Here is a 53,670-nt window from a genome sequence, read left to right on the forward strand (position 1 = left end):
AGATAGACCAGCTTGAGTTTCGGCGCGCGCGAGAAATCGAGCGGCAGTTCGGGGTCGGCCTTGTCAAAGGCGCTGTCGGGTAAAGGCGCGCCGAGCAGCGCTTCGACCTTGGCGTTGAAGCCGTCGCGCGACTTGCGTAACAGGCGCGGTGACCCGAGCGGCAGCGAACAGCTCTGCGACAGCCAGCGGCCGGCGTAGAAGACGCGGGCGAGTTCATCCAGGCCGGATGGACCGGGCACTGGACAACGCTCGTAGCGGCTGTCGAGCGCGGCTATCGCCGGATAGGCAACCTCTTCGCGCAGGATGGTGAGCGGGGCGCCTGCCGGCGCCAGACTGGAGCTGAGCTTGAGACTGCAGCGGTTCAAACCATCGCTGGGGAACAGGCTGGCGGTTTGCCCGGCCGACAGGCGGAGGCGGAAGGCGGCACCGCTCGCCACGCTGCGCGAGCCACCGCCGGCGCGAATCGCCAGCGCCCCGTCGCAGGCGCCCGATATCTCAACCGGCTGCTTTCCCGCCTGGCGCATCACGATCTCGATCGAGCGCGCCTGCAGGCCGGAAAAGCTGAACGTCTTTGGCGCGGAGGGCCGCGCGGCGGCGTTGACATAGAGCGTCTGCCGCGACACGCGCCAACGGCCGTTGAAATGGCCTTCGCCGGCTGTGCCGCTCACTGCCGGCATCTGTTCGGCGGTAACCGGCTTCGCCAGCCGTTCCAGCGTCCGGTAGGTGGCCTGGAAATCGCGGTTGGCGATGGCGTGGCGGTCATGTCCGAACGGACCGGTGCCGTTCGCCCTGTCGATGGCCCCGATCTGGTTGTGGGCGAGCAGCGCCAGAAACTGCCTTTCATAGTCGCTGGCACCGGCATCGCCGAAAAACGCTGCTGCTGCAGTCTGCGGTCCGGGCGTGCCGGCCGATACGGACGGCCGGCCGCAATCCTTCGCATCGGGGAAGAAATCGCAGCTGTGCCGGATCGGGGCGGCGCAACCGGCAAGGGCCGCCAGCCCCAGCCCGGCCAAGGCCAGGCAGATGGCGCGGTTCATCCGGTCGCACCGTTCATCGTCTTCAGTTCAGCCGGATCGCGCGGCGGCAGGAAGCCATGCGGAAACACCTTGCAGACGGGAAGCGCGAAAGTGGCGATCAAAAGCTCGGCCTCGCCGCGCATCTTTTTCGGCGCTGTCTTGTCATCACGGATCGCCTTTGCCGAGGCGACGAGCGCGCCGTCGCAGTCGCAATGATTATGGCGCGCGATGTAGCAGGCGTCATGGATTTGGCAGGCGCTGTCGAGGCGATTGACAGGGCGAGCCGAGAGGTCGCCGGTGCGGGTGCCGGGACCGCAGTAATTGCCGAAGACGAAAGGCGACGGGCGGGCCATTGCGATACGGACCGGCTTGGGCAGTTCGGCTTCCGGAACTACGGTCCATGGATTGGCGCAGGCGGAAAGCGCGACAAGCGGCAAGATGGCGAGCACCGCTCGCATTTTGATCCGCACCAGCTTTGCAAAAAAGTGTCCCACCCGGCGCAGCCAATCCTTAATGATAGGCGACATCGCGCTTGTTGCCACACTGCCCGATTTTGTGGCGAGGGCAAGGCGGCGCGGCCATCAGACAAACAGCCCGCGCTCTCTCTCGACTGCCTTGGTGATGAAGTTGGCGACGATCTGCACGCGGCGCAGTGGCCGGACCGATTCATGATAGACCAGCCAGTAGGCGCGGCGGATCGGCGTCACGATGTTAACGGGGATCAGCTCCGGCATCGAGCGGGCGACAAAGGTGTGCAAGATGCCGATGCCGGCGCCCGACCGCACCGCTTCGGCCTGGCCCAGCGCTGAGGAGATGGCGAAGCTGGTGCGCCAGTCCGGGCTGAACTCTGCCGCATAGTCGAGCGACGGGCTGACGATCAGGTCTGGGACATAGCCGATCAGCGTATGCTGGCCGAGTTCGGCAGCGGTTTCGGGTAAGCCGTGCGCCTGCGCATAGGCGCGCGAGGCAAACAGGCCGAGTGTGTAGTCGACCAGCTTTCCCGCCACCAGCCTGCCTTCGCTCGGCCGCTCGACGGTGATGGCGATGTCGGCCTCGCGCCGCGACAGCGAGAAGGAGCGCGGCACCGGCACCAGCTGGATGGTGAGTTCGCGGTGCAGCGCGGTCAGCGCGCCAAGACGCGTGGCGAGGAATGCAACGCCAAACCCGTCGGGCGCGCCGATGCGCACGGTGCCTGAGATATCGTCGCCTTCGCCCGACACGGCGGAGCGCGCGGCGATCATGTCGGCTTCCATACGCTCGGCAATGTCGAGAAAGCGCTGGCCGGCCGGCGTCAGCTCGCTGCCGGTGGTAAGCCGGCGAAACAGTTTTGTCCGTAACGCATCCTCAAGCGCTGCGATGCGGCGCGAGACGGTGGCGTGATTGAGTTCCAGCCGCTTGGCGGCGCCAAGGATCTGCCCGGCGCGGGCCACGGCGAGGAAGATGCGGACATCATCCCAGTTCATGGGGGTGGTCCGGGCTAGCGGCGAACGCGGCGTTCCCGCCCACCCCCCTCTGGCCTGCCGGCCATCTCCCCCGCAAGGAGGGAGATTGGCAGCTCCGCCACCTGCGTCTCTTTTGGTGCGTTGAAGATTTGCGAAGGCGGCAGCCACATCTGATCTCCCCCCTTGCGGGGGAGATGTCCGGCAGGACAGAGGGGGGTGTGACGGAGCGCAACCTTCGGGCCTTTCAGCAATCTGTAATTTGCGGCAATTAATGCACGCTTGTCCTTCGTTGTCTATTTCCCGCACAACGGTTGCGTTTCCCCTCGCGTTGCCTTCGCGCCTGCAAAGGGGTTGAATGCGCCATCACAAACTCAGGGAGAGAAACCATGATCGAATACGGTCATTTCATCGGCGGCAAGCATGTCGCCGGGACCAGCGGGCGCAAGCAGGACGTCATGCAGCCGATGGACGGCTCGGTGCGCGGCACGGTGGCGCTGGCGTCGCCGCCGGAACTGCGTGCGGCTGTCCTGAATGCCAAGGAAGCACAGATCAAATGGGCTGCGACCAACCCGCAGCGGCGTGTGCGCGTGCTGATGAAGTTTCTTGAACTGGTTGCCCGCGACTATGACGAACTGGCCGATCTCCTGGCGCGCGAGCACGGCAAGACCATCGCCGACGCCAAGGGCGACATCCAGCGCGGCCTCGAAGTGGTCGAAGTCTGCATCGGTGCGCCGCACATGATGAAGGGCGAGTTCACCGACGGCGCCGGCCCCGGCATCGATGTCTATTCGATGCGCCAGCCGCTTGGCGTCGTTGCCGGCATCACCCCGTTCAATTTCCCGGCGATGATCCCGCTGTGGAAGATTGCCCCGGCGCTGGCCTGCGGCAACGCCTTTATCCTGAAGCCTTCCGAGCGTGACCCTGGCGTGCCGATGCGCATCGCCGAACTGTTCCTCGAGGCTGGCCTGCCGGCTGGCGTTCTCAACGTCGTCAATGGCGACAAGGATGTCGTCGACGCCATCCTCGACGATCCTGATATCAAGGCTATCGGCTTTGTCGGCTCGACGCCGATCGCGCATTACATCTACTCGCGCGGCACGGCCGCGGGAAAACGCGTGCAGTGCTTCGGCGGCGCCAAGAACCACATGATCATCATGCCCGATGCCGACATGGACCAGACCGTCGATGCGCTGATCGGCGCGGGCTACGGCTCGGCCGGCGAGCGCTGCATGGCGATCTCGGTTGCCGTTCCCGTCGGCAACGACACCGCCAACCGGCTGATGGAAAAGCTGATCCCGCGTGTCGAAAGCCTCAAAGTCGGCCCGTCGACGGATTCGTCCGCCGATTTCGGCCCGCTGGTCACGGCGCAGGCATTGGAACGCGTCAAGGGTTATGTCGACACCGGCGTCAAGGAAGGCGCCAAGCTGGTCGTCGATGGCCGCGGCTTCTCCATGCAGGGCTACGAGGATGGCTACTATATGGGCGGCTGCCTGTTCGACAATGTGACCGCCGACATGCGCATCTACAAGGAAGAGATTTTTGGCCCGGTGCTGTCAGTGGTGCGTGCGCCGACCTATGAGAGCGCCATCAAGCTCGCCAACGATCATGAGATGGGCAATGGCGTCGCCATCTTCACCCGTGACGGTGATGCTGCTCGTGATTTTGCTTCGCGCGTCCAGGTCGGCATGGTCGGCATCAACGTGCCGATCCCGGTTCCGATCGCTTACTACACGTTCGGCGGCTGGAAGGCGTCGTCCTTCGGCGACCTCAACCAGCACGGCCCGGACGCGTTCCGCTTCTACACCAAGACCAAGACGGTGACCTCGCGCTGGCCCTCCGGCGTCAAGGACGGTGCCGAGTTCGTCATCCCGACGATGAACTGACCGGACGATTTCGAAGATCGGCAAGAAGGCCTGGGTTCAACGTCCCGGGCCTTTCTTTGTACGAAACCGACATTGGCCATCACGTTCAAGCGATGGAACCAAGAGCCTGTCATCTGCCTTAAATTGCATTCCTGCCGTGGTGCAGGCCATCAAAATAGCGCCGGTAGCAGCCGGGGTTCTCGTCTGGCGCAAGGAGGTGTCAGATGACACGACGTCTTGTGGCGGCGATGTTCTTTGCGGTGTTCGCGATGTCCGGCATCGCTCAGGCCAAAGCCGATCAATGCGCGGCGCGGACCGACCTGGTCAAGGCGCTCGGCGAGAAGTTCCACGAAAACCAAGCCGCACGTGGCCTGGTGAACCCAAATGTGGTGCTTGAGATATTCGTCTCCGACCAGGGCACCTGGACCATCCTGGCCACCGACACACACGGCCAAAGCTGCATCATCACGGCTGGCGAAGGCTGGGACGGGGCGACCATGGCCGCAGTCTTGCCGGGCACCTGATAAAGACCGGTCGGAAGTCTGGAGCAGAGACGGAGTTCAGCGTGTGGCTGCCACTTCGGCATGGCCGCGCAGCAGTGCCATAAGGCGTTTGGCGTCCTTGGCGGCAGCCTCTTCGTCACCGGCCAGGATCGAGCGGATTAGCGCGACGTGGTGCTCAGCCGATTCGGCCAGTCCTGTGTCGGCCTTGTAGCGAAACCAGAAGCGGCGGCTGTGGGCCTGCAGGGGCGCGGCCAGACGGGCCGCAAACGGGTTGTCGGCGGCCATCGCCAGGGCCTCGTCGAGCGCCTTGTCGGCCTGGATGAAGGCCAGCACATTGCCCGAGATGACGGCCTTCTGCATGGCAAGGGCTGCCTCATGAAACAGATCGGCGGCCTCGCGGGTGACGAAGCGGGCGGCCGAGCGCGCCAGCACCACCTCGACGCCGCGCCTGGCATCCAGCACGCGCAGCCAGTCGCCGGGATGCAGCGGGGCAATGGCGATGCCGGCGCGTGGCCTGACATCCAGCAGTCCCTCCCAGGCGAGGCGCTGGATCGCTTCGCGCACCGGCGTGCGGCCAAGCGCCAGCTTCTCGATGAGGGCGCCTTCGGTGACAAAGCTCGCCGGCGCCAGTTCCAACGTCACGATCATATGCTCGAGTACATGGTAGGCCTTGGCGGCGGCCGGCTCGGGGTATGCTGTCTCACTGGATATCAAAGGGGGCTCCTGATATATCTTCCATATATCATAATGGATTCCGCGTTGACAGCCGGTTTTTCAACAGATATACGACTGATATATCAGATGGAGAGACGATCATGTGGACCGGAGTTTTCCCCGCCGTCACGACCAAGTTTACTGATGACGACCGCCTCGACCATGCCGAGATGGAGCGCTGCTTTGCTTTGCAGATGGAGGCCGGTTGCGACGGCATCATCGTCTGCGGTTCGCTCGGCGAAGGCCCGATGCTGTCGCATGACGAGAAGATCGAGGTGCTGAAGACTGCCCAGAAAGTTGCCGGCAGCAAGCCGGTTCTGCTGACGGTCAACGAGGCAGGCACCCGCGAGGCGGCGAGCATCGCAAAGCGCGCGAGCCGGGAAGGCGCCAACGGGCTGATGGTGGTACCGAGCCCGATCTATCACACCAACCCGGAAGAGACGGTCGCCGCCTTGCGCGCCGTCGCTCAGGCCGGCGACCTGCCGGTGATGATCTACTCCAACCGCCTCGCCTACCGCGTCGACGTCACCGTCGACCAGATGGAGGAACTGGCCGCCGACAAGCGCTTCGTCGCCATCAAGGAGTCCTCCGACGACATCCGCCGCTCGACAGAGATCATCAACCGCTTCGGGGACCGCTACGATCTGTTCACCGGCGTCGACAATCTCGCCTTCGAGGCGCTGTCGGTGGGCGCCATCGGCTGGGTGGCGGGTCTGGTCGTCGCCTTCCCGCGCGAGACCGTCGCCATCTACCAGCTGATGAAGCAGGGCCGCCGCGAGGAGGCGCTTTCGATCTACCGCTGGTTCCGCCCCCTGCTCGATCTCGATGTCTCGACCTATCTGGTACAAAATATCAAGCTTGCCGAAGTGTTCGCGATCGACACAAATGACCGCGTGCGCATGCCGCGCCAGCCGCTGTCGGGCGAGCGCCGCAAGACAGTCGAGAAGATCATCAATGACGCGCTGGCGGTACGGCCGAAGCTGCCGCAGTTCTGAAGGCTTTCTTCTCCCCGTGCACGGGGAGAAGATGGCGGCAGCCAGATGAGGGGCAGCGCCGACGTGCAAGGAAATTCCAGGGACACAGAGGAGGGCCGCCGCCCCTCATCCGCCCTTCGGGCCCCGCAGCCCTTCGCTGGCGCTCCGGGCGTTCGTCGTTCGGAAAGCCAAGCAGTCGGCTTTTCCACCGCTTCGCGGACCGCTCCTCACCCCCGTGAACGGGGAGAAGGGGTAGATATCGCCATTATCGGTGGCGGCATTGTCGGCATCTGCGCGGCGGCCATGCTGGCCGAGGCCGGGCGCAGCGTCACGGTCTTCGACCGCACCGGCATCTGCGAGGAGACGAGCTCCGGCAATGCCGCCGCCTTCGCCTTCTCCGACGTGCTGCCGCTGGCGCATAAGGGCATGATGCGGCACTTGCCGAAATGGCTTGCCGATCCGCTCGGGCCACTCAGCATCCCGCCAGCCTATCTGCCGAAGCTGTTGCCTTGGCTGTTGCGCTTCTGGCGCGCCGGCGCACCAGAAAAATATGAGGCGAGCCTTGCTGCTCAGGCAGGCATGATGAAGCTCGCCGAGGCTGAATGGATGGGCCTGCTCGACCGTTCCGGCACGCGGCTGATGCTGCGCGAGGACGGCTCGCTGGAGCTTTATGAAAGCGAGGCCGAATTTCAGGCCGGGCTGCCGGGCTGGGCGGCGCGCGAGCGCTTCGGCATCGGCTTTCGCCATGTCGAAGGCGACGAACTGGCGCGGCTGCAGCCGGGACTGTCGCCGCGCTTCATCAAGGGCACCTTCGTGCCGGGCTGGAAGACCGTCGCCGATCCGAAACTGCTCGGCAAGGGGGTGTGGGCCTATGCCGAAAGGCTGGGCGCGCGTTTCGAAAAGGCGCACATAGAGCGCGTCGCCGCCAATCCTGATGGCGCGACGCTGACGCTGACGGACGGCACGACCAGGCAGGCAAGACATCTTGTCGTGGCCGCCGGGGCATGGTCGCATCTGCTGACGAAGGCGCTTGGCGACACCATCCCGCTCGAAACCGAGCGCGGCTACAACACGACACTGCCGAAGACCGCTTTCGACGTGCAGCGGATGCTGATCTTTTCCGGCCATGGCTTCGTCATCACGCCACTCGAGACGGGCTTGCGCGTCGGCGGCGCCGTCGAGTTGGGCGGTCTCGACCGGCCGCCGAATTTTGCGCGCTCGAAGGCCATGCTGGAAAAAGCCAGACAATTTCTTCCGGGGCTGGACGCGTCACGTGGCCGCGAATGGATGGGCTATCGCCCGTCGCTGCCGGATTCGTTGCCCGTCATCGGCACGGCGCGAACCGCGTCCAACGTCGTCTACGCCTTTGGCCATGGCCATCTCGGCCTGACCCAGGCGGCGGCCAGCGGCCGCTTGATCCGCGATCTTGTTCTCGGGCAAACTTCGCCGATCGATCTTGCTCCCTTCAGCCCGCAACGGTTTTGAGTTAGAGGAAATCATGGCCAAAAAATCCTTCTTTTGCATCGACGGCCATACCTGCGGCAATCCGGTGCGGCTGGTCGCCGGCGGCGGCCCTTTGCTTCAGGGGTCGACGATGATGGAGCGGCGGGCGCATTTCCTGGCGGAGTATGACTGGATCCGCACCGGGCTGATGTTCGAGCCGCGCGGCCACGATGTCATGTCGGGCTCGATCCTCTATCCGCCGACGCGCGAGGATTGCGACATAGCCATCCTGTTCATCGAGACGTCGGGCTGCCTGCCGATGTGCGGCCACGGCACGATCGGCACGGTGACGATGGCCATCGAACATGGGCTGATCAAGCCGAAGACACCCGGCGTGCTCCGGCTCGACACACCGGCCGGGCTGGTTATCGCCGAATACAAACAAGTCGGCGACTATGTCGAGGAGGTGCGCATCACGAATGTGCCGTCCTTCCTTTATGCCGAGGGACTGACGGTCGACTGCCCGCAGCTTGGCGAGATCACTGTCGATGTCGCCTATGGCGGCAATTTCTACGCAATCGTCGAGCCGCAGGCGAATTTTCGCGACATGGCTGATTATTCCGCCAGCGATTTCATCGCCTGGAGCCCCGTGGTGCGGCAGCGGCTCAACGAGAAGTACTCGTTCGTGCATCCGGAAAACCCCGGCATCAACCGGCTGTCCCACATGCTGTGGACGGGCGAGCCGACAGTGGAGGGGGCCGACGCACGCAACGCCGTCTTCTATGGCGACAAGGCGATCGACCGCTCACCTTGCGGCACCGGCACCTCGGCGCGCATGGCGCAGCTCCATGCCAAGGGCAAGCTCAAGGCCGGCGACAGTTTTGTCCACGAATCGATCATCGGCTCGCTGTTCAAGGGCAAGGTCGAGAAGGACGTCACTGTTGCCGGCAAGCCGGCCATCATTCCCTCGATCGGCGGCTGGGCGCGGATGACCGGCCTGAACACCATCTTCATCGACGACCGCGATCCGTTCGCGCACGGTTTTGTGGTTAAGTGATACGGTAGGCTGCCGATCATCCACCGAGACCAGGACTTGGACCCAGAGCGGGACCTCTTGGCGAAACCAGTCAGCGGAAGGTTAGCGCGTTGGGCGAGGCATCCACCGCCATAGTCGGAAGTAACCCATGTTGCAGCTGGTCAGTACGGAATGTGGCTAAAAAACGAAGCCCGCCAACAACGCAAAGATTCGTCTCATCACCTAATTTTGACCGGGATTTCTTCGAGATGAGGTCGCTAGTCCGGCTGAATCGTCAAAGACATTGCGTTATGCCAATGATAGGGTCCGCGATAGTCCAGGGGTCGGAAGCAAAAAAACGGGCAATCGGAAGGCGTGCCGGCAAAACACGCTCGACGTTTGAAAAATCACGTTGCAATCCGGGCTCGAAACTTTACGACTAGGGGAAATACGAAAAGGAATGCGTCTGCATGGGCGACATTCCAGGGGAGCCATGTACACATGCAGTACTTTGTCCAGCAGCTTATCAATGGGCTGACGCTGGGATCGATCTATGGGCTGATCGCAATCGGCTACACGATGGTCTACGGCATCATCGGCATGATCAACTTCGCCCACGGCGACATTTTCATGGTCGGGGCATTCGCCGCCCTCGTCGTCTTCCTCATCCTCGGCTCCTTGTTCTATTCGGTGCCGGTCGTCCTGGCGCTGCTGATCATGATGATCGTGGCGATGCTGCTCACCAGCCTCTACAACTGGACGATCGAGAAGGTGGCCTACCGGCCGCTGCGCGGTTCGTTCCGGCTGGCGCCGCTGATCACCGCCATCGGCATGTCGATCGCGCTGTCGAACTTCATCCAGGTGACGCAAGGCCCGCGCAACAAGCCGATCCCGCCGATGGTCAGCCAAGTCTACAACATCAACGGCATCAGCGTGTCGCTGAAGCAGATCATCATCGTCGTCGTCACCGCCCTGCTGCTGGCGCTGTTCTGGTACCTGGTCAACAGGACTTCCCTCGGCCGGGCGCAAAGGGCGTGCGAGCAGGACCGCAAGATGGCGGCGCTGCTCGGCGTCGATGTCGACCGTACGATCTCGATCACCTTCATCATGGGTGCAGCGCTTGCGGCCGTCGCGGGCACGTTATTCCTGATGTATTACGGCGTCATCGCCTTTTCCGACGGCTTTGTGCCGGGGGTCAAGGCCTTCACTGCGGCCGTTCTCGGCGGCATCGGGTCTCTGCCGGGCGCGGTGCTTGGCGGGCTTTTGATCGGCTTCATCGAGAGCATGTGGTCGGCGTATTTCTCGATCGACTACAAGGACGTCGCGGCGTTCTCGATCCTGGCGATCGTGCTGATCTTCCTGCCTTCCGGCATTTTGGGCCGGCCAGAAGTCGAAAAGGTCTGAGACAATGGCGGTTTCCGTATCCTCGGAGCGCGACACCGTCGCCTCCCCCGTGCAGCGTGCATTGCGCGAAGCGTTCTATGCCGGCGCCATCTCGCTGGGGTTGTTCATTCTCTTCATCGGCCTGAAGACCGACCAGAACATCAGCAACCAGTTGATCCTGGTGCAGCGCTGGTTGCTGCTCATCACCGTGGTCGTGCTGACCATGCTTGGCCGCTTCTTCTACATTGCCTATGGCCAGCCGTTCATGGCCAATCAGAAGATCACCAATGTCGCCACCGGCCTGTTGCCGGCGAGCGTCGCGTCGCGCTTCTTCCTGCTTCCGGCCTTCATCGTCGCCGTCGTGCTGGCGGTTGTCCTGGTTGCGTTCGGCAGCGCCCTGCCGGCGTTGGTGGGACCCGATCTGGCCGGCTACCTTCAGTTCCTGCGCGCATTGGCCGTCATTTACGCGCTCGCTTGCGTGATCTTCTATTTCCGCTCCTTCATCCACGCCAATTTCACCAAGCTCGGGATTGCGGCGCTGGTGCTATACCCGATCCTCGTCGTCGTGGTGCTGTCGATCTACGCGTGGTCGATAACCGGCGGCCTGCAGGGCTCGTTGAAGTGGGTCGACAATTTCGGCATCCAGATCCTGATCTATGTGATGCTGGCCTGGGGGCTGAACATCGTCGTCGGCCTCGCCGGCCTGCTCGATCTCGGCTACGTCGCCTTTTACGCGGTCGGCGCCTATGCCTATGCGTTGCTAGGCTCGCAATACGGCCTGTCGTTCTGGATCCTGCTGCCCGCCGCCGGCGCCATGGCCGCCTTCTGGGGCGTTATGCTCGGCTTTCCGGTGCTCAGGCTTCGTGGCGATTACCTGGCGATCGTGACGCTGGCCTTCGGCGAGATCATCCGCCTGGTGCTGATCAACTGGCGTGAAGTCACTAACGGCTCGGCCGGCATCTCCGGGATCCCGAAGGTCACCTTCTTCGGCCTGATGACGTTCAATTCGACGGACCCGAACTACATCGGCAAGGTGCTGCACATCGCCCAGTCGAGCGCCTACTACAAGATCTTCCTCTACTATCTGATTCTCGGGCTGGCGCTGCTGACCGCCTTCGTCACCATCAGGCTCAGGCGCATGCCTGTCGGCCGCGCCTGGGAGGCGCTGCGCGAGGACGAGATTGCCTGCCGCTCGCTTGGCATCAACACCACCACCACCAAGCTCACCGCCTTTGCCACCGGCGCCATGTTCGGCGGTTTTGCCGGCGCCTTCTTCGCCGCACGGCAAGGCTTCGTCAGCCCTGAATCCTTCGTCTTCCTGGAATCGGCGATCATCCTGGCCATCGTGGTGCTCGGCGGCATGGGCTCGCTGGTCGGCATCGCGGTCGCCGCGCTGGTGATGATCGGCGGCACCGAGGCGCTGCGCGAACTCGATTTCCTGAAAAGTGTCTTCGGAAATGATTTCACCCCGGAGCTTTACCGCATGCTTTTGTTCGGCATGGCGATGGTCATCGTCATGCTGTGGAAGCCGCGCGGCTTTGTCGGCAGCCGTGAACCGACGGCCTTCCTCAGTGAACGAAAAGCGGTCTCCTCCTCCTTCACCAAGGAAGGGCACGGCTGATGAGCGCGACCTCCATTCAGAAGACCAATCCGGGTATGAAAGACGCCATCCTCCAGGTCGAGCATCTTTCGATGAAGTTCGGCGGCCTGATCGCCATCGGCGACCTGTCGTTCCAGGCCAAGCGAGGCGAGATCACCGCGCTGATCGGACCCAATGGCGCCGGCAAGACCACCGTCTTCAATTGCATCACCGGCTTCTACAAGCCGTCGGAAGGCATGATTACGCTCAACCGGGCCGACGGCTCGAGCTTCCTGCTCGAACGGCTGCCCAATCATGAGATCCCGGCGCGCGCCAAGGTGGCGCGCACCTTCCAGAACATCCGCCTGTTCTCGGGCATGACGCTGCTGGAGAATCTGCTGGTTGCCCAGCACAACAAGCTGATGAAGGCATCCGGCTACACGATCTTGGGCCTATTCGGGATCGGCGGCTACCGCAGGGCCTCGGCTGAATCGGTGGAGCTTGCCAAGCACTGGCTGGAGAAGGCCGACCTTGTCGATCGCGCCGACGATCCGGCCGGCGACCTGCCCTATGGCGCGCAGCGGCGCCTCGAGATTGCGCGCGCCATGTGCACAGGGCCCGAACTTCTGTGCCTCGACGAGCCTGCGGCCGGTCTCAATCCGAAGGAATCGGCAGCGCTGAATTCGCTGCTGATGGACATCAAGAGCAGTACCTCGATCCTGCTGATCGAACATGACATGTCGGTGGTCATGCAGATTTCCGACCATGTCGTGGTGCTTGAATATGGCCGCAAGATTTCCGACGGCAGCCCGCAATCGGTGCGTACCGACCCGCGCGTCATCGCCGCCTATCTCGGCGTCGACGACGAGGAGGTCGAGACGGTGCTGACCGAGGTCGGCGATGAAGACGTCATCGAGCAGCTGGACATCGGGCCGGATTCGGCTCACGGACCAGGCACATCGTCTTCCTATCTCGCCGGCCCGGTAAGCGACACGATCGGCCACAGCCAGGGCGAGCGGGTCACAGTGTCGAAGGGAGCTTCAAAGGCCACCCAATACGATACAAGAGCCAACTCCGCGCCAAGAGCACCGTCCGAGCGTCTAACGGCCAAGTCCAAACCGGCGGCCACCAAATCCCCGACAGGCAAGCCGCGCGGAGGGCGTAAGTGATGGCCGAGACAACGCTGCTCGACATCAAGGGCGTCGAGACCTACTACGGCAACATCAAGGCGCTGAACGGCGTCGATGTCCACGTCAACCAGGGCGAGATCGTCGCGCTGATCGGCGCCAACGGCGCCGGCAAGTCGACGCTGATGATGACCATCTTCGGTGCGCCGCGCGCTCGTGCCGGCTCAATCACTTTCGCCGGCACCGACATCACCCAGATGCCGACGCACGAGATCGCCCGCATGCGCATTGCGCAGTCGCCGGAAGGCAGGCGCATTTTCCCGCGCATGACGGTGATGGAAAACCTGCAGATGGGCGCCGGTCTCGACAATCTCAAGCACTATGACGAGGATGCCGAGAAGGTGTTCGCGTTGTTCCCGCGCCTCAAGGAGCGCATTGCCCAGCGCGGCGGCACGCTGTCGGGCGGCGAGCAGCAGATGCTGTCGATCGGACGTGCGCTGATGGCGCGGCCGAAGCTGCTGCTGCTCGACGAGCCGTCGCTGGGCCTGGCGCCGCTGATCGTCAAGCAGATCTTCGATGCCATCCGCGAGCTGAACCGCACGCAAGGGCTGACCGTGTTCCTGGTCGAGCAGAACGCCTTCGGCGCGCTCAAACTCGCCACGCGCGGCTATGTCATGGTCAACGGCAACGTGACCATGAGCGGCACAGGCAAGGAATTGCTCGCCAATCCGGAAGTGCGGGCGGCCTATCTCGAAGGCGGCCATCACTGATTTCGGAGCGGAATGTATGCATACGGTATTCCGCTCCAACTTGTTTGTTTGTCGCATGACCTTTGTCCGAAAAGTCTGCAACTTTTCGGGATCATGCTAGGGAGTCTTCATCATGCAAGGCATTCTTCACGAGGAACCTTCCATCTGGCAGTTCTTCTTCGTCACCTGTCTGCTCGGCGGCTGGGCGGCATGGATGACCGGCAAGGCCAGCGCCCAGACATGGCGCAGCCTGCCGGCGTTGTTCGCCTATCTGCTGGGCCTCGGCATCGGCATCAGGTTCATCCATCATGCCTTGTTCGGCGGCACGATGTTTTCGCTGCAATACTATGTCGTGGACACAATCGTGCTCATGATATTGGGGTTTGTCGGCTATCAATACACGCGTACGAACCAGATGGTGACGCAGTATAATTGGCTTTACGAACGGGCTTCGATCTTAAGCTGGAAACCGAAAGGTTGACGTTCATCATTAACGCCGTTCCGGGGATGAATCGGCGTGACAAGGGCCTGAAAATCGGCAAAGTACGCTTTCTGCGATAAGGGTGGGCATCGCATGAAAGTTTCATCCACGCCCACCTCGTAAATGGGAGCGTTTAAATGAAGAAATCACTTTTGTCCGCCGTTGCCCTGACCGCGCTTGTCGCGTTCGGTGGCAATGCATGGGCTGACGTTATCGTCGGCGTCGCAGGTCCGATCACCGGTCCGAATGCGGCCTTCGGTGCGCAGCTGCAGAAGGGTGCGGAAGCAGCCGTTGCCGACATCAACGCCGCAGGCGGAATGAACGGCGAGCAGATCAAGCTCGAAGTCGGCGACGACGTCTCCGATCCGAAGCAGGGCATTTCGGTCGGCAACAAGTTCGTCGGCGACGGCGTGAAGTTCGTGATCGGCCACTTCAACTCGGGCGTCTCGATCCCGGTTTCGCAGGAAGTCTACGTCGACAACAACATCGTCGAAGTGACGCCTGCGGCGACCAACCCGAAATTCACCGAGCGCGGCCTGTGGAACGTGTTCCGCACCTGCGGGCGCGATGACCAGCAGGGCGGCATCGCCGGCGGCTATATCGCGACCAACTTCAAGGACGCCAAGGTTGCCGTCATCCACGACAAGACCCCCTATGGTCAGGGCCTTGCCGACGAGACCAAGAAGGCGATGAACGCAGCCGGTCTGACCGAAGTCATGTACGAAGGCGTCAATGTCGGCGACAAGGACTTCTCGGCGCTGATCGCCAAGATGAAGGACGCCGGCGTCACCTTGATCTATTGGGGCGGCCTGCACACCGAAGCCGGCCTGATCATCCGCCAGTCGGCGGACCAGGGCCTCAAGGCTACCCTGATGTCAGGCGACGGCATCGTCACCGACGAGCTGGCTGCGATCGCCGGCGATGCGGTTATCGGTACGCTCAACACCTTCGGTCCGGATCCGCGTCTGATCCCCGAGAACAAGGCACTGGTCGAGAAGTTCCGCGCCCAGGGCTTCGAGCCGGAAGCCTACACTCTCTACTCCTACGCCGCCATGCAGGTGATCGCCGAGGCCGCTGCCGTGGCCAAGTCGAACGACCCCGTGGAAGTGGCCAAGGCGCTGCACGAGAAGGGCCCGTTCAAGACCGTTCTGGGCGATCTCGCCTATGACGCGAAGGGCGATCCGAAGCTCCCGGGCTACATCATGTACGAATGGAAGAAGGGTCCGGACGGTAAGATCTCCTGGTTCCCGAAGTCGTAATTCGGAACACAGCTCTATGGAATGCCCGGCGCTCGCGCCGGGCATTTTTCTTTGGTGACAGGGCGGCAGCGAGGGTGGCTGCATAAGCCGCTAGCCCGGGGTCGAATTTGTGCGGGCACGACAATTAGCGTCACCTCGCGACGCCAATCGCACGCTGCTTTTCGAGCAGTGGTGCTAGAATCCCATTTAAATCGGTTTAATCTCTCCCCGATTTTGGTTGCACTGCAGCATTTTCGCGTTAATCATGCCTCTGCCCCATCCCTCCCTGTCCGGAGCCTCCTTCCTTGGCCATCACGAAGATCCTCGTCGCCAACAGGTCCGAAATTGCCATCCGCGTCTTTCGCGCGGCAAACGAGCTCGGCCTCAAAACCGTGGCGATCTGGGCCGAGGAGGACAAATATTCGCTTCATCGGTTCAAGGCCGATGAAAGCTACCAGGTCGGGCGCGGGCCGCATCTGGCCAGGGACATGGGGCCGATCGAAAGCTATCTGTCGATCGAGGAAGTGATCCGCGTCGCCAGACTGTCCGGCGCCGACGCCATCCATCCGGGCTATGGCCTTCTGTCGGAAAGCCCTGAATTCGCAGATGCCTGCGCCGATGCCGGCATCACCTTCATCGGACCGAAGCCCGACACGATGCGCCGGCTCGGCAACAAGGTCGCCGCGCGCAATCTGGCCATCGAGGTCGGCGTGCCGGTGGTGCCGGCAACCGAACCGCTGCCGGACGACATGGAAGCAGTCAAGCAGCTCGCCAAGACAGTCGGCTATCCGGTGATGCTCAAGGCATCATGGGGCGGCGGCGGGCGCGGCATGCGCGCCATCCGCGCGGAAGCCGACCTCGCCCGCGAGGTGATGGAAGGCAAGCGCGAGGCCAAGGCCGCCTTCGGCAAGGACGAGGTCTATCTCGAAAAGCTGATCGAGCGCGCCCGCCATGTCGAGGTCCAGGTGCTCGGCGACACGCATGGCAACGCGGTGCATCTGTTCGAGCGCGACTGCTCGATCCAGCGCCGCAACCAGAAGGTCGTCGAACGGGCGCCGGCGCCCTACCTCAGCGAGGCATTGCGCCAGGAGCTTTGCGGCTATGCGCTCAAGATCGCGCGCGAGACCAGCTATATCGGCGCCGGCACCGTGGAATTCCTGCAGGACGCCGACACCGGCAAATTCTACTTCATCGAGGTCAATCCGCGCATCCAGGTCGAGCATACCGTCACCGAGCAGGTGACCGGCATCGACATCGTCAAGGCGCAGATCCACATACTGGACGGCTTTGCCATCGGCACGAAAGAGTCGGGCGTGCCGGCGCAGGCCGACATCAGGCTGAACGGTCACGCGCTGCAGTGCCGCATAACGACCGAGGATCCGGAGCATAGTTTCATTCCGGACTACGGCCGCATCACCGCTTATCGCGAAGCCGCCGGTTTCGGCATCCGCCTCGACGGCGGCACCGCCTATTCGGGCGCGGTCATCACCCGCTTCTACGATCCGCTGCTGGAGAAGGTGACTGCCTGGGCCCCGACACCGGCCGAGGCGATCGCCCGCATGAACCGGGCCTTGCGCGAGTTCCGCATCCGCGGCGTGGCGACCAACCTCACCTTCCTCGAGGCAATCATCAACCACCCGCGCTTCGCCGACAATTCCTACACGACCAGGTTCATCGACACGACGCCGGAGCTGTTCGCGCAGGTGAAGCGGCAGGACCGCGCCACCAAGCTGCTCAACTATCTGGCCGACGTCAGCGTCAACGGCCATCCCGAAACCCGCGGCCGACCGATGCCCAAGGCCGATGCGGCAGCGCCTGTCGTGCCCTATCTCAACGGCAATGTGCCTGATGGCAGCAAGCAGAAGCTAGACGCGTTGGGGCCGGAGAAATTCGCTGCCTGGATGCGTGAGCAAAAAGAGGTGCTTGTCACCGACACGACGATGCGCGACGGTCACCAGTCGCTGCTCGCCACCCGCATGCGCACGCATGACATTGCCGGCATTGCCGGCACCTATGCGCGCGCGCTGCCGCGGCTGCTGTCGCTGGAATGCTGGGGCGGCGCCACTTTCGACGTCGCCATGCGCTTCCTCACCGAGGATCCGTGGGAGCGGTTGAGCAAAGTGCGCGAAGCGGCCCCCAACCTTTTGCTGCAGATGCTTCTGCGCGGCGCCAATGGCGTCGGCTACACCAACTATCCCGACAATGTCGTGCAACATTTCGTCAGCCAGGCAGCGGCTGGTGGGGTCGACCTGTTCCGCGTCTTCGACTGCCTGAACTGGGTCGAGAACATGCGCGTCGCCATGGACGCGGTGGGCGCCGAGGGCAAGCTGGTCGAAGCAGCGATCTGCTACACCGGCGACATCCTCGATCCGGCGCGCGCCAAATACGACCTTAAATACTATGTCGGGTTGGCGAAGGAATTGCAGGCAGCCGGCGCCCATATCATCGCCGTCAAGGACATGGCCGGGCTTTTGAAGCCTGCCGCCGCCCGCGTGCTGTTCAAGGCGCTGCGCGAAGCCACCGACCTGCCGATCCATTTCCACACCCACGACACGTCAGGCCTGTCGGCGGCGACGGTGCTGGCGGGCGTGGAAAGTGGCGTCGACGCCATCGACGCGGCGATGGATTCCTTCTCCGGCAACACCTCGCAGCCTTGCCTGGGCTCGATCGTCGAGGCGCTGAAGGGAACCGAGCGCGATCCCGGCCTCGATCCGCAATGGATCCGCAACATCTCCTTCTACTGGGAAGCGGTGCGCAACCAGTATGCGGCCTTCGAAAGCGATCTCAAGGGGCCAGCCTCGGAAGTCTATCTGCACGAAATGCCGGGCGGCCAGTTCACCAACCTCAAGGAGCAGGCGCGTTCGCTCGGGCTGGAAACGCGTTGGCACGAGGTGGCACAAGCCTATCACGACGTCAATTTGATGTTCGGTGACATCGTCAAGGTGACGCCGTCGTCCAAGGTGGTCGGCGACATGGCGCTGATGATGGTGAGCCAGGATCTAACCGTTGCCGACGTCGAAAACCCGGCCAAGGACATCGCCTTCCCGGACTCGGTCGTCTCGATGCTGCGCGGCGATCTCGGCCAGTCGCCCGGCGGCTGGCCTGCGAAGCTGCAGAAGAAGGCACTGAAGGAAAGCAAGCCGATCACCGAGCGGCCGGGCTCGCTGCTCAAGCCAGCCGACCTCAAGGCCAGCCGCAAGGAGATCGAGCAGAAGCTGGAGCGCAAGCTCTCGGAGTACGAATTCGCCTCCTGGCTGATGTATCCGAAGGTGTTTACCGACTTCGCCGCCGCGCAGGAAACCTACGGGCCGGTCAGTGTGCTGCCGACGCCGACCTATTTCTACGGCATGAAGTCCGAAGACGAGATCTTCCTGGACATCGAAAAAGGCAAGACGCTTGTGGTGCGCTGCCTTGCGATCGGCGACGTCGATGAGAAGGGCATGGTCACCGTGTTCTTCGAGCTCAACGGCCAGCCGCGCCGTGTCCGGGTGCCGGACAGGGCGCATGGCGCCTCGGCGGCCAAGGCTCGGCGCAAGGCCGAGCCCGGCAACGAGGCGCATGTCGGCGCGCCGATGCCGGGCGTGGTCTCCGCCCTTTCGGTTGCCGCCGGCCAAGCGGTCAAGGCCGGCGACGTGCTGTTGTCGATCGAAGCCATGAAGATGGAGACGGCCCTGCATGCCGAGCGCGACGGCACAGTGGCCGAAGTGCTGGTCAAGGCCGGCGATCAGATCGATGCGAAGGATCTGTTGATCGCGTTTGGCTGACGCGCGGATCCATCACACTGGGACGGCTGGCAGCAGCCGTTGATGGAGCATCGATAATGGCTTGACCCGCCGCGCCTGCTCGGGCATCGAACCCGCTCCCAATTTACCGCGCCAGAATCGCGGTGCTTAAAAAGTAAGCGGAGAAAAAACATGGCCGACGACATCACAGATACCAGCCAGACTGTTGCCGCCGGCCAGTTGCGCGCCTTCATCGAGCGCATCGAGCGGCTCGAGGAAGAAAAGAAGACCATCGCCGACGACATCAAGGAAGTGTTCGCCGAGGCCAAGGGCACCGGCTTCGACACCAAGGCGATGCGGTCGATCATCCGGCTGCGCAAGAAGGACCAGGCCGAGCGCCAGGAAGAGGAAACCATCCTCGATCTCTACAAGGCCGCGCTCGGCATGGTGTAAGGCTGTCTGGAAATTCTACTCCGGCTGATATCGCCGGAGCGAATTTCGAAACAGTCTCGGGCCAAGGAATGATGCTGGAACGGGCATCGAACCATGAGCGAATTCGACTTCGGCGCCCGCCGCGCCTCTGAATTCCGCCAACGCAGCTTCTGGGCGCTGTTCGCCGAACGGCATCCGGAGGAACGCGCTTCCATGGCGCGGCGCGGACCCTGGTTCTGGCAGCGCGGGCTGCCTGACTTCGCTCTGGTCCTGTCCATGTATGTCGCGCCGGCGCAAAGCCAAGTTGGCGTCTTTTTCGGCCGTAACGAGAAGTTCGGCGCGACCGGGGTCTGGTCGCGGCTGAAGCCGCTCCAACCGGCAATCGAAGACTGGCTGAAGCTCAGGCCGGAGCAGAGCTGCGAGGGCCTCGGCATCAATTCGATGTGGCGGGTGAACTGCTATGCCGAGGACAACTGGCCGGCCATGGCCGACTGGCTGGTGACGGAATGCTCGCGCTTCGAGCGCGCCGTCACCGACGTGCTGGGAGAGGGATAGCTATCAGGTGTTGGTGCAAAGCATCGGATCCTTCTTCGGCTCGCGCTGGCAAGGCGCGGTGCCGGTCGAGCGGCTGTTCTGGCGCGATCTAGTCCTTGTCGGCACGGCGATCAACATCGCCTCGTCGGTGGCCGCGCTCATTCTGCTCGGCTTGAAGCTGCCGCTCGCCGTCGTCCTGGCGGTGCATTTCGCGCCCGTGCCCTACAACATCTTTCTGACCTTTGCCGTCTGGCGAACCACGGAAAAATCCAGTGGCGACAAGGCTTCGTTGATGACGCTCGGGGCTACGCTTTGGCTGATCCTGGTGGTGGTTGTCTGAGAAGATTGACACGAAAAAGGGCGGCCGAAGCCGCCCTTTGAAGATGGTGGTCAAGCTGCGGCTTAAGCCGCCGGCTCGAATTTCAGCGCCACGCCGTTGATGCAATAGCGCAGGCCGGTCGGCGGCGGGCCGTCCTCGAAGACATGGCCGAGATGGCTGCCGCAGCGGGCGCAGTGGCATTCGGTGCGGACCATGCCGTAGCTGCGGTCGACGGTGTTTTCGACCGAACCGGGCACCGGATCATTGAAGCTCGGCCAGCCGGTGCCGCTCTCGAACTTGAGCTTGGATTCGAACAGCGGCTGGTCGCAGCCGACGCAGGAAAAGGTGCCGGCGCGCTTTTCGTAGAGCAGCGCGCAGCTTCCGGGCCGTTCGGTGCCGTGGCCGCGCATGACGGCATATTGCTCCGGGGTCAGCCGGGCTCGCCATTCAGCGTCGGTGCGGGTAACGGGGTAGGTGTGGGTGTGGGTGTCCATTTGATCTCCTCAGCCTTGGCGGCTTGTTGTTGGTTGCAATCTGTTTTCGTCCCAACATAGGCATTTGTTACATGTCTGCCCAGCACCGAGATGTGCTCGAATCCTCAATGCTAGCGTGAAAGCTGCTTGGTCGCGGCTTCCAACCCGGCCAGCGTCAGTGGGAACATGCGGCCGCCGAAGAGATCGCGGATCATCGCGATCGAATGGGTGAAGCCCCAGTTTTTCTGATTTTCGGGGTTCAGCCAGACCGCATTCGGCCATTGCTGGATGAGGCGGCCAAGCCAGACACTGCCGGCTTCCGTGTTCCAATGCTCGACCGAACCGCCGGGATGCGCGATCTCGTAAGGGCTCATCGAGGCATCGCCGACGACGATCACCTTGTAGTGGGGGCCGTATTTGTGAAGCAGATCGAAGGTCGGGATGGTCTCGGCATGCCTGCGCCGGTTGTCCTTCCAGACGCCCTCGTAAAGGCAGTTGTGGAAGTAAAAATATTCGAGCTGGCGGAATTCGGCGCGGGCGGCCGAAAACAGCTCCTCGATGCTTTTGATGTGGTCGTCCATCGAGCCGCCGACATCGAAGAACATCAAGAGCTTCACGGCGTTGCGCCGTTCGGGGCGCGTCTGCACGTCGAGATAGCCGTGCTCGGCGGTGGCATGGATGGTGCCGGGCAGGTCGAACTCTTCCTCCGCACCCTCGCGCACCCAGCGACGCAGGCGCTTCAGCGCCACCTTGATGTTGCGGGTGCCGAGCTCGACGGCGTCGTCGAAATTTTTGAACTCGCGCTTGTCCCAGACTTTCACCGCACGGCGATTGCGGCTTTCATGCTGGCCGATGCGCACGCCTTCGGGATTGTAGCCATAGGCGCCGAAAGGCGAAGTGCCGCCGGTGCCGATCCATTTCGAGCCGCCCTGGTGGCGGCCTTTCTGCTCCTCCAGCCGCTGCTTCAGTGTCTCCATCAGCTTGTCGAAACCGCCGAGCGCCTCGATCAGTTTCTTCTCTTCCTCGGTCAGGTGCTTTTCGGCGAGCCGGCGCAGCCATTCCTCAGGGATGTTGGCGACATCGACTGCATCGGGGCCGGTGAGCGCCTCGATCCCCTTGAAGACATGCGCAAACACCTGGTCGAAGCGGTCGATATGGCGTTCGTCCTTCACAAGCGCGGCGCGGGCGAGGTAGTAAAAACCCTGGACGTCATAGTCGACCAGCCCGGCCTCCAGCCCTTCCAGCAGCGACAGATATTCCCTGAGCGAAACGGGAACCCGCGCGGCCTTTAGTTCGAGAAAGAAGGGGAGGAACATGGTTGGCCGTTATCTATGCCGAACGGTCACGGCGGAGTCGCCACGGGCACTGTCGATTTCGCCGGATTGCAGAAGATTTGCCACAGTACGTGGGTTGGGCATGGGCAAGTGCTTTGCGATTCGGGCTTCCGCCCATTCGCGCGTAGCCGACGCGGCATCGGCTATCGCTTCAGCCGGGTTTGCGCCGGCCCCGTGGCAGCCGGCGAGATCGGGCATCCGCACTCCCCAAACGCCGTCACTGCCATCCAGGATTCCGACATAGCGGATCATTCGGCTCCTTCCGCGTTATTTCGATCGCGCTCGCATCATAGCAGATCATACTCGATAAACCCTGTCCGCCGCGCGACATGGTCGTAGAGCTTGCGCGCTGTGGCGTTGGTTTCGTGGGTCATCCAATAGACGTTCTTGACGCCGATCTTGCCGGCTGCCTGCTTGACCGCTTCAATGAGGGCCGCACCGATGCCCTTGCCGCGCACATCAGGGTCGGCGAACAGGTCCTGCAGGTAGCAGCTGTTTTTCTCCGACCAGCCGGAGCGGTGATAGAGAAAATGGGTCAGGCCGACCGCCTTGCCGTCGAGCGTGGCGATAAACCCCTTCGGTTCGAATTCACCTTCCGTGAACAGTCGTTTCCAGGTGATGTCGTAGACCTCGTCCGGCAGCCTGGTCTCGTAGAAGGTGAGGTAGGCAGTCCACAGCCGCCGCCAGTCGGCATGGTCGGCCAGCGCCAGCGGGCGGACGGTGATCTCGGTCATTTCGGTTCCTCCAAAGCCTTATCGGATTCCGGCGGAATCAGATCGGAAACACCATCGCCTAATCCACCGGCGAATTGTACTCGCGAAATGCGGTCGCCAGCATCTGCAGCGCGTCACGCGCGCGCGGCGCCAGATTGTGCGAATGCAGCACCACTTCGGAAGGGTCAAGCGATGGAAGACCAAGTTTGCGGCCAACCTCGATCAGGCCGGGCGGAGCGACGCAGTGAGCCAGCGCCGAAACGGCAAAGCCCGCCGATATCGCAATGTTGACGGCCGCGCCGCCGCCGCCGACGAAGGCCTCCTCCCAGGCGATGCCTGCTTTGTCCAGCGCCTCGACCGCCCGCACACGATCCGGACAGTTGCACACGGTGCTTAAGAGCGCGAGGCGCAACGGCGTTCCGCGCTGCCACTCGAAGGAAGGTGCTGCGAACCAGCCATAGTGGTTGCGCGACAAGGTCCGGCCAGGACGGCTGTCGCCTTCGCGGTGCACGATGACTGCATCGAGCTCGCCGTGATCGAAAGCTTCCTTGAGCACCGTGCTGGTATCGATCCTCAAACTGAGCGTCAGCGATGGATCGTGCGCATGGAGCTGGGCAATCAGAATGGACAGCGCCGGACCGGCGGCATGATCGACAAAGCCGAGCGCAAGCCGGCACGGTGCTGACGCAAACTCCGCCATGGCGCGCTCGTGCGCGGCAAGGAAGTCACGCGCGGCGGGGAGGAAGACGGCGCCTCGTGCCGACAGGCTGACGCGGCGCGGCGTTCTTTCGATCAATCGCGCGCCGAGCTTCTCCTCAAGGCGGCGCAGCTTGACGCTGATCGTCGCCTGCGTGCTGCCCAGCGCCGATGCCGCCTGGGTGAAGCTCTGCAGATCGGCCACCATCACAAAGGTTCGTACGGCGTCCACATCAAGACTGATCATCGCAGCACTCCATTGGGCCAATCATTCCGTTTTGTCATTTCTGATATAGCCGAGCATAGCCTTTTTTCATGGTCGAGTCTCCTCTATCTCAAACTGGTCGCGGTTTGAAGAGCGCCTCATGCTCGGATGGAAAGAGATCGATATGCCAATTCAACGAAACACCATAGCGCTCACCGGCGTGTGCCTGGCGTCGCTGCTGTTCGGGCTCGAAATCTCCAGCGTGCCGGTGATCCTGCCGAAACTGGAAAGCGTGCTCGCCGCCGATTTCAAAGACCTGCAATGGATCATGAACGCCTACACCATTGCCTGCACCACGGTGCTGATGGCGACAGGGACATTGGCCGACCGTTTCGGCCGCAAGAGCGTGATGGTGATCACCACCGTCGCCTTCTGCCTAGCCTCGCTGCTGTGCGGCCTGGCGCCGAGTGCGGCGCTGCTGATCGCCGCCCGCTTCCTGCAAGGTCTCGCCGGCGGCGCGATGCTGACCTGCAGCGTCGCCGTGCTGTCGCATCAGTTCCAGGATGGCCGCGAACGCGGCAAGGCTTTTGTCGCCTGGAGCGTCGTCTCAGGCATCGGGCTTGGTTTCGGTCCCGCCATTGGCGGCCTGATCGTGGCGCTGTCGAACTGGCAGTGGGTGTTCCTCATCCACGTGCCGCTGGCGCTCCTGGCGCTCGCCTTCATCGGCGCCGGTGTCACGCAATCGCGCGATCACAATGCCCAGAAACTCGACTGGGCCGGCATGCTGACGCTGTCGGCTTCTGTGTTCGGCTTCTCCTATCTGATCACGCAAGGTGCGGATCTCGGGACCAGCGCCCGCATCGGCGTGATATCAGCCTCCGTGGCTGCGTTCATCGCCTTCCTCGTCGCCGAGAGGGTCAATCCCTATCCGATGTTCGATTTCGCCGTGTTCCGCATCCGCCAGTTTTCCGGCGCGATCATGGGCGCCATCGGCATGAATTTCAGCTACTGGCCGTTCATCATCTATCTGCCGATCTATTATTCCGGCGTTCTCGGCTATGACAGCACGACGACCGGCCTGCTGTTGCTCGTCTACACGCTGCCGTTCATGGTGATGCCGCCGATCGCCGAGCGCATTCGCGCGCGCTATCAGGCACGAATTGCCATCCCGCTCGGTCTGCTGACGCTAGGGATCGGTTTCATCGCCATGTGGATCGGCTCCAGGCTCGAGGGCGCCACCTGGCTGACCATGCTGCCCGGCACGCTGATTGCCGGCATCGGCATCGGTCTCACCAATTCGCCGACCACAAACACCACGACCGGCGCGGTATCGCCGGATCGCGCCGGCATGGCGTCCGGCATCGATATCAGCGCACGCCTGATCACGCTTGCCATCAACATCGCGGTGCTCGGCCTGCTGCTGACGCAAGGTATCGTTTCCCACCTGCAGGCCACACTCGGCGCGGCTTTGGAGCCGGATGAGTTGCGGGCACTGGCGGAAAGGGTCGCCACCGGCAATCTGGAGGGCCTTGCGCAGGGGACGCCGAAGCTCGCAGCCCTCGACCCATCCGGCGCCATCGTGCATGCCGCGCTGGTCAATGGTTTCGGCTGGGTCATGCTCTATTGCGGGATCGGCGTTCTCGCCCTGTCGGTCATCGGCTTCGTCATCTTCGGGCCGAAGCGCGTCGCGCCGCAGGAGACAGGGCTTGCGGCGGCCGAGTGATCGGCCGAAGCTCGCTCATAGCGCTCAGCCCGCCCGCCGATCCTTATCCCTTCCGCCTGGCCATGAAAGCAAGGCGCTCAAACAGATGCACGTCCTGCTCGTTCTTCAGCAGCGCGCCGTGCAGTTTCGGCAGCGCGTTCCTGGGGTCGGCGCGCATATCCTCGGGTGCGATGTCGTCGGCGACCAGCAGGCGGATCCAGTCGAGCGCCTCGGAGGTCGACGGCTTCTTCTTCAACCCCTGCACGTCGCGGATCTCGTAGAACTGGGTCAGGGCAGCACGCACCAAATTCTGCTTTATGCCGGGATAGTGCACGTCGACGATTTTGTGCAGCGTGTCGACATCGGGAAAGCGGATGTAGTGGAAGAAGCACCGGCGCAGGAAGGCGTCGGGCAGTTCCCTCTCGTTGTTGGAAGTGATGATGACGATGGGGCGCACAGCGGCGCGGATCGTTTCGCCGGTTTCGTAGACGAAGAACTCCATTCGATCGAGTTCCTGCAGCAGGTCGTTGGGGAATTCGATATCGGCCTTGTCGATCTCGTCGATCAACAGCACGACCTTCTTGCCGGCCGCGAAGGCGTCCCAGAGCTTGCCGCGCTTGATGTAGTTTTTGATGTCGTTGAATCTGGCATCCCCAAGCTGGCTGTCGCGCAGCCGCGAGACGGCGTCGTACTCATAAAGTCCCTGCTGCGCCCGGGTGGTCGACTTGACATGCCATTCGATGAGATCGAGGCCGAGGGCTGACGCCACTTGTCTGGCAAGCTCGGTCTTGCCTGTGCCCGGCTCGCCCTTGACCAGCAACGGCCGCTCCAGCGCGATCGCGGCGTTCACCGCCACCATCAGATCCTTGTCGGCGACATAGGCCGCCGTGCCTTCGAAACGCATACTTGCTCCTCGGTTGGTCAGCGCGAGCGTAAGGACGCTGCTTGACCTGTGCAAGGGCGAGCCGGCTGCGACCAAAGCGTGTGAGATCGAAATGGAAACATCGGCTCATGTCACTAGCGCTTGACCGACCAGCCGCCTATATTGGGCTTGGCGGTCTGCGCTTCCCGGCAGGAGAACATTTTCCCCGGGGCCTTAACGATCCTTAGGGAGCTGTCCCTGGGAAGACCCGTGGGTTTTCTCATACGGCGCCCACCTACTTTGTAGGTTCCCGGGATCGCTCTCTCCACCGGTTGTGTGGATCGTCACTTACCTGTATCCGCCCAGTTTGGCGGATGATGTGGTAGAAAACGTCGCTCATGAAACGTCACCCAGATCCGACCTTTTCTATCGTCCGCGCATGACATCTCCCAAAGACCTGAAAAAGCAGTTGCGCCTCGAGGCACTCGGCCGTCGCGATGCGCTCGATCCGCTGTGGCGGGTGGAGATCGCGCTTGAAATGGCCGAGACGGCGCGCGACCACCTCGCCATCGAGCCGGGTCAGATCGTTTCAGCTTTCTGGCCGATGCGATCGGAAGTCGACGTCAGGCCGCTGATGTTCGCCTTGCGCGAGAAGGGGGCCAGGCTTTGCCTGCCGGCCATCCTCGACAAGACCACCATCGTCTTTCGCGAACTGGTGCGCGGCGCGCCGATGGTCGAGATGGGTTTTGGCACGGTCGGTCCGCATGCGGAGGCCGAGGTTCTCGATCCCGCGGTGATGCTGGTGCCGCTCGCGGCCTTCGACAGCCGCGGTCATCGCATCGGGTATGGCGCCGGCTATTACGACCGCGCCATCGCCAGGCTGATCGACAAGGGCCAGCCGCCACGACTGATCGGCATCGCCTTCGATTGCCAGGAGGTGGGTCTGGTGCCGGATGAGGCGCACGACGTCATCATCCCGGAAATACTCACCGAGAGCGGTTTGCGCCGCTTCGACATCGCTTAAAAGACCGCGATCCCGCTTAACGCGTTTCCAAGACGTGCCGGATAGTATTCCGGCAACACAGTCCGAGCCGATGGCGGCCATCATGTTTGTCTTCGCACGCTTCCTGCTGATGCCGTTCGTCCTCATCGCGGTAACGCTGTTCGCGATGGCATTGCACATTTCCGGAACGGCCCTGCACCACCAGTTCGCCTGGCATCAGACGGTTGCCACAGTGACGGATGTCAGTTCCTACAGCGAAGCCCAGGGTAATGGCCTCACCGCGAAAGGCATCAACGTCGCTGTCACCTATGTCGCGAACGATGCACCGATGACGTGGTCCGGCAAGGGAAAGGACATCGGCCTCTACACGGCGTCCAAAGGCGACGCGGTGAAGTTGTATTACAACCCTGCCAATCCATCGATCCTCGATACCGCGGCGATGAAGGGCTGGCGCGGCGGGCTGTTGCTCCTGGCCGCTACTGGTGGGTTCACTGTTTTTTACGTGTGGTTCTTCTGGCTGCGCGGACGCACCGCACCGCCGGCGTCACCGATGATGCCTTCGGCAGTTCGCGTTGCGGGCGCGAGCGCCAAGCCGCCTCAACAGCAGCGTGGTACTTTCGGCCGGCGTTAGCGCCAATCGCCCGGGTAGCGCTTGCCTAGCGTCCGTGCCTCTGGATAGAAGTGGGCATGAGACTTCTCTTCCTCGGCGACATGGTGGGCAAATCGGGACGTACGGCGGTGTGGGAACAACTGCCCGGCCTGATCTCGGATTTCAAACTCGACTTCGTCATCGTCAATGGCGAGAACGCCGCCGGCGGCTTCGGCATCACCGAAGACATTTTTCGCGACACCATCGCCGCCGGTGCCGATGTCGTCACCACCGGCAACCATGTCTGGGACCAGCGCGACGCACTGATCTTCGCGCCGCGCGAGGAGCGCTTCTTGCGCCCGTCCAACTTCCCCAAGGGAACGCCGGGGCGCGGTTCCGGCGTCTATATCGCCAAAAACGGCGCGCGCGTGCTGGTCGCCAACATCATGGGCCGGGTGTTCATGCATCCCGAGCTCGACGATCCGTTCCAGGCTGGCGAGCGCGAGCTGGCCGCCTGTCCGCTGGGCGAGCAGGCCGATGCCGTGGTCATCGACTTCCATGCCGAAGCGACCTCGGAGAAAATGTGCTTCGCGCATTTCGTCGACGGCCGCGCCAGCCTCGTCATCGGCACCCATACGCACCAGCCGACGGCCGACCACCAGATCCTCAACGGCGGCACCGGCTACATGTCCGATGCCGGCATGTGCGGCGACTATGATTCCTCGCTCGGCATGGACAAGGAAGAGCCGCTCAACCGCTTCCTGTCGAAAGTGCCGAAAGGCCGCTTCGAGGCGGCGACCGGACCGGCGACATTGTGCGGCGTCGGCGTCGACATTTCCGACCGGACGGGCCTGGCCGAAAAGATCGCGCCGTTTCGCCGCGGGCCTCGGCTTGAAGAAACCGCGCCATCCTTCTGGTCGTGACATTGATATGGTGGAATATAGTACCTAACTGGCGACGAAACTGCTCTAGATCGTAGAGGGGACGACCTCCATGCAGCTCGTTGACTTCCTGGCGCCGCATTTTCAATTTGTTTCCGATCCAACCGCGTGGGTCGCGTTGCTGACGCTGATCGTGCTCGAGGTCGTGCTCGGCATCGACAATCTGATCTTCATCTCGATCCTGACCAACAAATTGCCTGAAGCGCAGCGCGCCCGCGCCCGGCGTCTCGGCATCTCGGCGGCGCTGATCATGCGGCTGGTGCTGCTCGCCACCATTTCGATCATCGTCCAACTGACGACGCCGGTGTTCACAGCGTTCGGCCATGGCTTTTCCTGGCGCGACCTGATCCTGATTGCCGGCGGCCTGTTCCTGGTCTGGAAGGCGACCAAGGAAATCCACCACACCGTCGATCCCGACGACCACAAGGATACGATGATGGGCGAGACGCTGCAGATCTCGCTTGCCGGCGCCATCTTCCAGATCCTGCTGCTCGATCTCGTCTTTTCGATCGATTCGATCATCACCGCCGTCGGCATGACCGACGAGATTGCCATAATGTACATCGCCGTGATCGTGGCGGTGAGCGTGATGATGCTGGCGGCAGGGCCGCTGGCCAATTTCATCGCCAAGAACCCGAGCATCGTCATGCTGGCGCTGGGCTTCCTGCTGATGATCGGCATGACGCTGATCGCTGACGGAATGGGCTATCATGTGCCGAAGGGCTACATCTACGCCGCCATGGGTTTTTCCGCCCTGGTCGAGGGCCTGAACATGCTGGCGCGGCGGCGCAAGAAATCCGGCGGCGGGCATTGATGCTGGCGCCGCGGGGGCGGCCCTAGCGCCCCGGCACGCCGTTTGGGTAGCGGTCGCCGATCAGGCCAAGCGAAAGGCCCTGTTCCAGCCATGCCTTTGCGCCGGCAAGAACCAGTGCGAAGCCGTCGGTCGAGCCGATCGCCTGCTTGACCTGCTCGTCGGCGGTGCCGGCGAAGCCGAAATTGCTGACCTCAAGAAAGGTCGCACCGTCAGGCGTTTCGGCGCCGGGCATCTGCGTGAATGTCCAGACCACAGTGGTCGGCGGATCGCTCCATTGCATGACGATCTTCTTGTTCTCGACGATCTCGCTGACATTGACCATCGCCGAGGCGCTATACATGCGCCACTCCCAGCGAACCTCTTTGCCGCCATCCAGCCGGCCGCTACTGTGGGTAAACCAGAATTTCGTGGTGATGGCCGGGTCGACGATCGCCTCGAAGACATCGGCGACCGGCCGCCTGATCAGCATGCCGGCTTCGGCAGTCGGCGTTTTGTGAATTTCCATCGATGCTCCTTCCTTGTCCGGTTTGCGCTCACCAGGCGTCGGGCTCGCGCACCATGTGAACGATGCTGGCCGGGTTGGCGATCCAGAAGCCGCGAAAGCCTTCGCCCAGGGGCTCGACCGCGTCGCAACGGACGACGCCGGCCTTGGCGAGATGATCCGCAATGGCTGCAGAATCGCCGGTGAAAAGCTCAAGCCAGACTTCGGCCTGGCTCAGCATCGGCGCCTCGTCGATCCACAGACGGTTTGGGCCAAGCTCGAAGCCGATGGCTGGCGTCTTGGCGGTGAATGGCTTCAAGCCGACGACATCACGATAGAAGGCGATCGTCGCCTCGTATTGATGCGGGGGCACTTTCATGGCGATGTTGATGCCGCCGGTCATTTTCGCGGTCATTGCGGGCTCCGTTGCGCTGTTCATCTGTTTGTCTCGTTGGCCGGCTCGCCCCTCATCTCGCCGCGGTAGTAGCCGTCGCGCAGATTGATGCCGTATTCGACATAGGCCTTCATGCAAGCCAGCATCTGCGACCAGCCCTCGCAATTGAGGTAGGATTTCTGCAGGCCGACCACGCCTTCCGGCCAGCCGGATTCAGCAATGGTCACAAGGGTGCCGCCATCGTCCAGCGGCTCGAAGTTCATCACGATGCGTGTCTTGTAGGCCGGCCTGTCGTCGGCATCTGTGGCATCCCAGCGCAACACGATGCGGCTGTCCTTGACCACTTCATCGACCTCGACCGGCACTTTTCCCCACCAGACGACACCGATGCCGGCTTCCAGCGGGGCGCTGGCGCCGCCGATGGTGGTGAAATAGCCGCTGAGCTTCACCGGATTGACGACTGCGTCGAAGACTTCTGCGACCGGTTTGCCGATGCGCCCGGAAACTCTGAATCCAAGAGACATATCCACAGCTCCTTCCTTGATTGGCTCGACAATATGTTATAGAAACATAACATGTCAAGCCAAACTGCGGACGATCACGTTTTCAAGGCGTTGGCGCATCCGCGCCGTCGCGAATTGCTGGATCGGCTGAAGGATGCGCCGCAGACGACCGGCATGTTGTGCGAGGCGTTTCCCGACATCGATCGCTGCACCGTCATGCTGCATCTCAAGGTGCTGGAGGAAGCCGAACTGGTGGTGGCAAAGCGCGAAGGGCGCGAGCGCTGGAACCATCTCAACGCGCTGCCGATCAAGCACATCCACGACCGCTGGATCAGCCAGTATGCCGGCCATGCGCTCAGCATTATCGACCGGCTGAAGTCCGATCTGGAGGGCTGAACCGGCGCGGCTGGACGAATTGAGCCGATTTATCTATAAGCCGGCCATTCCGACAGAGAACGCCGTGCATCCATCGCGTTGCACCTTGGACGGCTCTGAGAATTTGAATTCGAGTACCCAGGAGGACGAGGTGAGACCACCTCGCTCGGGATGCTCTAGCCGAAGACGACAGGGGTGCCATGGCTGGCCATTCACAGTTCAAGAACATCATGCACCGCAAGGGCCGGCAGGACGCGGTGCGGTCAAAAATGTTTTCCAAGCTGGCGCGCGAAATCACCGTCGCCGCCAAGAGCGGGACGCCCGACCCATCGATGAACCCGCGTTTGCGCCTGGCCATCCAGAACGCCAAGGCGGTGTCGATGCCGAAGGACAACATCCAGCGCGCCATCAACAAGGCGTCAATGGGCGATGCCGAGAATTACGAAGCGGTGCGCTATGAAGGCTATGGGCCGGGCGGCGTGGCGCTGATCGTCGAGGCGCTGACCGACAACCGCAACCGCTCGGCCTCGAATGTGCGCGCCGCCTTCACCAAAGCCGGCGGTGCGCTTGGTGAAACCGGCTCGGTGTCGTTCATGTGGAACCGCGCCGGCGAGATTTACTATCCGGCCTCCGCCGGCAGCGCCGACAAGGTGATGGACGCGGCGATCGAGGCCGGCGCCGATGACGTCGAGTCCGACGAGGAAGGCCACACCATCTACTGTGCGTTCGAGAGTATGGGCGAAGTGTCTAAGGCGCTGGAAGCCTCGCTTGGCGAGGCCGGATCGGTGAAGCCGATCTGGCAGCCGCAGAACAATGTCCCGGTCGACGAAGAGCGGGCGCAATCGCTGATGAAACTGGTGGCAACGCTCGAGGACGATGACGACGTGCAGAGCGTCTACGCCAATTTCGAGGTCGACGACGAGACCATGGCCAAGCTCAGCGCGGCATGATCGACCAGGACATTGGCGGAACTCAATCCGACATGAGCGAGCTGCACATCATCCGCATCACCTATTGCACCCAGTGCCAGTGGCTGCTGCGGGCCGGCTGGATGGCGCAGGAACTGCTCTCCACCTTCGGCACGGATCTCGGTGGAGTGACGCTGGTGCCGGGCACAGGCGGCATCTTCACCGTTTCCTGCAACGATGTGCTGGTCTGGGACCGCAAGCGCGACGGCGGCTTTCCCGATGCAGCCAAGCTCAAGCAGCAGGTGCGCGACGTCATCGATCCGGACCGCGATCTAGGCCATTCCGACCGCAAGGCCTAATCTGCGTCGAGATTCAGGTGAGGCCGGCCTGCAAATGACGGCTTCCTGCGCTTCCGGTGCACACGTACTTGAGTACGCTCCGCTCCGGTTCTCGGAAGCCACCATTTTCGACTCGACCTGACCTGAATCTCAACACAGCTTACCTTGCTTGACGACTTTCAGAGCAATGCGAACATGAAGCAGGCCATCGACACGATGGCGGTGATGGTGCGGACGTGGTTCCACATCACCCATTGATTCAGATGGTTCGCCCACACGGCTGCGCCATTGGCGCTGGCCGGGTCGACGGCGGCGAGCGCATCGTTGAGCGGCACATTGAAGACCATGGTCACGATCGGGTTGCCGATCAAATAGATCACGGCGCCGGCAAGCAGCCAGTATGAGCCGGACTGGCTCCACCCCATGAGAACGGCGGCGATAAGCACCAGACAGAGCAGGCCGGTGCCGAACAGCGCCGTCATGAAGGTGGGCGTGATCACCGTGATGTTGATCGAATTCATCGCTGCGATGCCTTGGGGGACCGGCAGCCGGGCAAGCGCCGCCATGATAAAGTTGGAAAAGGCGAAGAACACGCCGCCGACGACGCCCGAGCCGATGGCGGCGATGATGGTGAGGGTGGGAAGAAGCTTGATCATCTCAGTTGCTCCAGATGCCGGTTGCAGCGGTTTCATTTGCGTAGGCGGAAAAGTCTTTCGGCGCGCGGCCGAGCACACGCTGGACGCCGTCGGTCAGCGTCTCGTTGCGGCCGTCAAGCACTTCGGTGAACAGCTCGTTGAGCAGCCAGGCGATTTCGGGCGGCAGTTCGTATGCCGCCGTCGCGGCGGTGAATTCGTCATGCGAGATCTTGATATAGCGGATGTCGCGGCCGGTCGCCTTGGCGATCTCGGCAACCGCGTCGGCGAAGCTTAGCAGCCGCGGCCCGGTCAACTCATAGAGCTGGCCGACATGACCCGGTTCGGTCAGCGCAACGAAGGAAGCATCGGCGATGTCGTCGACATCGACGAAGGGCTCGCCAACAGGGCCGACAGGCAAAGCCACTTCGCCTTGCCGCAAGGACTCGACGAGAAAACCTTCGCTGAAATTCTGCGAAAACCAAGCGCAACGCAGGATCGTCCAGTCAGCGCCCGAGGCTTTGACCATCTCTTCGGCGCGCTGGGCTTCGGTCTCGCCGCGGCCGGAGAGCAGCACCATGCGGGTGACGCCATTTGCTACCGCAAGCCTGGCGAAGGCGCCGACGGTCTCGGCGGCGCCCGGCACGGCGATGTCGGGATAGTAACTGATGTAGACGGCGCCCACGCCCTGCATCGCAGGCTCCCAGGTCGCCGGAACCTCCCAGTCGAAGCGGGGGCTGCCGGAACGCGAGCCGATGCGCACGGGAATGCCCTGTGAGGTCAGCCGCTCGGCGAGGCGACGGCCGGTCTTGCCAGTGCCACCGAGGATCAGGACTGGTTTGGTGTTAGTCATTGGGGTTTTCCTTTGTTTGCAAATGTGAGTAATCCTCACATTTGCAAAACGTGATAAACCCTCGTATTTTGCGAGTCAAGCCGTTTGTTGGCAGATTTTGTCGAGACCGGAGGCCGTCATGGAAGACACAGCAACGCCCGCATCTGCCCAGGAGCAGGTCGCATCGCCGCGACGGGCGCCCACCCAGCAGCGCAGCCGCGAGCGGGTCGAGCGCATGCTGGCCGCAGCCTCGGCGCTGATTGCCGAGCAAGGCAGCGACGCCATACGCATGGGCGAGGTGGCGGAACGGGCCGCGGTGTCGATCGGCTCGCTCTACCAGTTCTTTCCCGACAAGCGGGCGATCGTCTGGGCGCTGGCCGAGCGCTACACCGCCGAAAGCCAGGCCTGCATCTCCTCGGCGCTCAAGGATGTCGTCGACGCCGAGGGCCTGCGGCAGGCGTTTTCGGAGCTGGTGGATATCTACTATCAGCTGTTCCTGGCCGAGCCGGTGATGCGCGACATCTGGTCGGGCACGCAGGCCGACAAGGCGCTGCGCCAGCTCGAACTCGCCGACAGCCGGGCGAATGCCGAATTCCTGACCATGGTGCTGAAGCGGCTGCATCCCGGCGCCGATCCGGTGGCGCTGGAGACGACGGCCTTCCTCGTCTGGCAGATGGGCGAGGCTGCCGTGCGGCTGGCGATCTCGGTCGACCGGCAGGAGGGCGACAGGCTGGTCGCCGCCTACAAGCGCATGGCGCTGCGGGAACTAGTCGGCGCCTGACCGGTGTCGCCCGCCTTCATTTTGTCTCGCCTGGCAACGGCAGGGCCGCGAGCTTTCGGTTTGACAGCCGATGCTCCAGCCGCCAGGCCTTCGGGGTGAAGCCTGTCACGCGCAGGAACTCGCGGTTGAAGTTCGATTTGCTGAGAAACCCGGCGTCGAACATGATGCGGGTGATGGGCTCGTCGCTGGCCGCCAGCAGGCGGCAGGCTTCGCCGATGCGCTGGTTGTTGACATATTGCGACACGCTCGATCCGTGGATGCGGTTGACCGCCGACGACACTTGCCGCGCCGACAGGCCGAGGCGCCTGGCGATACGGCCGAGGTTGAGGTCAACGTCCCTGTAGAGTTCTTTTGACCGCATCAGCGCGTCGACGGCCGCCGCGGCCGCGGAATCCTCGCTCGTCGCCCGTGGCGCGGCTTGCGGCCCATCGTCTTCATCGTCATCCAGAGGCGCGGTTTCGCTGGCCACCGCGGCTGCACCGCCAAGCAGCAGCAGCGCCAGCACATTGCCGGCGGCAATCACCGCGCCGGAATGGGCACCGCCGGTCCATTCGAGGTCGAGGCTGATGATGATGTCGGTGACCGGCGACGCCAGGATCGCCAGCGTCGTCACCAGCAGCGCCCGGTAGGAGCGCAAGACACCGTCCAGACGCGACTCGGCAAGGCCGTCCGGCCCGACCCGCGCAAGCCAAAGAAGGGTGACGCCATAACACAGGAAGACCAGCATGATCACGGGGCCTACCGGCTCGCGCCAGAAGATCAGCAGCAGGGCCACAAGACAGGCCGGCAACAGATGCGGCCACAGCGAAGCCAGGCGATGCCGCGAGCGTTCCCTCGCCAGACCGCTAAAAGCTATCCAGGCAAGCGGCGCGATCAATGTCGCCAACACCGCCTGGAAAGGCATGATTGCCCTGACTTCGTAGCCCCAGCGGATGCCGATCAGCACCGACTGCAAGGCGTAGGCAGCCATCAGCAGCATGAAAAACATGTTTTCGCGCAGATCGGCCTCGTTTCGGCGGATCATCTGCGCAAGCAGGATGACGAGCAGCAGGGCAACGACGAATGGCAAGGGAATGAAGATCATGATCGCAAGCGTGGTTCCAAGGCGGCCGACGATGGACCGGGCGGCCGACAATGACCTGGATTGCGTTCACGGTCGTCCCGGATCGTGATCGAGGTCGCGAAAATCGACGTCTCGGATCATCTGGGCAACGCTGCGGTCCTTTCGCGACCGCCCACCCATGATCGGAGACAATGATGAAATCCGCAATTCTCGTCTTGCTGCCCTTTGCCGCAGTTGCCCTGGCACCGCCGGTGGCCGGTGATGCCGCAAAGACGCTCGATCTCGCCGGTGTGACCGCCATCATCATCACCGGCGAGGCAAGCTCGGTCAAGCTGACCACTTCAGGTGCAGAACCCTACCAGGCGACGATCGGCAGCCGCCGCGAGGGCTGGTTTGCCAGCTGGTATTCGTCCTGGTTCGCCAATGACTGCCGCACCGCCAGCGACATGAAGCGGGAGGCCTCGACGTTGCGCATCAATGTCGCTCCGTCGTCCTGGCTGGATCCTTCGGATTGCAGGGTCGAGATCAACGCCAACATTGCGCCCGAGAGTTCTGTGTCGATCGAGCAGGCGGCCTTGCTGGCCAGTATGACGGGGAATTTCTCCAGCATCGCCATTACCGGCAAGGCGGCCGATGTTTCGCTCGAAGGGCATGCTTCACGCATCGATCTCAAGGGCGAGGCGCTGAGGGCCAATCTCGCCTATGGCAGCGTCCGGAAGGACGAGACTGTCGCCATTGCCGGCAAGGCGCTGGATGCCACGCTGACCTTCGGCCGGCAGGTTCAAATCAGCTACTCGGTGACCGCGTCGGCGTCCTTCGTCGACAGTTCGCTTGCCAACACTGCCGGCGCCAAACCCTCGATCGTGATCAAAGGCGATTTCGTCCGCGCCACGATCCGCTGAACAAAAAACCCGCCACAAGGGCGGGTTCCTGATCTGCGAAAGCCGATAGGCTTAAAGGCCGAACCCTTCGAAGCGCTTCTTGAACTTCGACAGGCGGCCGCCGCGGTCGAGCAGGGTTTGCTGGCCGCCGGTCCAGGCCGGGTGCGTGGTCGGGTCGATATCGAGGTTCATCGTATCGCCTTCCTTGCCCCAGGTCGAACGGGTCGAGTATTCTGTGCCATCGGTCATGACGACCTTGATGGTGTGGTAGTCGGGATGGATATCGGCCTTCATTGTCGTGCTTCCTGGCTTGTGGCGCTACAGACGGGCCCGTGGCCTGCGTCGATGCGCCCCTTTTTAAAACTCGAAGCCGCAGCTATTGAAAAGCCACGGCTTCTAAAACGGTCGGCGAGCCTATACATCAGCCGGAATTGAATCACAAGGCCACGGCAGGCGCATATTGAACGCGCCCACCTGGAAGCGGCCAGAGGAAACGGTCATGGCGGACATCAGCGGCGAGCAAGACGGGCGCAGGCGCTCGCTCGGGCCGCTCAGGCGCCTGTATCCCTATATATTCCGCTACCGCAAACTGGTCATAGGCGCCCTCATTTCGCTCGCCATCGCCGCGGCGACGACGCTGGCGCTGCCGCTGGCCGTGCGGCGCATGATCGACCACGGTTTCAGTGCTTCCGGCACCGTCTTCATCGCCGAATATTTCGCCGCTTTGGTTGGGATGGCAGCCATTCTGGCGGCGGCGTCGGCCGGACGCTACTACTTCGTCATCACGCTCGGCGAGCGGGTCGTCGCCGACATCCGCAGCGACGTGTTTTCGCATGTCACGACGCTTTCGCCGTCCTTCTTCGACACCGCGCAATCGGGCGAGATCGTCTCGCGGCTTGCCGCCGACACGACGCAGGTGAAATCCGCCGTCGGCGCCACCGCCTCGGTGGCGCTGCGCAACGTCATCCTCGGCCTTGGCGCGGTGGCGATGATGGTCGTCACCAGCCCGAAACTGTCGGGCCTGGTGATCGCGGCCATTCCGCTCATCGTGCTGCCGCTGGTCGCGTTCGGCCGTTCGGTGAGGCGCCGGTCACGGCAGGCGCAGGACACGCTGGCGCAAGCGACCGCCTATGCCAGCGAGCAGATCGGCGCGGTGCGTACGTTGCAGGCGTTCACCAACGAGACGCTGGTCACCGGGCGGTTCTCGGCCGCGGTGGAAGCCGCCTTCCAGGCGGCGCGCTCGTCGATCTTCTCCCGCTCGCTGCTCACCTTCTTTGCCATCTTCATGATCTTTTCCTCGGTCGTGGCGGTGTTGTGGTTCGGCTCGCGTGACGTGCTTGCCGGCACGATGTCGCCCGGCACGCTCGGCCAGTTCCTGCTTTACTCCGTGTTTGCCGCAGGCGCGCTGGGCGCACTGTCGGAAGTCTGGGGCGAGCTTGCCCAGGCGGCGGGTGCGGCCGAAAGGCTGACCGAGATACTCGACGAGACGCCGGCGATTCAACCGCCGGCCAATCCGCTGCCGCTGCCCGCCAAGGCGACAGGCGCGATCAGTTTCGACGACGTCTCCTTCTCCTACCCGGCAAGGCCGGACCGTGCCGCCGTCCACGGCTTGAGTTTTCAGGTCAAGCCCGGCGAGACGGTGGCGATCGTCGGCCCGTCGGGCGCCGGAAAGAGCACCGTCTTTTCGCTGATCCTGCGCTTCTACGATCCCGAAACTGGCCGCATCGCCATTGACGGCGTCGACGTGCGCGAAGCCGATCCGGCTGAAGTGCGGGAGCGCATTGCGATCGTGCCGCAGGATGTCACCATCTTTGCGGCAAGCGCGCGCGACAATATCGGCTTTGGCCGGCCGGGCGCGACGAATGCCGAGATCGAGGCCGCCGCCAGGGACGCGCTGGCCGACGAGTTCATCCTCAGGCTCGACAAGGGCTACGACAGCCAGGTCGGCGAGCGCGGTGTGACCTTGTCCGGCGGCCAGCGCCAGCGCGTGGCGATCGCCCGCGCCATCCTGCGCGACGCGCCGATCCTGCTGCTCGACGAGGCCACGTCGGCGCTCGACGCCGAAAGCGAAACGCTGGTGCAGACGGCGCTGGAACGGCTGATGCAGGGCCGCACCACCATCGTCATCGCCCACCGGCTGGCGACCGTGCTGAAGGCCGACCGCATCCTGGTCATGGATGGCGGCCGCATCGTCGAGGAAGGCACGCACCAGAGCCTGGTCGCCAAGGGCGGAATCTATGCAAGGCTGGCCAAGCTGCAGTTCGAAACCGGAGCAAGCGCCTTCAGGGGTGCCGCGGAGTAGCAACCCGCAATCAGGCGGGACCATACCGCTTGCGGAGATGCTCGGTGAAATACGCGGCGTTGAGCTTTTCCCCGGTGGCGCGCTCAAGCAGTTCGGGCGTCGACCAGCGGGATCCCTGCGACCAGATATTGTCGCGGCGCCAGTCATTGATGGCGGCGAAATTGCCCTTGGCGAGGTCGCTGTCGGCTGAAGGATGGTCGCGCGTCAGCGCAGCCCATTGCTGCGCCGCCATCATAGCGCCCAGCGTATAGGACGGGAAATAGCCGAAGGCGGCGCCTGGCCAATGCACGTCCTGCATCGGTCCGTCGGCTGGGTTGTCGATGGTCGAAAGGCCAAGATACTCCCGCATCTTGGCGTCCCACGCTTCGGGCAGGTCGGCCGCCTGCAGCCGCCCCGAGACCAGCTCCTGCTCCAACTCGTAGCGCAGGATGACATGCAGCGGGTAGGTTACCTCGTCCGCGTCGACGCGGATCAGGCCGCGCTCGACCCGGTGCACATGCGGCAGGATGTCGTCGAGCGACCAGGCTTCGCCGAGATGCTTTTCGACCACGGGCAGCGCCCAGCGCCAGAATTCGGGGTTGCGGCCGACCTGTTTCTCGACGAACAGGCTCTGGCTTTCATGCACCGCCATGCCGCGCGCCTTGCCGAGCGGCCAGTGCGCCCAGGCCTTCGGCAGGTTCTGCTCGTAGAGCGCATGGCCGGTCTCGTGCAGCACGCCCATCAAGGCCGACAGGAAGTCGGACGTTTTGTAGCGGGTGGTGATGCGCACGTCGCTCGGCACGCCGCCGCAGAAGGGATGGTGCGATACGGACAGAGAACCGTGGGTGAGGTCGAAGCCGACCGAAGCCATCATGGCGAGACCAAGCTCGCGCTGCCGGTCGATCGCATAGCTGCCGGAGAGCGGCTTCACGGGATGCCTGGCCAGGCGCGCTTCCTGCGCGGCCAGGGCTTCCGGCACGAAGCCCTTCAGGAATGTCTTCAGCTCGGTGAAGACCGGCGTGATGTCGGCGGCGCGGTTGCCAGGATCGTATTGCTCCATCAGTGCGTCGTAGGGATCGAGGCCGAGCGCGTCGGCGCGCAAAGCGGCTTCCTCGCGCACCAGCGCGATGACACCTTCGAGCGCCGGCAGGAAGCCTGCCCAGTCATTCTTGGCGCGCAGGTCGCGCCAGAGCTGCTCGGAGCGCATACGCGCCACCGTCTGGCGCTCGACGAATTCGACCGGCAGGCAGGTCAGGTTGGTGTATTGGCGACGCAGTTCGCGGACCGCCGCCTGCTGCTCCTCGTTCAGCGCCTCCTGTTCGGCGGCGGCGAGCCAGTCGGCGATCTCCGGCGCGGTAGCCCTGATATGCAGCATCCCGGCCAGGGACGACATGGCTTCGGCGCGCTTCTCGCCGCCGCCGACGGCCATGTGGGTCGCCTCGTCGGCGCCGAGGATAGCGAGCGCATGTTCCAGCGCTTCGAGCTTGTGGCCGAGATCATCGAGCTTCTGAAAAGACATGGCAGGTTCCGCGTTTTGGACCGCGGGAAAAGATACCAACGCGCCAGGATTGGCAACCCTCAAAGGTGGCTTTCGCCGATGCAGCTTGCGCCGATGAGTTTGTGCGTGGAATGCTGGCTGGCGGTGGAACACCGCCATGCAGGGGAGACTAAGATGATCGGCAATATCCTGGTCGGGCTGGTGGCCCTGATCCACCTCTACATCGTCTATCTGGAGATGGTGGCGTGGGACACACCGCGCGGGCACAGGGCGTTCAACCTCAAGCCGGACTTCGCCAGCGCATCGAAGGTGCTCGCCGCCAATCAGGGGCTCTACAACGGCTTCCTTGCCGCCGGGCTGATCTGGGGCCTCTATCTCGGCGCAGCCGGATTCCAGATCAAGGTGTTCTTCCTGCTTTGCATCGCCGTCGCCGGCCTCTATGGCGCGGCGACTGCCAGCCGGAAGATCCTCTATATTCAGACCGTGCCGGCGGTGCTGGCCCTCGCTGCGCTGTGGCTGGGCTGGTGACAAAAAAGACGCCCTCGGAGCCAGATCCGGGGGCGTCAGACAGTCCCTTCCTCATTCCTGGAGATATCAGAGCGGATCTCAGCCGTTCGGATAATTTCCGCCGTCGGAGCCATCACCGATCATGAAGCCGCTGCCGGTGTCGGACATCAGCCTCTGATCGACATTGTCGAGGCGGCGCAGCAGATCGTGATATTGCGCGGCCGGGATCCGGCCATGGTCCGAAGCGGCGACCCGTTCGGCGGCCTGGCCGATATGCGCAGCACGCAGATGCAGCCACTGCGCTTCCGAGGTCGAGATGCCCTTCGTCTCGCGCGCATCCGTGATGCCCTGTTCGACGCCCCGCACCTGCTCGATCAGGCCGGTCACGCGCGGACCGGTCATGTCGGTCGGGTCGCTGGCGTCGAGGGCGCCCTTGTGATGTCCGGCGGCATAGGCGCCGGCGAGTGGAACAGTGATCAGAAGTGTCGTGAGGGTTGCGGTCCTGAGAGTCTTCAAAGAGCGCATGATGTGCGTCTCCTCCTGCTATGGAAGGGGCAAGCGCTTTCGCTCCGCCTTCCGGAAGCGGGCCGTCCGGTTCCGTCGCGTCGCGATGGGAGGCATCGCCGGCGGTTCTCGGCCCTGCGCGTCAAAGTAGGAGCCCGGAAACGCGAAGTGTAATTAAAGAAAGATAATGTTTTCAGGCCTTGCCGACCTGGCGTTGCGCCCTAGAGTTGAGCCGGCAAACAATTTCGCGTGACTGAAAATCACCGTTCGGTGAGCTTCAGTTCAATGCGTCGGTTCTTGTTGCGGGCGTCTTCGGTGTCGGCGGGGTCGAGCGGCTGGAATTCGCCGAAGCCGGCCGCAACCAGCCGGTTGGCCGGCACGCCGTTCTCGATCAGGAACTTGACCACCGAGGTCGAACGCGCCGTCGACAATTCCCAATTGTCGCGATAGCGGCCGGCGCCGGACAGCGGCTTGTTGTCGGTGTGGCCGTCGACGCGCAGCACCCAGTTGATCTCGGGCGGGATTTCCTTTTGCAACTCGATGATGGCGTCGGCGAGCTTCTTCATCTCGACCTTGCCGGCATCGTTGATCACTTCGGAGCCGGTCGGGAACAGAACTTCCGACTGGAAGACGAAGCGGTCGCCGACGATGCGGATGTTCTCGCGATCGGCGAGGATTTCGCGCAGGCGGCCGAAGAAGTCGGAGCGGTACCGGTTCAGTTCCTGCACGCGCTGCGCCAGCGCGACGTTGAGCCGACGGCCGAGATCGGCGATCTTGGTGTTGGAATCGCGGTCGCGCGTTTCGGACACATTGAGGGCGTCCTCGAGCGCGCCGATCTGCTTGCGCAGTGCTGCGATCTGCTGGTTCAGGATCTCGACCTGGCTCAGCGCCTGCTGGCTGATCTGGCGCTGGCTGTCGAGTTCGCCGCCGAGCTCCGCGGCGCGCTGGTTGGCGGCGTCGCCGGCGCCGGCGCCTTGCGCGAGCAACTGCTCTAGCCGGCTCTTCTCAGCTTCCGCCGCCGACAGCGACGCCTGCAGATTGGCCAGCGAATCGTCCTTGTCCTGCGCGCTCGAGCGCTCCAGCGCCAGCAACTGCGTCAGTTCGTTGATCTGCGAGTTGAGGCGCGTGAGCGCCGTATCCTTGCCGGAGAGTTCGCGTCCGAGCAGGAACTGCGCCAGCACGAAAACGGTGAGCAGGAACATGATGGCCAGCAGCAGCGTCGACAGCGCGTCGACGAAGCCCGGCCAATAGTCGATCCGGCGATCGGTGCGCCGGCCCCTGGCGAGAGCCATGCTAGTGGACCCCGGGTTTCTTCAGCGCGTCGGCGATCTTTTCCAGCGTGTTGCGCATCGCCTTCTGCTCGTCCGACTGGGCCTCGACCCAGTCGCGCATGATCTGCTGCTCGGAGCGCATGTTCTTGACCAGTCCGGAAATGCCGTCGGCGAGATTGGCCATGGCGGTGGCGACGCGCGGATTGGAGCCGCCGCCGCTTTCCTGCATGCTGCGCAGCCGTTCCGACAGGACCCGGATCTCGTCGGAGGATTCAGTCTTGGCCGGGTCGGCGACGGCGATGTCGGAGGAGAGATCGGTGACCGAGGACAGCCAGTTTTCAAGCTCGGTATAGAAGCGGGTCTGCGCGCGGCCGGCCTGCAGGTCGAGGAAGCCTAGCACCAGCGACCCGGAAAGGCCGAACAGCGAGGACGAAAAGGCCGTACCCATGCCGGCCAGCGGCGCCGACAGCCCCTGCTTCAGCGAATCGAGCACGGCGGCGGCGTCGCCGGTGCCGGGATCGAGCGATTCGATGGTTTCGCGGATCGAGCCGATGGTGTTGAGCAGGCCCCAGAAGGTGCCGAGCAGACCGAGGAACACCAGCAACCCGACGAGATAGCGCGAGGTGTCGCGGCTTTCGTCGAGGCGGGTGGCGATCGAATCCAGCATGGTGCGCATCGAAGACGTCGAGAAGGCGACCGTCGAGGAGCGGCCGATCATCGCCTTCATCGGCGCCAGCAGCACCGGCTCGGTGGTTTCGGAACCGGCGCGGAAGGAATTGACCCAGCGCACTTCGCGAAACAGTCGTCCGACCTGGGCGAAGGCGAGCAGGATGCCGACCACAAGGACGCCGACGATGAGGCCATTGAGGCCGGGATTGCTCCCGAAAGCGGTCGAGATCTGGCGGGTGAGGATGGCGGCGATGAAGGCGACGATGACCAGGAAGATGACCATGGTCAGGAGGAAGACCTGCGGGCTCGACAGTTTGTGCGGATCGTACATCAGGACATCAGAACGCCTGCCCACGCCGAAGGATCTGAGAAAAGCCATCCGTGCCCCGTTTCCGATGCTCTATTTGCCTTGACGCAATTCCGAACGGGAAGCCGCTCATACTTCCCTGGAACTGCTCCAGTGCCGCCGATCACGTAATTCGCGACTCTAAACGGAATTGTGACCAAATTGAATGGCGCTTGGCAATATTGCCCGACTGTCGGGCCGCACCACGCCGTTCAGAGGCGGTTGACGACCAGGCAGTCGACCATGGCGGCAAGATGCAGCCCGGCGCCGGTGACGACAAAGCCGTGCCAGAGGGCATTGTGAAAGCGCAGGCGTTTCCAGGCGAAGAAGATGACGCCGCAGGAGTACACGATGCCGCCGGCGACAATCAGCGCGATCGAAGTCGTCGGCAACGTCGCCACCAGCGGCTTGACCAGGACGACGCCGCTCCAGCCGATGGCGAGATAGAAGACAATGGCCAGACGGTCGAAGCGGCCGGGCAGGAACACTTTCATGGCAATGCCGGTCAAAGCAGCGGTCCAGACAAGGACAATCATCGGCAGCGCCAGCGGCGAGCCGTCGAGCTGGGCCAGAAAGGGCGTGTAGGTCGCGGCGATCAGGAGGTAGATCGCCGCATGATCGAAGCGCCGCAAGATCCACTTCGCCGGCGACGTCACCGGCCACAGATTGTAGGTCAGCGAAATCGACAGCACAGTCAGCAGCGACACCACAAAGAAGGCGGCGGCGATGTATTCGCCGGGACCGGCATGGAAGGCGGCCAGTGCCAGCAAGGCCGAGCCGGCTGCTATCGCCAGCACGATGCCGACCGCATGGACGATGCCATCGGCGATCATCTCCGCACGCGAGTAGTGCCAACGCCCGACATAAGGGATTTCAACTGGCTGGTCTGGCTGCGCTTCTCGCGAGGATAGTGAAGGTATGCTCGTCATAAAAAATCCTGCGTCACCCTTATCTGGGCGGCCGCCGGGCAGTATTTCAAGCTTTGATTGCGGTTTTGCGACCGCGGCGCTTCAGCACGCCGCGCCGGCATGCCAAGTGATCAGCGCGCCGAAAGCGGCTTCTTCACCGCCTTGAGCAGCGCGCGCTGGATGACCTCGTTGCCGGCGACGAGCGAACCCGCCTCGAGCATATCCTGGCCTCCATCCATGTCGGAGACGAAGCCACCGGCCTCGCGGATCAGCAGCAGGCCGGCGGCAATGTCCCAGGCCGACAGGCCGGTTTCCCAAAAGCCGTCCATGCGGCCGGCCGCGACATAAGCGAGATCGAGCGCCGCGGAACCCAGGCGGCGCACGCCCGAGACCTCGGCCATCACATTGCGCAACTCGACGAGGAAATTGCCGTGCTGGCCGCGGCCGAGATGCGGCACGCCGCAGCCGATGACGCAGTCGGTGAGCTTGCTGCGGCCGGCAACGCGCAGCCGGCGATCGTTCATGAAGGCGCCGCCGCCGCGCTCGGCGGTGTAGAGCTCATCCATTGCCGGATTGTAGATGACGGCGGCGACCAACTGGCCCTGTCGCTCCAGCGCGATCGAGATGGAAAAGATCGGAATGCCGTGCAGGAAATTGGTGGTGCCGTCGAGCGGGTCGACGATCCAACGGTGCTGGTCGTCGTCCCCTGCGATCATGCCGCGCTCTTCCATCAGGAAGGCATAGCCCGGCCGCGCCTTCGACAGTTCGGCAAACAGGATGTCCTCGGCCTTGCGGTCGGCTTGGCTGACATAGTCGCCCGGTCCCTTCATCGACACCTGCAGGTTCTGCACCTCGCCGAAGTCGCGCGACAGCGAGCGGCCGGCCTTCATGGCGGCCTGGACCATGACATTGAGAAGTGCGGAGCGTGCCATCGTATCTGTTCCTGCCTACGCGTCAGTCTGCGCGGCGCATGTAGGTGAGTTCGTTGGTGTCGACGACGATGCGTTCGCCGGCGCCGATGAATGGCGGCACCAGCACGCGGATGCCGTTTTCCAGCACCGCCGGCTTGTACGAGGACGCGGCCGTCTGGCCCTTCACCACCGGGTCGGCCTCGGTGATGGTCAGCGTCACCTGGTCGGGCAGCGAAATGCCGATCGGCCTGTCCTCATAGAGCTGGACCGTCACCATCATGCCGTCCTGCAGGAAGGCGGCGCGGTCGCCGACGAAATCCTTCGCCAGCTCGAGCTGCTCGTAGCTCTGCGTGTCCATGAACACCAGCGCGTCGTCCTGGGCGTAGAGGAAGGAAAAATCTTTCAGATCGAGCCGGATCTGCTCGACGGTCTCCGCTGAGCGGAAGCGCTCGTTGAGCTTGGTGCCGTTGATCAGGTTCTTAAGTTCGACCTGGTTGTAGGCGCCGCCTTTGCCGGGCTTGACGGTGTTGGTCCTGACCGCCACCCAAAGGCCGCCATCGTGCTCGATGACATAGCCGGGACGGATTTCGTTGCCATTGATCTTGGCCATGATGAGATTGATCCGGGATGCTAGCAACGGCTTGGCCGTTGATATGAGGATGGTCGCTGGACAAGCGATTTCGGGCTCCCAAGACCACAAATCGGCAGGAGAGGCAAGGGATGCCAGATCGCCCGACAAGGGCTGGTAGCCTCAAACCTGGGCCGCAATGACTTTGCCGACGGCCTCGACGATGGCGTCCGCAGCCTCAGTCTGCCGGTTGAGATGAGGCGAACGAAGTGCGGCGACCTGCAAGGAAAGGTCGACATCTTCCGTGTTGACCAGCATGAGGCCGTCGGGAAGTCCGCGCCTTGCAAGACGCAACGGCACTAGCCCAAGGCCGTGCCCCCGACGGACCCATTCCATCTGCAAGGCCGGATCCTGTATCTCCGCCGCGATCTCGAAATAACGCCTTCCGCCGACCAGAACGGACATGAGTTTCTGGCGCGCGTCGCAAGGGGCCGGACTAAGCACCCACGGCATGGGTGTCCGGCCACCGTCTTCCGGATCGGGGACGGTGGACGCAGCTATGACGCCAAGACGTTCAGTGCCAAGCGCTTCCGGGCCTGGCTTATCCGACGATCGCAGAACAATCGTCACATCGAGCTCGCCGCGTTCGAATTGATCGATCAGTTCGGCGCTCCAGCCGGTCTTGAGCCGTAGCGACACTTTCGGGAACGCCGCCGCGGCGTTGCCGATGGCCCCGGCGATGTCGCGGTCCGAGAGGCCATGGGCGAGACCCAGGCGGAACAGTCCTTCCGGCTCGGTCTTTCCGGCGAAGGATTTCAGCGCTTCTACGGAAGCGATGATATCGCGTCCGCGCGCCAGCACTTCCAGCCCCGTCGGCGTCAGTCGCGGCGGCTTTTGCCGGCGGTCGAGCAGCGTCGTGCCAAGCATGTCCTCCAGCCGCTGGATTTGCCGGGTCACAGCCGGCTGCGTCAGCGGCAGGCGCCGGGCGACCTTCTGGATCGAGCCCTCCTCGGCAAACAGGGCGAGCGTGCGCAATTCCTCAAGCATAGCTAGAACCATGTCTCGTAAGCATAATCATTGTAAACATTATGAATTTGAAATCCATCGCCTGGCAAGCAATTTTCCTTTCAAACGAAAGGACGACGACAATGAAGGCGATCGAACTGCAGCAGCCGGGCGGCATCGACAATCTCAAGATGGTCGAACGACCAATGCCGGAGCCCGGCCGTCAGGAGATGATCGTCCGCGTCAAGGCGACGGTGCTCAACTATCGCGATGTCGAGATCGCGCGCGGCAGCTATCACACGACATTCCCCTTGCCGCTGGTGCCGCTTTCCGACGGCGTCGGCGAGGTCGTCGGGCTTGGCCCCGAGGTCAGCCGCTTCAAGGTTGGCGACCGGGTCTGCGGCACCTTCTGGCAGCGATGGGTCGGCGGCAGCTTCGCCATGGCCGAACCTTCCTACCAGCGCGGCGGCCCGATCGACGGTTTGCTGAGCGAATTCGCCCGGCTGGACGAACAGGCGGCTGTCATCGCGCCGGCGCATCTCAGCGACGTAGAGGCGGCGACATTGCCTTGCGCCGCCGTCACCGCTTGGCATGCCTTGTTTACGGAAGGCAACCTCAAGCCGGGCGAGACCGTGCTCAGCCTCGGCACGGGCGGCGTATCGCTGTTTGCCATGCAGTTCGCGAAGGCGGCCGGCGCGCGGGTCGTCGTTACGTCGAGTAGCGATGAGAAACTTGTCCGGGCCAAAGAGCTCGGCGCGCATCACGGCATCAACTACCGCGACAATCCGGACTGGTCGTCGGCCGTGCTGGCGCTGACCGATGGCCGTGGCGCGGACCACATCATCGAAGTCGGTGGTCCCCAAAGTTTCGCGCAGTCGCTCAAGGCGTCGGCGCGCGGCGCCCAGATCAACGTCATCGGCTATCTCGGCGGCAGCGAAGGGGTGATCAATCCGCTCGACATCTTCCGCCGCCAGGTGAAAGCACGCGGCATACCGGTCGGCTCGCGCGAGTCCTTCGAAGCGATGAACCGGGCGCTCGCCGTCAATCGGCTGCGGCCGGTGATCGACCGGGTCTTCCCATGGGCAGAGGCAGCGCAGGCCTTTCGCCATCTCGAACACGGCTCTCCCTTCGGCAAGGTCGTGCTGGATCATACACAGTGACGTTGCGTGTCAGGGCAGGCGGTTGGCCTTCTGCAAGGCTTGCTTTGTCTGATCGTCGGTCAGCCCTTGCAGGAAATCGTCCATCTCCGGATCGATAAGGCCGGCGCGGCGGGCGACCACATACCAGGCCCCGGCCAGGATCAGGTCGGGGTCGGTTCCGATGCCGCCCATATAGAGCTTTGCCAACCGGTTCTGGGCAGCGACATTGCCGCCTTCAGCTGCCTGCTTCATCCAGTTGAAGCCGGATTTCAGGTCGCGAACACCGCCCCGGCCCTCGATCATCCAGGCGGCAAGATCGATCTGCGCGGTGTCGTAGTTCTGCCTGGCAGCCTGTGCCAGCAAGCTGCGGGCCTTTCCATCGTCGCGGGTCTTGCCGCCGACGCCATTGGCATAGACCTGCGCCATCGCATACTGGGCGTCGGCAAGCCCTGTCGCCGCGGCACGCTCATAATAAGGCACAGCCGGGGCGAGGCCGGCAGCGCCCGGATCCTGCTGCACGAGCAATTGCGCGAAGTTGAACTGCGCCAGCCGGTTGCCGGCCTCGGCGGCGGCCTGCATCAGCGCATAAGCTCCCTTCTCGTCCTTCTTGACGTAGCGGCCGTCGAGCAGCATCAGCGCATACTGGAACTGCGATTCAGGAATCCCCTGCTCGGCGGCCTGCGCATACCATTTGGCGGCTTCCGCTGGGTTGAGCGGCACGCCCAACCCGCGCGATAGGATCTCGGCCACCAGCGTTTGCGCCGCCGGGTCGCCATTCTGAGCCCGCACCAACGCCAGATTGTAGGCCGTCTTGTAAAGGCCGCGCTGGAAAGCGCCATAGGCGGGGTCCGCCGGCTTGGCGCCGAAACGTTCGGGGTTGATGGCGTCGGCCGACGGCAGCGGCGCGGTGGTCGCGGGCTGGGGACCCGTCTTGTCGATCGGCGTGTGGATATGGACGCCGAAATCGGTGGCACCGGCTTTTGGGGCACCCGCATCGGGGGCGACCGCATCCGGCACGCTGAGGGCGGGCGGGCTGGTGTCCGGCCTCGGCAGCGGCAGCGGAACGGTCTCCGCCGCGATCGCTGCCCCGCTCATCAGGGCTGCGACGAGAATCGCGAGAGGAAGTCCAGGTCGGCGCACGTCAGCCCTCGAAGCGCGGCGCGGTTTGGTCGAGCAGCGCATTGGCGGCAGCAATCGCCGCCTTCGGATCGGCGCCTTCGGCGAAGACGGCGCTGGACAGCGCCACGAACTCGGCGCCAGTGGCGGCGACCGCTTCTACCGAAGCGATGGCGGAACCGGCCATAACGACGCAAGGGATCTCAATCACGTCCGCCCACCATTGCCCGAGCGACAGGTTGCGCGGATGCGGTTCCGGCTTGTTGTCGTAGCCGAAGCGGCCGAAGAAGATGTAGTCGGGTCTGGTTTCGCCGAGTTCCAGCGCGTCGTCGCGCGTCTTGGCGCCACCGGCGCCGACCATCATCTTGCCCTGGAAGTGTTCGATGGTCTCGGCGAGCGCGTCCTTGGAAACCTCGACATGAATGCCGTCGGCCTGGACACGGCCGGCAATGCGGGTATCGCCGGCGATGATGACGGCGATGCCGGCCGCTTGCGCGGCCGGTACGATCTGTTCTGCAAAAGCCTGGAAGGCAGCCTCGTCCATGCCGTTTTCAGGCAGGATCAGCGAAGCGATATCACCGCCGTCGAAGGCAGCCGCAATGCGGCGCGCCGGAGCGTCCCTGGGTGCGATCAGCACGATGCGGCAGCGGTTGGGGGGTGTTGCGTCGTTCATTGGCTTTCGATCCCGGGTTTCGCCTATGCCGGGCGAAGATGGTTGCATTGCGGCATAGAACAAAGCGCCCGCCTTGAACAGGCGGGCGGGGATCGATGCGATGGCTTTGGTTTACGATCGCCGGCGAGCCGACGCTCTGCGGCTCATTTGACGGCTTGCGGGCTTTCGGCCGGCGATCTGGCCCTCCACAAAGTCCAGCCGAGATTCATGCCGGCGGCGGCGATCAGGATGGCGGCTGCGCCGACGAACTGGGCCGGATGCAGCCGGTGGCCGAAGGCCATCACATCGACCAGGATCGCAACGACAGGATAGATGAAGGACAGCGACCCCTGCAGATGCGTCGGCAGTTTCTGGATGGCGGCGTACATCAATATGTACACCAGGCCGGTGTGAACGACGCCAAGCGTGGCCAGCATGGCCCAGCTCCAGGCATCGGCGGGCAAATGCGAGAGGTTGGCAAAGGGCGCCAGCATGACGACGCCGACGCAGACCTGGATCAGCGCGATCAGATGCGGCGGGGTGCCCTTGAGCTTCTTGGCGACGATTGCCGCGACAGCCCAGAAGAAGGCCGCTCCGAGCGCCATGACGATGCCGATGACATAATCTGTGCCGGTTATGCCGGAACCGACACCCGCATCGGGCCCTGTCTGCACGATTAGCAGCATGCCGGCGAAGGCGATGCCGAGCCAGGTCAGCTTGGCCAGTGTCAGCCGCTCGCCGAAGAACAGCGCGCCGAAGCCGACCAGCATGAAGGGCTGCGTGTTGTAGACCGCCGTGGCAATCGAGATCGAGGCGCGGGAGAAGGCGCTGAACAGCAACAGCCAGTTGATGACGATAGCCGCGCCGCCAAGAGCGGCGATGGCAACAATGCGCAGCGTCAGCCTGCCGCGCAGCAGCCCGAGTGCCGCGCAGGTGATCAGCAGCGCCACCGCGCCGAAGGCGCAGCGCCAGAACACCACGTCCATAACGGGCTGGCCCGACATGACGACAAACCAGCCGATCGTGCCGACAATCGTCATCGCCGCCGTCATCTCGATCGTGCCGCGTACCGTGTTGTCCATGACAATACCTCTATCTGTTGAGGCCATAATCTCATGCCGTCTTGAGGGTTTATATACCCTATGAAAGGTGATATGGGGGCAGGACCTTATTTAATAAGGCGCGCGCTGCCCTTTTGCGAGGAGATGAAAATGCTGGACGAGTTGGACAGAAAGCTTCTCGACATCCTGATCCTGGATTCGCGGACTTCGTTGAAGGATCTGGCGCAGCAGGTCGGGCTGTCATCGCCGAGCGTCTCGGAACGACTGCGGCGGCTCGAGGAACGCGGCGTCATCCGCGCCTTCACCATCGAGATCGACCCGGAGGCGCTGGGGTTTCCGCTGCAGGCGATCGTGCGGGTGCGGCCACTGCCGGGCAAGCTGCACATCGTGCAGAAGCTGATCGAGGAGATCCCGGAATTCGGCGAATGCGACAAGGTCACCGGCGACGACTGTTTCGTGGCCCGGCTCTACGTGCGCTCCATCGGCGAGCTCGACAAGCTTCTCGACCGCATCGCCGACAAGGCGGAGACCAGCACCGCCATCATCAAGGCGCAGCCGATCCGGCGCCGTCCGCCGCCACTGAATTAAGCTCCAGCTTGTAGCCGATGTGGCTGGCCTTGAAGCCGAGCCGGTCATAGAAGCGATGCGCGTCCTGGCGGCTCTTGTTGGTGGTCAGCTGGACAATCTTGCAGCCGCGTTCACGGCACTGTTCGACCGCCCATTCCAGCAGACGCTGTCCCAGCCGTTCGCCGCGGCGGTCCGCGGCGACGCGCACAGCCTCGATCTGGCCGCGCAAGGCGCCCTGCAGCGACAGCCCGGCGAGATAGCTGATCTGCAACGTGCCGATGACGCGGCCGCTATCCGTCATCACGGCAAGAAACTGGTTGGGGTCGGCGTCGATGGCGGCAAAGGCGTCGCGATAGGCCTTGGCGAGTGGCTCGGTCGCATCCTCGCGGCTGCGGCCAAGCGGATCGTCGGCGAGCATGGCTACGATGGCAGGCAGGTCGGCCGCTTCGGCGCGGCGGATGTGGGGTTCGCTCATTGTCAAAAACCTGGGGTCAAAAACCTGGGGTCAAAACCTGGGGCCAAAACCTGGGGTCAAAACCTGATGTGCATCGGACGGCGCCCTTATGCATCGGCGGCGATCTTGCCGTAAATCCGGAACCGTCGCTTTACGCACAGTTGATCGACACGGCCGGCATTTTCCCGGTCGCGGCGCAAGGGTTTCTGGGCTATTGCAGGGCAACCGTCTTCCCTCCAGCATTTCCAGTTCATGTCAGGTCTGCTCGCCGATCCGTGGTTTTATGCCGCCGCCATTCCGGCGGTGATACTTGTCGGGCTGTCGAAAGGCGGCTTCGGCGGCGCTGTCGGCTTCGTTGGCGTGCCTTTGATGGCGCTGGCCATGCCGCCGGTGCAGGCGGCGGCCATCCTGCTGCCGATCCTGTGCCTGATGGACATCGTTTCGGTGTGGACGTGGTGGGGCGTCTACGACAGAAAGATGCTGGTCGACATGATGCCGGGCGCGGTGATCGGCATTGGGCTCGGCTGGCTGACGGCAGCGCTCGTAACCGAAGAGATGGTGCGGCTGATCGTCGGCGCTGTCGCGCTGATCTTCGTGCTGCGCTGGCTCTATCTCCAGTTCCGCCACGGTTCCGACCATGCGGCGGCGCCCAACCGCATCGCCGCCGCCTTCTGGGGCACCGTCGCCGGCTTCACCAGCTTCGTCGCCCATGTCGGCGGGCCCCCCTTCCAGGTCTATGCGCTGCCGATCCGGCTCGATCCGAAGGTGCTGTCGGGGACATCGGCGATCTTCTTTGCCGCCACCAACGCGCTGAAGCTGATCCCCTACTTCGCGCTTGGCCAGTTCGACACCGCCAACCTGACGGCGTCGGCCGTGCTGATGCCGCTGGCGCCGCTGGCCACCATCGCCGGCGCCTGGCTGGTGCGGCGCATGCGGCCGGAGATTTTTTATCCCTTCACCTACGCGACCGTGGCCGTGGTCGCGGTCAAGCTGCTTTGGGACGGGATCGCCGGCCTGCTCTAAATCCCGCTCAGGCGGCTGCCGGTTTGGTTCGCGGGGCGCTCGCAAAGGTCAGCGATGCACCACCAACGACCACGACCGCCATGGCGCCGAGAGTGGCGATGTCGTGCGCGGTCGGCTTCAGCACCATGTCGGCGACG

At 63.3% G+C, this 53,670-nt stretch carries 59 protein-coding genes, 1 other RNA gene and 1 pseudogene (2 of these 61 running past the window's edge); 31 read left to right on the plus strand and 30 right to left on the minus strand.

The window, feature by feature from the left end; genetic code table 11:
- From NKI06_RS07880 to NKI06_RS07890, 3 genes are all read right to left on the minus strand, one after another.
- Window positions 1-1,037, minus strand: partial view of a phospholipase D-like domain-containing protein gene (locus NKI06_RS07880; RefSeq protein ID WP_352984765.1) — the 5' end (the start) only. The gene continues 1,117 nt to the left of window position 1, outside the view; only the first 1,037 of its 2,154 coding nucleotides appear in the window; its start codon is at window positions 1,035-1,037; its stop codon lies off the left edge, out of view.
- Window positions 1,034-1,474, minus strand: a complete 441-nt coding sequence (locus NKI06_RS07885; RefSeq protein WP_023728660.1) for a phospholipase A2 family protein — start codon at window positions 1,472-1,474, stop codon at window positions 1,034-1,036. The genes NKI06_RS07880 and NKI06_RS07885 overlap by 4 nt, the downstream gene beginning before the upstream one ends.
- Before the next feature lie 123 nt (window positions 1,475-1,597).
- Window positions 1,598-2,479 (minus strand): LysR family transcriptional regulator, encoded by an 882-nt coding sequence (locus tag NKI06_RS07890; RefSeq protein ID WP_023806585.1) that lies wholly within the window; start codon window positions 2,477-2,479, stop codon window positions 1,598-1,600.
- Between the two features lie 365 nt (window positions 2,480-2,844).
- On the opposite strand from NKI06_RS07890, the gene NKI06_RS07895 reads away from it, so the two are divergent.
- Both NKI06_RS07895 and NKI06_RS07900 read left to right on the plus strand, forming a co-directional pair.
- Window positions 2,845-4,341, plus strand: coding sequence for a CoA-acylating methylmalonate-semialdehyde dehydrogenase (locus NKI06_RS07895; RefSeq protein ID WP_352984767.1), 1,497 nt, complete (start codon window positions 2,845-2,847; stop codon window positions 4,339-4,341).
- 203 nt (window positions 4,342-4,544) lie between these two features.
- Window positions 4,545-4,844, plus strand: a complete 300-nt coding sequence (locus tag NKI06_RS07900) for a hypothetical protein (RefSeq protein ID WP_023688917.1) — start codon at window positions 4,545-4,547, stop codon at window positions 4,842-4,844.
- Window positions 4,845-4,880: 36 nt separating this feature from the next.
- On the opposite strand, the gene NKI06_RS07905 is transcribed toward NKI06_RS07900, so the two are convergent.
- The gene (locus NKI06_RS07905; RefSeq protein WP_502900582.1) at window positions 4,881-5,471 is read right to left on the minus strand and encodes a GntR family transcriptional regulator; all 591 of its coding nucleotides are present in this window, start codon (window positions 5,469-5,471) and stop codon (window positions 4,881-4,883) included.
- A gap of 167 nt (window positions 5,472-5,638) precedes the next feature.
- Between NKI06_RS07905 and NKI06_RS07910 the strand changes: the two genes are divergently transcribed.
- The 13 genes and pseudogenes from NKI06_RS07910 (at window position 5,639) to NKI06_RS07970 (ending at window position 20,554) form a co-directional block, all read left to right on the plus strand.
- On the plus strand, window positions 5,639-6,532 hold the full coding sequence (locus tag NKI06_RS07910; RefSeq protein ID WP_352984769.1) for a dihydrodipicolinate synthase family protein: 894 nt from the start codon (window positions 5,639-5,641) through the stop codon (window positions 6,530-6,532).
- Window positions 6,533-6,577: 45 nt separating this feature from the next.
- Entirely contained in the window at window positions 6,578-7,996 is a 1,419-nt protein-coding gene (locus tag NKI06_RS07915) for an NAD(P)/FAD-dependent oxidoreductase (protein WP_352984770.1), read from the plus strand.
- Between the two features lie 13 nt (window positions 7,997-8,009).
- The gene (locus tag NKI06_RS07920) at window positions 8,010-9,011 is read left to right on the plus strand and encodes a 4-hydroxyproline epimerase (RefSeq protein WP_023752640.1); all 1,002 of its coding nucleotides are present in this window, start codon (window positions 8,010-8,012) and stop codon (window positions 9,009-9,011) included.
- A gap of 459 nt (window positions 9,012-9,470) precedes the next feature.
- Window positions 9,471-10,373 carry a branched-chain amino acid ABC transporter permease gene (locus tag NKI06_RS07925; protein WP_023668715.1) on the plus strand — a complete coding sequence of 301 codons (903 nt, stop codon included), beginning with the start codon at window positions 9,471-9,473 and terminating at the stop codon, window positions 10,371-10,373.
- 4 nt (window positions 10,374-10,377) lie between these two features.
- A complete protein-coding gene (livM, locus tag NKI06_RS07930; RefSeq protein WP_352984771.1) occupies window positions 10,378-11,973 on the plus strand; it encodes a high-affinity branched-chain amino acid ABC transporter permease LivM in 1,596 nt (531 codons plus the stop codon).
- Window positions 11,973-13,079 (plus strand): annotated as a pseudogene (locus NKI06_RS07935) (ABC transporter ATP-binding protein); the annotation flags it as partial. The gene livM and the pseudogene NKI06_RS07935, both read left to right, overlap by 1 nt.
- A gap of 20 nt (window positions 13,080-13,099) precedes the next feature.
- Window positions 13,100-13,828, plus strand: coding sequence for an ABC transporter ATP-binding protein (locus NKI06_RS07940; protein ID WP_023668718.1), 729 nt, complete (start codon window positions 13,100-13,102; stop codon window positions 13,826-13,828).
- A gap of 112 nt (window positions 13,829-13,940) precedes the next feature.
- Entirely contained in the window at window positions 13,941-14,288 is a 348-nt protein-coding gene (locus NKI06_RS07945; protein WP_023668719.1) for a DUF6867 family protein, read from the plus strand.
- Window positions 14,289-14,425: 137 nt separating this feature from the next.
- Entirely contained in the window at window positions 14,426-15,547 is a 1,122-nt protein-coding gene (locus NKI06_RS07950) for a branched-chain amino acid ABC transporter substrate-binding protein (protein ID WP_023668720.1), read from the plus strand.
- 284 nt (window positions 15,548-15,831) lie between these two features.
- A complete protein-coding gene (pyc, locus tag NKI06_RS07955; protein WP_352984773.1) occupies window positions 15,832-19,290 on the plus strand; it encodes a pyruvate carboxylase in 3,459 nt (1,152 codons plus the stop codon).
- A 150-nt stretch (window positions 19,291-19,440) separates the two neighbouring features.
- Complete coding sequence (locus tag NKI06_RS07960) at window positions 19,441-19,701, plus strand: DUF2312 domain-containing protein (protein WP_023668722.1); 261 nt, start codon at window positions 19,441-19,443, stop codon at window positions 19,699-19,701.
- 93 nt (window positions 19,702-19,794) lie between these two features.
- On the plus strand, window positions 19,795-20,235 hold the full coding sequence (locus tag NKI06_RS07965) for a hypothetical protein (protein ID WP_352859536.1): 441 nt from the start codon (window positions 19,795-19,797) through the stop codon (window positions 20,233-20,235).
- Window positions 20,236-20,242: 7 nt separating this feature from the next.
- Window positions 20,243-20,554 (plus strand): hypothetical protein, encoded by a 312-nt coding sequence (locus NKI06_RS07970; RefSeq protein WP_352984775.1) that lies wholly within the window; start codon window positions 20,243-20,245, stop codon window positions 20,552-20,554.
- A gap of 62 nt (window positions 20,555-20,616) precedes the next feature.
- On the opposite strand, the gene msrB is transcribed toward NKI06_RS07970, so the two are convergent.
- From msrB to NKI06_RS07995, 5 genes are all read right to left on the minus strand, one after another.
- Complete coding sequence (gene msrB / locus NKI06_RS07975; protein ID WP_023818224.1) at window positions 20,617-21,027, minus strand: peptide-methionine (R)-S-oxide reductase MsrB; 411 nt, start codon at window positions 21,025-21,027, stop codon at window positions 20,617-20,619.
- A gap of 110 nt (window positions 21,028-21,137) precedes the next feature.
- A complete protein-coding gene (locus tag NKI06_RS07980) occupies window positions 21,138-22,322 on the minus strand; it encodes a vWA domain-containing protein (RefSeq protein ID WP_352984776.1) in 1,185 nt (394 codons plus the stop codon).
- A gap of 9 nt (window positions 22,323-22,331) precedes the next feature.
- The gene (locus tag NKI06_RS07985) at window positions 22,332-22,592 is read right to left on the minus strand and encodes a type II toxin-antitoxin system HicB family antitoxin (protein WP_023688929.1); all 261 of its coding nucleotides are present in this window, start codon (window positions 22,590-22,592) and stop codon (window positions 22,332-22,334) included.
- Window positions 22,593-22,627: 35 nt separating this feature from the next.
- Window positions 22,628-23,074: a GNAT family N-acetyltransferase gene (locus NKI06_RS07990; protein ID WP_352984778.1), complete on the minus strand. Its 447-nt coding sequence runs from the start codon at window positions 23,072-23,074 to the stop codon at window positions 22,628-22,630.
- A gap of 58 nt (window positions 23,075-23,132) precedes the next feature.
- Window positions 23,133-23,996, minus strand: coding sequence for a LysR family transcriptional regulator (locus NKI06_RS07995; protein WP_352984779.1), 864 nt, complete (start codon window positions 23,994-23,996; stop codon window positions 23,133-23,135).
- Window positions 23,997-24,138: 142 nt separating this feature from the next.
- On the opposite strand from NKI06_RS07995, the gene NKI06_RS08000 reads away from it, so the two are divergent.
- On the plus strand, window positions 24,139-25,677 hold the full coding sequence (locus NKI06_RS08000) for an MFS transporter (RefSeq protein WP_352984781.1): 1,539 nt from the start codon (window positions 24,139-24,141) through the stop codon (window positions 25,675-25,677).
- 43 nt (window positions 25,678-25,720) lie between these two features.
- On the opposite strand, the gene NKI06_RS08005 is transcribed toward NKI06_RS08000, so the two are convergent.
- A complete protein-coding gene (locus tag NKI06_RS08005; RefSeq protein WP_352984783.1) occupies window positions 25,721-26,560 on the minus strand; it encodes an AAA family ATPase in 840 nt (279 codons plus the stop codon).
- A gap of 149 nt (window positions 26,561-26,709) precedes the next feature.
- On the opposite strand from NKI06_RS08005, the gene ssrS reads away from it, so the two are divergent.
- The 5 genes from ssrS to NKI06_RS08030 all read left to right on the plus strand — a co-directional run bounded on the left by ssrS (window position 26,710) and on the right by NKI06_RS08030 (window position 29,865).
- A non-coding RNA gene (gene ssrS, locus NKI06_RS08010) (6S RNA) lies at window positions 26,710-26,865 on the plus strand.
- Between the two features lie 92 nt (window positions 26,866-26,957).
- Window positions 26,958-27,542, plus strand: a complete 585-nt coding sequence (locus tag NKI06_RS08015) for a 5-formyltetrahydrofolate cyclo-ligase (protein ID WP_023668732.1) — start codon at window positions 26,958-26,960, stop codon at window positions 27,540-27,542.
- Window positions 27,543-27,624: 82 nt separating this feature from the next.
- On the plus strand, window positions 27,625-28,152 hold the full coding sequence (locus NKI06_RS08020; RefSeq protein ID WP_196813862.1) for a DUF3592 domain-containing protein: 528 nt from the start codon (window positions 27,625-27,627) through the stop codon (window positions 28,150-28,152).
- Window positions 28,153-28,208: 56 nt separating this feature from the next.
- Window positions 28,209-29,033: a TIGR00282 family metallophosphoesterase gene (locus NKI06_RS08025; protein ID WP_023827028.1), complete on the plus strand. Its 825-nt coding sequence runs from the start codon at window positions 28,209-28,211 to the stop codon at window positions 29,031-29,033.
- A 70-nt stretch (window positions 29,034-29,103) separates the two neighbouring features.
- Window positions 29,104-29,865, plus strand: coding sequence for a TerC family protein (locus NKI06_RS08030; protein WP_023737883.1), 762 nt, complete (start codon window positions 29,104-29,106; stop codon window positions 29,863-29,865).
- 22 nt (window positions 29,866-29,887) lie between these two features.
- Here the strand turns inward: NKI06_RS08030 and NKI06_RS08035 are convergent, their stop codons facing one another.
- Genes NKI06_RS08035 through NKI06_RS08045 form a run of 3 tightly spaced genes read right to left on the minus strand, consistent with a single transcriptional unit; the run spans window position 29,888 to window position 31,264 of the window.
- A complete protein-coding gene (locus NKI06_RS08035; protein ID WP_023744973.1) occupies window positions 29,888-30,370 on the minus strand; it encodes an SRPBCC family protein in 483 nt (160 codons plus the stop codon).
- Between the two features lie 28 nt (window positions 30,371-30,398).
- Window positions 30,399-30,761 (minus strand): VOC family protein, encoded by a 363-nt coding sequence (locus tag NKI06_RS08040; protein ID WP_023744974.1) that lies wholly within the window; start codon window positions 30,759-30,761, stop codon window positions 30,399-30,401.
- A gap of 20 nt (window positions 30,762-30,781) precedes the next feature.
- The gene (locus NKI06_RS08045; RefSeq protein ID WP_023744975.1) at window positions 30,782-31,264 is read right to left on the minus strand and encodes an SRPBCC domain-containing protein; all 483 of its coding nucleotides are present in this window, start codon (window positions 31,262-31,264) and stop codon (window positions 30,782-30,784) included.
- Between the two features lie 51 nt (window positions 31,265-31,315).
- On the opposite strand from NKI06_RS08045, the gene NKI06_RS08050 reads away from it, so the two are divergent.
- From NKI06_RS08050 to NKI06_RS08060, 3 genes are all read left to right on the plus strand, one after another.
- A complete protein-coding gene (locus NKI06_RS08050) occupies window positions 31,316-31,639 on the plus strand; it encodes an ArsR/SmtB family transcription factor (RefSeq protein ID WP_023744976.1) in 324 nt (107 codons plus the stop codon).
- 179 nt (window positions 31,640-31,818) lie between these two features.
- Window positions 31,819-32,568 carry a YebC/PmpR family DNA-binding transcriptional regulator gene (locus NKI06_RS08055; RefSeq protein WP_352984786.1) on the plus strand — a complete coding sequence of 250 codons (750 nt, stop codon included), beginning with the start codon at window positions 31,819-31,821 and terminating at the stop codon, window positions 32,566-32,568.
- Between the two features lie 32 nt (window positions 32,569-32,600).
- A complete protein-coding gene (locus tag NKI06_RS08060; RefSeq protein ID WP_352859543.1) occupies window positions 32,601-32,885 on the plus strand; it encodes an Rdx family protein in 285 nt (94 codons plus the stop codon).
- 158 nt (window positions 32,886-33,043) lie between these two features.
- On the opposite strand, the gene NKI06_RS08065 is transcribed toward NKI06_RS08060, so the two are convergent.
- Both NKI06_RS08065 and NKI06_RS08070 read right to left on the minus strand, forming a co-directional pair.
- Entirely contained in the window at window positions 33,044-33,520 is a 477-nt protein-coding gene (locus NKI06_RS08065) for an anthrone oxygenase family protein (RefSeq protein WP_023668743.1), read from the minus strand.
- Window position 33,521: 1 nt separating this feature from the next.
- Window positions 33,522-34,349 carry an NAD(P)H-binding protein gene (locus NKI06_RS08070; RefSeq protein WP_352984788.1) on the minus strand — a complete coding sequence of 276 codons (828 nt, stop codon included), beginning with the start codon at window positions 34,347-34,349 and terminating at the stop codon, window positions 33,522-33,524.
- A 118-nt stretch (window positions 34,350-34,467) separates the two neighbouring features.
- Here NKI06_RS08070 and NKI06_RS08075 point away from each other — a divergent pair, with 118 nt between their 5' ends.
- Window positions 34,468-35,109: a TetR/AcrR family transcriptional regulator gene (locus NKI06_RS08075; protein WP_023818215.1), complete on the plus strand. Its 642-nt coding sequence runs from the start codon at window positions 34,468-34,470 to the stop codon at window positions 35,107-35,109.
- 16 nt (window positions 35,110-35,125) lie between these two features.
- On the opposite strand, the gene NKI06_RS08080 is transcribed toward NKI06_RS08075, so the two are convergent.
- A complete protein-coding gene (locus NKI06_RS08080; protein WP_352497639.1) occupies window positions 35,126-36,193 on the minus strand; it encodes a helix-turn-helix domain-containing protein in 1,068 nt (355 codons plus the stop codon).
- 173 nt (window positions 36,194-36,366) lie between these two features.
- Between NKI06_RS08080 and NKI06_RS08085 the strand changes: the two genes are divergently transcribed.
- Window positions 36,367-37,074: a hypothetical protein gene (locus NKI06_RS08085; protein ID WP_031244189.1), complete on the plus strand. Its 708-nt coding sequence runs from the start codon at window positions 36,367-36,369 to the stop codon at window positions 37,072-37,074.
- A 51-nt stretch (window positions 37,075-37,125) separates the two neighbouring features.
- On the opposite strand, the gene rpmE is transcribed toward NKI06_RS08085, so the two are convergent.
- Entirely contained in the window at window positions 37,126-37,347 is a 222-nt protein-coding gene (gene rpmE / locus NKI06_RS08090; RefSeq protein ID WP_023668748.1) for a 50S ribosomal protein L31, read from the minus strand.
- 205 nt (window positions 37,348-37,552) lie between these two features.
- Here rpmE and NKI06_RS08095 point away from each other — a divergent pair, with 205 nt between their 5' ends.
- Complete coding sequence (locus tag NKI06_RS08095) at window positions 37,553-39,355, plus strand: ABC transporter transmembrane domain-containing protein (RefSeq protein WP_352984791.1); 1,803 nt, start codon at window positions 37,553-37,555, stop codon at window positions 39,353-39,355.
- Between the two features lie 10 nt (window positions 39,356-39,365).
- On the opposite strand, the gene NKI06_RS08100 is transcribed toward NKI06_RS08095, so the two are convergent.
- Window positions 39,366-40,853 carry a carboxypeptidase M32 gene (locus tag NKI06_RS08100; protein WP_352984793.1) on the minus strand — a complete coding sequence of 496 codons (1,488 nt, stop codon included), beginning with the start codon at window positions 40,851-40,853 and terminating at the stop codon, window positions 39,366-39,368.
- Window positions 40,854-41,006: 153 nt separating this feature from the next.
- Between NKI06_RS08100 and NKI06_RS08105 the strand changes: the two genes are divergently transcribed.
- Window positions 41,007-41,360: a DUF1304 domain-containing protein gene (locus NKI06_RS08105; RefSeq protein ID WP_023806573.1), complete on the plus strand. Its 354-nt coding sequence runs from the start codon at window positions 41,007-41,009 to the stop codon at window positions 41,358-41,360.
- A gap of 78 nt (window positions 41,361-41,438) precedes the next feature.
- On the opposite strand, the gene NKI06_RS08110 is transcribed toward NKI06_RS08105, so the two are convergent.
- The 7 genes from NKI06_RS08110 to NKI06_RS08140 all read right to left on the minus strand — a co-directional run bounded on the left by NKI06_RS08110 (window position 41,439) and on the right by NKI06_RS08140 (window position 47,563).
- Complete coding sequence (locus tag NKI06_RS08110) at window positions 41,439-41,864, minus strand: hypothetical protein (RefSeq protein WP_023688945.1); 426 nt, start codon at window positions 41,862-41,864, stop codon at window positions 41,439-41,441.
- 239 nt (window positions 41,865-42,103) lie between these two features.
- Entirely contained in the window at window positions 42,104-43,135 is a 1,032-nt protein-coding gene (locus NKI06_RS08115; protein ID WP_023700275.1) for a peptidoglycan -binding protein, read from the minus strand.
- A 1-nt stretch (window position 43,136) separates the two neighbouring features.
- A complete protein-coding gene (locus NKI06_RS08120) occupies window positions 43,137-44,162 on the minus strand; it encodes a MotA/TolQ/ExbB proton channel family protein (protein ID WP_023668754.1) in 1,026 nt (341 codons plus the stop codon).
- Window positions 44,163-44,341: 179 nt separating this feature from the next.
- Window positions 44,342-45,058 carry a PAQR family membrane homeostasis protein TrhA gene (trhA, locus tag NKI06_RS08125; protein ID WP_023688947.1) on the minus strand — a complete coding sequence of 239 codons (717 nt, stop codon included), beginning with the start codon at window positions 45,056-45,058 and terminating at the stop codon, window positions 44,342-44,344.
- A gap of 110 nt (window positions 45,059-45,168) precedes the next feature.
- Window positions 45,169-45,969 (minus strand): inositol monophosphatase family protein, encoded by an 801-nt coding sequence (locus NKI06_RS08130; protein WP_023684166.1) that lies wholly within the window; start codon window positions 45,967-45,969, stop codon window positions 45,169-45,171.
- Window positions 45,970-45,991: 22 nt separating this feature from the next.
- Window positions 45,992-46,558 carry an elongation factor P gene (gene efp / locus NKI06_RS08135; protein ID WP_023668757.1) on the minus strand — a complete coding sequence of 189 codons (567 nt, stop codon included), beginning with the start codon at window positions 46,556-46,558 and terminating at the stop codon, window positions 45,992-45,994.
- Between the two features lie 141 nt (window positions 46,559-46,699).
- Window positions 46,700-47,563, minus strand: a complete 864-nt coding sequence (locus NKI06_RS08140) for a LysR family transcriptional regulator (RefSeq protein WP_352984795.1) — start codon at window positions 47,561-47,563, stop codon at window positions 46,700-46,702.
- A gap of 101 nt (window positions 47,564-47,664) precedes the next feature.
- Here NKI06_RS08140 and NKI06_RS08145 point away from each other — a divergent pair, with 101 nt between their 5' ends.
- Entirely contained in the window at window positions 47,665-48,681 is a 1,017-nt protein-coding gene (locus tag NKI06_RS08145) for a zinc-dependent alcohol dehydrogenase family protein (RefSeq protein WP_352984796.1), read from the plus strand.
- 9 nt (window positions 48,682-48,690) lie between these two features.
- Here NKI06_RS08145 and NKI06_RS08150 read toward each other — a convergent pair whose 3' ends face one another.
- The 3 genes from NKI06_RS08150 to NKI06_RS08160 form a co-directional block, all read right to left on the minus strand.
- Window positions 48,691-49,755: a tetratricopeptide repeat protein gene (locus NKI06_RS08150; RefSeq protein WP_352984798.1), complete on the minus strand. Its 1,065-nt coding sequence runs from the start codon at window positions 49,753-49,755 to the stop codon at window positions 48,691-48,693.
- A gap of 46 nt (window positions 49,756-49,801) precedes the next feature.
- Window positions 49,802-50,449: a thiamine phosphate synthase gene (locus tag NKI06_RS08155; RefSeq protein WP_352984799.1), complete on the minus strand. Its 648-nt coding sequence runs from the start codon at window positions 50,447-50,449 to the stop codon at window positions 49,802-49,804.
- A gap of 143 nt (window positions 50,450-50,592) precedes the next feature.
- Complete coding sequence (locus tag NKI06_RS08160) at window positions 50,593-51,510, minus strand: DMT family transporter (RefSeq protein WP_352984800.1); 918 nt, start codon at window positions 51,508-51,510, stop codon at window positions 50,593-50,595.
- Between the two features lie 129 nt (window positions 51,511-51,639).
- Here NKI06_RS08160 and NKI06_RS08165 point away from each other — a divergent pair, with 129 nt between their 5' ends.
- Complete coding sequence (locus NKI06_RS08165; RefSeq protein ID WP_023704892.1) at window positions 51,640-52,077, plus strand: Lrp/AsnC family transcriptional regulator; 438 nt, start codon at window positions 51,640-51,642, stop codon at window positions 52,075-52,077.
- Here NKI06_RS08165 and NKI06_RS08170 read toward each other — a convergent pair.
- The gene (locus NKI06_RS08170; RefSeq protein ID WP_023728625.1) at window positions 52,034-52,531 is read right to left on the minus strand and encodes a GNAT family N-acetyltransferase; all 498 of its coding nucleotides are present in this window, start codon (window positions 52,529-52,531) and stop codon (window positions 52,034-52,036) included. The two genes, NKI06_RS08165 and NKI06_RS08170, sit on opposite strands and share 44 nt — an antisense overlap.
- Window positions 52,532-52,762: 231 nt before the next feature.
- Here NKI06_RS08170 and NKI06_RS08175 point away from each other — a divergent pair, with 231 nt between their 5' ends.
- The gene (locus tag NKI06_RS08175) at window positions 52,763-53,533 is read left to right on the plus strand and encodes a sulfite exporter TauE/SafE family protein (RefSeq protein WP_023668765.1); all 771 of its coding nucleotides are present in this window, start codon (window positions 52,763-52,765) and stop codon (window positions 53,531-53,533) included.
- A gap of 7 nt (window positions 53,534-53,540) precedes the next feature.
- On the opposite strand, the gene NKI06_RS08180 is transcribed toward NKI06_RS08175, so the two are convergent.
- Window positions 53,541-53,670, minus strand: partial view of a DUF2269 family protein gene (locus tag NKI06_RS08180; protein WP_023694595.1) — the end only. The gene runs 422 nt beyond the window's last position; the window shows 130 of its 552 coding nt (coding positions 423-552); its start codon lies off the right edge, out of view; its stop codon occupies window positions 53,541-53,543.

The organism is Mesorhizobium sp. M0772, from assembly GCF_040320135.1.
Taxonomy (GTDB): Bacteria; Pseudomonadota; Alphaproteobacteria; order Rhizobiales; family Rhizobiaceae; genus Mesorhizobium.

What these genes read in the sequence shown, in the direction of transcription:
- NKI06_RS07885 (WP_023728660.1), bottom strand. Translation starts at nt 1,474, where the DNA reads ATGCGAGCGGTGCTCGCCATCTTGCCGCTTGTCGCGCTTTCCGCCTGC.
- NKI06_RS07890 (WP_023806585.1), bottom strand. Translation starts at nt 2,479, where the DNA reads ATGAACTGGGATGATGTCCGCATCTTCCTCGCCGTGGCCCGCGCCGGG.
- NKI06_RS07895 (WP_352984767.1), top strand. Translation starts at nt 2,845, where the DNA reads ATGATCGAATACGGTCATTTCATCGGCGGCAAGCATGTCGCCGGGACC.
- NKI06_RS07900 (WP_023688917.1), top strand. Translation starts at nt 4,545, where the DNA reads ATGACACGACGTCTTGTGGCGGCGATGTTCTTTGCGGTGTTCGCGATG.
- NKI06_RS07905 (WP_502900582.1), bottom strand. Translation starts at nt 5,471, where the DNA reads ATGATCGTGACGTTGGAACTGGCGCCGGCGAGCTTTGTCACCGAAGGC.
- NKI06_RS07910 (WP_352984769.1), top strand. Translation starts at nt 5,639, where the DNA reads ATGTGGACCGGAGTTTTCCCCGCCGTCACGACCAAGTTTACTGATGAC.
- NKI06_RS07915 (WP_352984770.1), top strand. Translation starts at nt 6,578, where the DNA reads ATGAGGGGCAGCGCCGACGTGCAAGGAAATTCCAGGGACACAGAGGAG.
- NKI06_RS07920 (WP_023752640.1), top strand. Translation starts at nt 8,010, where the DNA reads ATGGCCAAAAAATCCTTCTTTTGCATCGACGGCCATACCTGCGGCAAT.
- NKI06_RS07925 (WP_023668715.1), top strand. Translation starts at nt 9,471, where the DNA reads ATGCAGTACTTTGTCCAGCAGCTTATCAATGGGCTGACGCTGGGATCG.
- livM (WP_352984771.1), top strand. Translation starts at nt 10,378, where the DNA reads ATGGCGGTTTCCGTATCCTCGGAGCGCGACACCGTCGCCTCCCCCGTG.
- NKI06_RS07940 (WP_023668718.1), top strand. Translation starts at nt 13,100, where the DNA reads ATGGCCGAGACAACGCTGCTCGACATCAAGGGCGTCGAGACCTACTAC.
- NKI06_RS07945 (WP_023668719.1), top strand. Translation starts at nt 13,941, where the DNA reads ATGCAAGGCATTCTTCACGAGGAACCTTCCATCTGGCAGTTCTTCTTC.
- NKI06_RS07950 (WP_023668720.1), top strand. Translation starts at nt 14,426, where the DNA reads ATGAAGAAATCACTTTTGTCCGCCGTTGCCCTGACCGCGCTTGTCGCG.
- NKI06_RS07960 (WP_023668722.1), top strand. Translation starts at nt 19,441, where the DNA reads ATGGCCGACGACATCACAGATACCAGCCAGACTGTTGCCGCCGGCCAG.
- NKI06_RS07965 (WP_352859536.1), top strand. Translation starts at nt 19,795, where the DNA reads ATGAGCGAATTCGACTTCGGCGCCCGCCGCGCCTCTGAATTCCGCCAA.
- msrB (WP_023818224.1), bottom strand. Translation starts at nt 21,027, where the DNA reads ATGGACACCCACACCCACACCTACCCCGTTACCCGCACCGACGCTGAA.
- NKI06_RS07980 (WP_352984776.1), bottom strand. Translation starts at nt 22,322, where the DNA reads ATGTTCCTCCCCTTCTTTCTCGAACTAAAGGCCGCGCGGGTTCCCGTT.
- NKI06_RS07985 (WP_023688929.1), bottom strand. Translation starts at nt 22,592, where the DNA reads ATGATCCGCTATGTCGGAATCCTGGATGGCAGTGACGGCGTTTGGGGA.
- NKI06_RS07990 (WP_352984778.1), bottom strand. Translation starts at nt 23,074, where the DNA reads ATGACCGAGATCACCGTCCGCCCGCTGGCGCTGGCCGACCATGCCGAC.
- NKI06_RS07995 (WP_352984779.1), bottom strand. Translation starts at nt 23,996, where the DNA reads ATGATCAGTCTTGATGTGGACGCCGTACGAACCTTTGTGATGGTGGCC.
- NKI06_RS08000 (WP_352984781.1), top strand. Translation starts at nt 24,139, where the DNA reads ATGCCAATTCAACGAAACACCATAGCGCTCACCGGCGTGTGCCTGGCG.
- NKI06_RS08005 (WP_352984783.1), bottom strand. Translation starts at nt 26,560, where the DNA reads ATGCGTTTCGAAGGCACGGCGGCCTATGTCGCCGACAAGGATCTGATG.
- NKI06_RS08015 (WP_023668732.1), top strand. Translation starts at nt 26,958, where the DNA reads ATGACATCTCCCAAAGACCTGAAAAAGCAGTTGCGCCTCGAGGCACTC.
- NKI06_RS08020 (WP_196813862.1), top strand. Translation starts at nt 27,625, where the DNA reads ATGTTTGTCTTCGCACGCTTCCTGCTGATGCCGTTCGTCCTCATCGCG.
- NKI06_RS08025 (WP_023827028.1), top strand. Translation starts at nt 28,209, where the DNA reads ATGAGACTTCTCTTCCTCGGCGACATGGTGGGCAAATCGGGACGTACG.
- NKI06_RS08030 (WP_023737883.1), top strand. Translation starts at nt 29,104, where the DNA reads ATGCAGCTCGTTGACTTCCTGGCGCCGCATTTTCAATTTGTTTCCGAT.
- NKI06_RS08035 (WP_023744973.1), bottom strand. Translation starts at nt 30,370, where the DNA reads ATGGAAATTCACAAAACGCCGACTGCCGAAGCCGGCATGCTGATCAGG.
- NKI06_RS08040 (WP_023744974.1), bottom strand. Translation starts at nt 30,761, where the DNA reads ATGACCGCGAAAATGACCGGCGGCATCAACATCGCCATGAAAGTGCCC.
- NKI06_RS08045 (WP_023744975.1), bottom strand. Translation starts at nt 31,264, where the DNA reads ATGTCTCTTGGATTCAGAGTTTCCGGGCGCATCGGCAAACCGGTCGCA.
- NKI06_RS08050 (WP_023744976.1), top strand. Translation starts at nt 31,316, where the DNA reads ATGTCAAGCCAAACTGCGGACGATCACGTTTTCAAGGCGTTGGCGCAT.
- NKI06_RS08055 (WP_352984786.1), top strand. Translation starts at nt 31,819, where the DNA reads ATGGCTGGCCATTCACAGTTCAAGAACATCATGCACCGCAAGGGCCGG.
- NKI06_RS08060 (WP_352859543.1), top strand. Translation starts at nt 32,601, where the DNA reads ATGAGCGAGCTGCACATCATCCGCATCACCTATTGCACCCAGTGCCAG.
- NKI06_RS08065 (WP_023668743.1), bottom strand. Translation starts at nt 33,520, where the DNA reads ATGATCAAGCTTCTTCCCACCCTCACCATCATCGCCGCCATCGGCTCG.
- NKI06_RS08070 (WP_352984788.1), bottom strand. Translation starts at nt 34,349, where the DNA reads ATGACTAACACCAAACCAGTCCTGATCCTCGGTGGCACTGGCAAGACC.
- NKI06_RS08075 (WP_023818215.1), top strand. Translation starts at nt 34,468, where the DNA reads ATGGAAGACACAGCAACGCCCGCATCTGCCCAGGAGCAGGTCGCATCG.
- NKI06_RS08080 (WP_352497639.1), bottom strand. Translation starts at nt 36,193, where the DNA reads ATGATCTTCATTCCCTTGCCATTCGTCGTTGCCCTGCTGCTCGTCATC.
- NKI06_RS08085 (WP_031244189.1), top strand. Translation starts at nt 36,367, where the DNA reads ATGAAATCCGCAATTCTCGTCTTGCTGCCCTTTGCCGCAGTTGCCCTG.
- rpmE (WP_023668748.1), bottom strand. Translation starts at nt 37,347, where the DNA reads ATGAAGGCCGATATCCATCCCGACTACCACACCATCAAGGTCGTCATG.
- NKI06_RS08095 (WP_352984791.1), top strand. Translation starts at nt 37,553, where the DNA reads ATGGCGGACATCAGCGGCGAGCAAGACGGGCGCAGGCGCTCGCTCGGG.
- NKI06_RS08100 (WP_352984793.1), bottom strand. Translation starts at nt 40,853, where the DNA reads ATGTCTTTTCAGAAGCTCGATGATCTCGGCCACAAGCTCGAAGCGCTG.
- NKI06_RS08105 (WP_023806573.1), top strand. Translation starts at nt 41,007, where the DNA reads ATGATCGGCAATATCCTGGTCGGGCTGGTGGCCCTGATCCACCTCTAC.
- NKI06_RS08110 (WP_023688945.1), bottom strand. Translation starts at nt 41,864, where the DNA reads ATGCGCTCTTTGAAGACTCTCAGGACCGCAACCCTCACGACACTTCTG.
- NKI06_RS08115 (WP_023700275.1), bottom strand. Translation starts at nt 43,135, where the DNA reads ATGGCTCTCGCCAGGGGCCGGCGCACCGATCGCCGGATCGACTATTGG.
- NKI06_RS08120 (WP_023668754.1), bottom strand. Translation starts at nt 44,162, where the DNA reads ATGGCTTTTCTCAGATCCTTCGGCGTGGGCAGGCGTTCTGATGTCCTG.
- trhA (WP_023688947.1), bottom strand. Translation starts at nt 45,058, where the DNA reads ATGACGAGCATACCTTCACTATCCTCGCGAGAAGCGCAGCCAGACCAG.
- NKI06_RS08130 (WP_023684166.1), bottom strand. Translation starts at nt 45,969, where the DNA reads ATGGCACGCTCCGCACTTCTCAATGTCATGGTCCAGGCCGCCATGAAG.
- efp (WP_023668757.1), bottom strand. Translation starts at nt 46,558, where the DNA reads ATGGCCAAGATCAATGGCAACGAAATCCGTCCCGGCTATGTCATCGAG.
- NKI06_RS08140 (WP_352984795.1), bottom strand. Translation starts at nt 47,563, where the DNA reads ATGCTTGAGGAATTGCGCACGCTCGCCCTGTTTGCCGAGGAGGGCTCG.
- NKI06_RS08145 (WP_352984796.1), top strand. Translation starts at nt 47,665, where the DNA reads ATGAAGGCGATCGAACTGCAGCAGCCGGGCGGCATCGACAATCTCAAG.
- NKI06_RS08150 (WP_352984798.1), bottom strand. Translation starts at nt 49,755, where the DNA reads ATGAGCGGGGCAGCGATCGCGGCGGAGACCGTTCCGCTGCCGCTGCCG.
- NKI06_RS08155 (WP_352984799.1), bottom strand. Translation starts at nt 50,449, where the DNA reads ATGAACGACGCAACACCCCCCAACCGCTGCCGCATCGTGCTGATCGCA.
- NKI06_RS08160 (WP_352984800.1), bottom strand. Translation starts at nt 51,510, where the DNA reads ATGGACAACACGGTACGCGGCACGATCGAGATGACGGCGGCGATGACG.
- NKI06_RS08165 (WP_023704892.1), top strand. Translation starts at nt 51,640, where the DNA reads ATGCTGGACGAGTTGGACAGAAAGCTTCTCGACATCCTGATCCTGGAT.
- NKI06_RS08170 (WP_023728625.1), bottom strand. Translation starts at nt 52,531, where the DNA reads ATGAGCGAACCCCACATCCGCCGCGCCGAAGCGGCCGACCTGCCTGCC.
- NKI06_RS08175 (WP_023668765.1), top strand. Translation starts at nt 52,763, where the DNA reads ATGTCAGGTCTGCTCGCCGATCCGTGGTTTTATGCCGCCGCCATTCCG.